Source organism: Enterobacter cloacae complex sp. IR53030 (genome assembly GCF_049238365.1).
GTDB classification, from domain to species: domain Bacteria; phylum Pseudomonadota; class Gammaproteobacteria; order Enterobacterales; family Enterobacteriaceae; genus Enterobacter; species Enterobacter kobei.
The window spans coordinates 1-52,752 of the sequence record NZ_JBMKHA010000027.1 but is presented as its reverse complement, the minus strand read 5'-3'; the positions used below and the strand labels follow the sequence as shown (position 1 = coordinate 52,752).

Genomic DNA, 52,752 nt, shown 5'->3' with positions numbered 1-52,752 from the left:
CAAACCAGACGCAAAATATTACCCGTTTCGTGGTGCTGGCGCGCAAGTCCATCAATGTGTCAGACCAGGTTCCAGCGAAAACCACGCTGCTGATGGCGACCGGACAACAGGCGGGTGCACTGGTTGAAGCCCTGCTGGTGCTGCGCAACCACAACCTGATCATGACCAAACTGGAATCGCGTCCAATTCACGGTAACCCGTGGGAGGAGATGTTTTATCTCGATATCCAGGCCAACCTGGAGTCTGCCTCCATGCAGAAGGCCCTGCGTGAACTGGGTGAGATAACCCGTTCCATGAAAGTGCTGGGCTGCTATCCGAGCGAAAACGTCGTGCCTGTCGATCCAAGCTAACGTTCGATAAAGCGACTTTTCTTCATCCCTGCCACATTTACGGGCAGGGTGAAGATGGCGCCGGAGAGCGGATACTCAGCCACCTCTTCTGCATCCATATTTTCCCGCGTGGTCGTAATGAACAGCGTTTTCATATCATCGCCGCCAAAGCAGACCATCGTCGGGCAACGTACAGGCAAGCGATACTCTTCCAGCTGCTCCCCTTGCGGTGAAAAACGCGCGATACGCCAGCCGTCAAACAGTGCGCTCCAGTAGCAGCCTTCCACATCGACTGCCGCGCCGTCCGGTATACCTTCGCCCTCTTTAAATTGACGAAAGATCTCGCGTCTGCCGGGTTCACCCTGCTCATCAACCGGAGTGCGATAGATCACCCCATTCGGCGTATCGGAGGTATACATCCACCGCTTATCCGGACTAAACGCTAAGCCGTTATGCCCGTGAATATCACACTGGATTACTTTCGGTGTCAGATCGTTGTCGATACGCATCAGCAACGCGCCGTTGTAATCCCCCGGCCCCCAGAACGTCCCCGCATAGAAACGCCCCATACTGTCGGTTCCCCCGTCATTAAAACGCGCCAGCTGTGGGTTAGAGGGGTTATCGCACACCTTACGCTGCAGGAGGCCATGCTTATCGGCAAGCCAGATGCCATTGCGCATGGCCACGATAAACCCGCCGCGTTCACGCAACGCAAAACAGCCCACTTCCTCATGGAAAGAGAGCACGGTGTGTTCTGCCGTTGGCAGATGATATCGGTGGATTTCGCCTTCCAGGATATCGGCCCAGTAGAGCGCATGCTCTTCATCGCTCCATGTCGGACACTCAGGCAGGTGCCCGGTGTAATTAAACAGCAGCTGCGGTTCAGCCATGACAGTTCCCCAAAATGAAAAAAGCCAGCAATGCTGGCTTTCAGTATATACATCATCGGATTACTGGCGACTGTCATTTGCCTGGCGCAACAGCGTGCGGCTTTCGCTCTGGAAACGCGTGGCGTAATCACCGAACCAATGCTCCACTTTACGGAAACTGTCGATAAACGCCTGCTTGTCGCCATGCTCCAGCAGCGTAATGGCTTCGCCAAAGCGCTGATAGTAACGTTTGATCAGTGCCAGATTATTTTCGGATGACATAATAATGTCGGCGTAAAGCTGGGGATCCTGCGCAAACAGACGTCCAACCATCGCCAGTTCCAGACGATAGATCGGTGATGAGAGCGCCAGCAGCTGTTCAAGCTGCACGTTCTCTTCCGCCAGATGCAGACCGTAGGCAAAGGTCGCAAAGTGGCGCAGTGCCTGAATAAACGCCATGTTCTGATCGTGCTCGACCGCGCTGATGCGGTGCAGTCGTGCGCCCCATACCTGAATCTGTTCGAGGAACCACTGATAGGCTTCCGGCTGACGCCCGTCGCAGTAAACCACCACTTGCTTCGCCAGGCTGCCGCTGTCCGGGCCAAACATCGGGTGCAGACCCAGTACCGGACCCGTATGCGCGGCCAGCATTGCCTGCAGCGGACCATTTTTGACAGAAGCGAGGTCCACCAGGATGCAATCCTGCGGTAAAGGCGGAAGTTTTCCGATGATCTGCTCCGTCACGTGGATCGGCACGCTGACGATAACCATTCCCGCGTCTTTCATCAGTTCTGGCGCCTGGGCCCAGTCCTCTTTCTCCAGAATGCGCACCTGGTAGCCAGAAAGCGTCAGCATTTTTTCAAACAGACGCCCCATCTGCCCGCCGCCGCCGACAATCACCACCGGACGCAGGGACGGACAGAGGGTTTTGAAGCCTTTGTCATTTTCGCTGGAATAGGATTCGCGCATTACGCGACGCAGCACATCTTCAATCAAATCCGGCGAAACACCCAGCGACTGGGCCTCTTTACGACGGGAAGCCAGCATTGAGGCTTCGCGCTCCGGAACGTAAATCGGCAGGCCGTATTTACTTTTTACTTCACCGACTTCAGCAACCAGTGCCATACGGCGCGCCAGCAGATCCAGCAGCGCCTTGTCCACTTCATCAATTTGATCGCGTAATGCGGTCAATTCAGCAACCATAGCTAACCTCTTAAGCCAGACGCGTCGCCAACTGGCCATTTAAATCTTTATGGATCTCACGCAGCAGCGCATCGGTGGTTTCCCAGCTGATGCAGGCATCCGTCACGGAGACGCCGTGCTTCATCGCACTGCGCGGTTGTTCAGATGACTGATTACCTTCATGAATGTTGCTCTCAATCATCAGACCGATAATCGAACGGTTGCCGTCTTTGATCTGTGCGACCACGGATTCGGCAACCGCGGGCTGGCGACGATAATCTTTATTCGAATTACCATGACTGCAATCTACCATCAGTGCCGGGCGCAGTCCCGCCTGCTCCATCTCTTTTTCACACTGCGCCACATCTGCCGGGCTGTAGTTTGGCGCTTTACCGCCGCGCAGGATCACATGACCGTCCGGGTTACCCTGAGTTTGCAGGAGGCACACCTGGCCCGCCTGGTTGATACCCACAAAACGGTGCGGCATTGCGGCGGCGCGCATAGCGTTGATCGCCGTCGCCAGACTGCCATCGGTACCGTTTTTAAAACCAACCGGCATCGACAGACCAGACGCCATCTCGCGGTGGGTTTGCGATTCCGTCGTCCGCGCACCAATCGCAGACCAGCTGAACAGATCGCCCAGGTATTGCGGGCTGTTCGGATCAAGCGCTTCGGTTGCCAGCGGCAGCCCCATGCTAACCAGCTCCACCAGCAGGCGACGCGCAATCTTCAGCCCTGCTTCCACATCAAACGAGCCATCCATGTGCGGATCGTTAATCAACCCTTTCCAGCCAACGGTCGTGCGTGGCTTCTCAAAATAGACGCGCATCACCAGATAGAGGCTATCGCTGACCTCCTCCGCTAATGCTTTAAATCGATGAGCGTACTCAATGGCGGTTTCAGGATCGTGAATAGAGCAAGGACCACAGACCACCAGCAGGCGCGGATCGCGACCAGCGATAATGTCAGAAATGGTCTGGCGAGAGTGCTCAATTTGAGCCTCCTGCGCGGCACTCAGCGGGAATGCTGCTTTCAGTTGATCCGGGGTAATTAAAACCTGTTCGTCAGTGATATGTACGTTGTTCAGCGCGTCTTTTTGCATGATGGCGATCCTGTAATGCTCGTTTGCGATAGTTGTTATCCTCGATGAGGTGAAGCAACGATACCACAACAAGTAAAGATTTCAATCCAAAATCCGTAAATATTACTTTACATAAGCTAATTATTAGCAAAAAACAGCCGTTAAATACGTAAACTTTAAATTACACTCCGCTTTTTCTTCCGCCAGGCTATGCTGAAGAAAAAAGGAGAATCGCTATGCGCTCAATTGCTCTGGTGCTGTTGTTGCTGTTTTTATCGGGCTGCCAGATTAATCCTTACACTTTTCAGCCCCACTGGACGAGTCCGGACTGGTTCAGTGCCGGAAAAGAAGACGCCATGAATGGCCTGCCGGTTAAAGATAACCAGACCCTGGCCGATAGTTTTAATGACTCTCATGTTGATCGTAGCGAATATCTCCGCGGCTACGCTGATGGTCAGAAGAAAGTGTGCGAAGAAGGTTTTATTCATGCCTGGGGATTAGCGGGCAAATCTTATCCAGCCAGTTGTGATAGCGTTGAAAATGCTGTGAAACTCCGTGCGTCATGGCAAAAAGGAATGGACGAAAGTATGCGTTCCAGCAGACTTAATTAAGTCTGTGTTTATCCCCTGGAAAATAAACCACTGTAGGATTTAGCTTAGGTCAGCCGAAGGCTATTTCTGACATAATGACGGCTCAGACAAACAATGGTATTCTGCCCGCATCTCTTAAGGACATCTATTTCCGGAGCGGTACGGCGGATTCTGGTGAGAAATTCATACTTGATCTCTTTGTTCCGACTCACTCTGGTGTTAATGCTGTTTCTTATGGTGGGCCCGGCGACGGCAGGCGCGCTCACGGAGACGGATAAATCGGTACGTTCGATTGTCTCGGGGATTGTGAGCTATACGCGATGGCCGTCACTTTCCGGACAGCCCAGGCTTTGCATTTATGCCACCTCTCACTACACGCACGCACTCAGCGGCAATGAAGGGCATACCGAGTTACCCTACACTCCCGTTATTGTCCGTAACGATCGGGAAGCCCTGGACGCGACGTGCGATGCTGTTTATTTCGGGTCTGAACCGCCGGCAAAACAACTTGAATTAATAAGTCAATATCAGGGCAGAGCATTGCTATTAATCTCAGAGCAAAATCCGGAATGTGTTATTGGCAGTGCTTTTTGCCTGATAATCGAACGTGGCCAGGTGCGGTTTTCCGTCAATCTGGATGCATTGACGCGCAGTGGTGTCAGGGTCAATCCCGATGTATTAATGCTTGCACGGAATAAGCAGCATGGATAAAGATTTCACCTCGACGCCACGTCCAACGTTTAAAAGAACGCTGAGGCGAAACAGCATGATAAGCGTCATCATCACGATGACGCTTATATGGCTGTTACTCTGTTTTGCTTCCGTCGTGACGTTAAAACAATACGCGCAAAAGAATCTCGAATTAACCGGCGCCACCATGAGCCACAGTCTTGAAGCCTCTCTGGTTTTCAACGATTCGTTGGCCGCCAACGAAACCCTCGCAGCCCTGGGTAAGCAGGGGCAGTTTGCCGTAGCAGAAGTTATTAACGTACACAAAAAGCGTTTTGCATACTGGTCCTGGAATCCGAAGGATAATAACGACACGCTGGGGACGCTGGTCAGCCGCTGGCTTTTCCCTGTACCGATTGCACAGCCAATCATGCATAACGGTTCGATGATCGGCGAAATTCGCCTTACCGCGCGTGACAGCCTGATTAGCCACTTCATCTGGATGTCGTTTGCCGTTCTTACCGGCTGTATTCTTTTTGCCACCGTCGTCGCGATCGCCATTACCCACTCTCTGCATCACGGCATGGTCACGGCCCTGCAAAACATCACCGATGTGGTGCATGACGTCCGCACAAACCGTAATTTCTCCCGACGGGTGAAAGATGGGCGTATCGAAGAGTTCCACCAGTTTGGTGAAGACTTCAACAGTCTCCTGGATGAGATGGAGGAGTGGCAGCTTAAGCTTCAGGCGAAAAATGCCCAACTATTGCGTACCGCCATGCACGATCCGCTCACCGGCCTTGCTAACCGCGCAGCGTTTCGTAACAGCATTGCGGCACTGATGAACGACCCTTCGGCGAGAATAAATTCGGCCCTGCTCTTCCTTGATGGTGATAATTTTAAGTTTATCAATGACACCTGGGGACACGCGGCAGGAGACTGCGTGCTGATTGAAGTCGCCAGCAGGATGGTGGAATTTGGCGATAAGCGCCATCAGTCCTATCGCCTTGGCGGTGACGAATTTGCCATGGTGCTGTACGGCGTTCATTCTGAGCTTGAAGTTCAACACATTTGTGCTGCGTTATCGCAGCAGTTTATCCGTCCGTTTGATCTGCATAACGGACAAAAAGCATCAATGTCACTCAGCATTGGCTTTGCTCTGGCGTGGGAAAATGCGTCCGTTGAAGCATTACTGGAAAAAGCCGACCGCAATATGTACCAGGTCAAAAACCAGCGTACAAAAACAATAAGTTAGAAAGGATATACTATGTTAAAACGATACTTCGCGCCGTTAGTCCTGGCCTCACTGGTTCTGGCAGGCTGTCAGTCGCCGCCTGAAGGTAAATTCACGCCAGAACAAATTGCAGCGATGAAGTCCTACGGTTTTAACGAACTGAACGGCGACTGGTCCCTGGGATTATCGGATACCATTCTGTTTGATAAAAATGACGCCAGACTCCGTTCCGAAAGTGAAACACAGATCCAATCCATGGCCGCTCGTCTGGCGAAAACCGGCCTGAATCACGCTCGAATGGATGGTCATACGGATAATTACGGCGAAGAAAGTTACAACGAAGCGCTGTCGTTAAAACGTGCCAATGCCGTTGCCGACGCATGGGCGAAGGGAGCGAATATCCCGCGAGAGAATCTCACCACCCGGGGATTAGGCAAAAAATACCCGATTGCGAGCAACAGTACCGCGCAAGGGCGCGCTGAAAACCGCCGGGTATCAGTGGTTATCAGCACGCCATAGGGTTATTTAGCGGATGATTCGGCGAGCGACACGCCTGTTGCCGCTCGCCAGCGTAGCCAGTCGATCAGAATAAACAGCGCCAGACTCACCCCCATCACAGGCAAAGCCAGCCCCAATAGCACGCTGATGATGAGCGTAACACCTCTTCCCCATCCTGACAGCGCCAGCCAGCACTGACAAAGCGTTTGTACCGGATTGACTGCCGATTGTGCCGGGCGACGCATCCACCACATCCGGTACCCCCAGATGATAAGCACGCACAGGGCAAGCCCGAAGGCAACGAGCAGCAGCTGATTCACCAGCCCGAATAAAATCCCCATATGGAAATCTACGCCCCAGCGGGTCAGTTTTGCCATTAGCGGGAAATCCTCAAAACGGGTTCTGTCCAGAACCTGCATCGTACCGGGATCAACCGCAACCGCATCCACCTGAGTTGGCCAGCTGCGATCGATTTCCGTCACGGTCCAGGCACGGTCCGCCGTTTTCGCCGGGCGGATCTCAAGCTTGCTGGCATCAATCCCCGCTTTACGCGCCGCGTTTAATACGCCATCAAATTGCGTCAGATCCATCGCCATTTCAGGCATCATCATGCCAGCATGGTGACCGCGATGCTCCGCGTGTTCGTCCATCATGGCAGGCGCACCTGAAAGCGTGGTGTTCACCTGAGGCGTAAGCCAGTTCATTTGTGCCCGGAGTTTATCGACGTTTCCGCCCGCCCACTGCGACCACGTCAGGCCGGTTGCGGAGAACAACAGCATTCCGCCCAGCAGGATCCAGCCTAATACCCCATGCACACGACGACGGTTCTGGAAGCGGTTGTTAATTCGCCGTTTCGGTCGGGTATAAAACCACAGGGCAATACCGCCCAATCCGGCAACCCACATCCACGACGCGGCCAGTTCACTATAGAGACGCCCGATATCACCCAGCATCAAAGAGGTATGCAAATAATCAATGGTCTGGCGCAGCGGTAAAATCCCGCTGGTGCCGTACACCGTCATATCCCCCAGCACAGCCAGATTTACCGGATCGACAAAGATAGCCCGGTTTTCCGATGGCCCCAGCGTCGGGTCAGCAAACATCACGCGGGTGGTTTCGCCTTCAACCAGCCCCGGACGAACGGCGTGCAAACGCAAATCTGAACCCACGATTTTTTCCGCCACGGCAATTTGGTTCGCCAGCGGCTGCGGCTCGCCCGCGGAATCGGTGTGGAGCGCGTGCCGATAGAGGACATTTTCCAGCTGTGGCGTCGCCACATACAGCGTACCGGTTAACGCAGCGAAGAAGATAAACGGGCCAACAAACAGCCCGATGTAGAAATGGAGGCGACGCAGCAGGTTTCCCCATGCCGCGCGCGGTGTGCAGGTAGTCATACTTTTCCTTTTTAAGGCAAAAAGTTATCGATATTTTTTTAAAGGGAGAAAGCAGACTGCCGCGGCGGCGCGCGGGTATCGGGGTAAAGCCAGGGGAAAAAGTGCCAGTGGCTGACCGCCTGACGCGGCGGCTTAAGGCGAAGCCGTTGCAGCACCACGCAGAGCAGGACGATCAGCGCCAGCATCATGCCAGGTACATGCGCTAACAGCACGCAGTAACCGCACGCTTCCGCATGGTCGACAGGCATCGTATGCGGCGTATCGCCATGATGCGCGTCCATCGACATCATGCTCATGTCATGATGCATGCCCGGCATGGCACTCATGGGATCTTTCTGCAAGGAGACGGAGATAAGCGGCGCTATCACGATCAGCAGGATCGCAAACAGCGCGGTCAAGGCCGCTGCGCGTTTCCAGGTGTGCTGATGCAGTACGTTGCCCACTTTCCCTCCATTCAAGAGGCAAGCATTGTAAATGATTTATGACAAAAGGGTTAATGCGAGAGGTGCGATGAGATAAAAAAAGGGCCGGCCTTTCGGCCAGCCCTTTCTAACAGGATGTCGCTTAAGCGAATCTTAGTTCAGACGCTCTTTAATACGAGCAGACTTACCAGTACGCTCACGCAGGTAGTACAGTTTAGCTTTACGTACAGCACCACGACGTTTAACAGCAATGCTGTCAACTACCGGAGAGTGAGTCTGGAAGACACGCTCAACGCCTTCGCCGTTGGAAATTTTACGAACAGTGAATGCAGAGTGCAGACCGCGGTTACGAATAGCGATAACCACGCCCTCGAATGCCTGCAGACGTTTTTTGGAACCTTCAACAACCCATACTTTCACTTCCACGGTGTCACCTGGACGGAAGGAAGGTACGTCCTGCTTCATCTGCTCTTGTTCAAGTTGCTTAATAATGTTGCTCATAATTTAATCTCTTATCCTGGGTAAACTGATATTCGGGAGCGTATTACGCCTTCCCATCATGTTCATGCTGCTGGTTCGCGTGTTCAGTTTTGAACTCGGCCAGCAACTTTGCTTGCTCTTCAGTCAGAGCCAGGTTTTCCAGAAGTTCAGGTCTTCTAAGCCAGGTTCGGCCCAGCGACTGCTTCAAACGCCAGCGACGTATCTCGGCATGGTTTCCAGACAGTAACACCGCCGGGACTTCCATCCCTTCTAACACTTCAGGACGAGTATAGTGTGGGCAGTCCAGCAACCCATCGGCAAAGGAATCTTCCGTTGCCGAAGCTTCATGGCCCAGTACACCCGGAATGAACCGGGCAACGGAGTCAATCAGCGTCATCGCTGGTAACTCACCACCGCTGAGAACGTAATCGCCGATAGACCATTCTTCGTCAATCTCGGTTTGAATTACGCGCTCATCTATCCCTTCGTAGCGACCACAGACCAGAATCAGCTTTTGATTCGTCGCCAGTTCGCTCACGCCCGCTTGATCAAGCTTGCGTCCCTGAGGTGACAGATAAATCACCTTTGCGCCTTCACCTGCCGCGGCTTTTGCTGTGTGAATGGCATCCCGCAAGGGTTGTACCATCATCAACATCCCCGGTCCGCCGCCGTAAGGACGATCGTCCACGGTACGGTGCCGGTCATGCGTGAAGTCACGAGGACTCCAGCTCTGGATGCTCAGCAGGCCATTCTTTACTGCCCGGCCAGTTACCCCGTAATCGGTAATCGCGCGGAACATTTCAGGAAACAGGCTAATTATGCCAATCCACATAGCGCCGTCTTTTACCGTTTATCCGGAGAATTTAAAAACCAGGATCCCAATCTACTTCAATGGTTTGAGTAGTGAGATCGACTTTCTTGATAACCTGTCCATCGAGGAACGGGACCAACCGCTCCTTGATGCCAAATGCATCTTTCAGGTTTGCCTTAATGACGAGAACGTCATTTGACCCGGTTTCCATCATATCGATGACTTTTCCCAGGCTGTAGCCTTCGGTAGTGACTACCTGGCAACCCATAAGGTCTTTCCAGTAGTAGTCGCCCTCTTCCAGCTGCGGCAACTGCGACGAATCCACGACAATTTCACAATTAGTCAGCGCATTCGCGGCATCACGATCGTCAATGCCTTTCAGCTTGATGATGATGTCCTGATTGTGGTGACGCCAGCTTTCCAGCTCGACCTCTTCCCACTTACCGGCTTTCTGGATAAACCAGGGCTGGTAATCAAAAATGCTATCAGCGTCTTCAGTGGAGGAAAACACTCTGAGCCAACCACGGATACCGTAGCAAGAACCCATTTTTCCCAATACGATCGGTTCAACAGGTGCTTTATTGCTCATCATGACCACCGTGACAGATTAAGCTGCTTTGTTTGCTGCTTTGATCAGCGTAGCAACGCGATCGGAAACAGTAGCGCCCTGGCCAACCCAGTGAGCGATACGATCCAGATCCAGACGAGTTTCTTCTTCTGCGCCAGCGGCCAGTGGGTTGAAGAAACCAACGCGCTCGATGAAGCGACCGTTGCGTGCATTACGGCTGTCAGTGACAACAACCTGGTAGAACGGACGCTTTTTAGCGCCGTGACGAGCTAAACGAATAGTTACCATAACATCCTCTTGTGTGAATAAAACAACCGGGCCCCATCGAGGAACGGAGCCCGGGTGTCATATTAAAAGCCCGAAAATTTTACTCATTTTCGGGCAAAAAGCAATCTCAAAAGCGATTATCGCCCAGGAAAGCCGGGTGGCATCATGCCTTTCATCCCGCGCATCATCTTCGCCATGCCGCCTTTCTTCATTTTCTTCATCATGCGCTGCATGTCGTCGAACTGTTTCAGAAGGCGGTTAACGTCCTGCACCTGCATGCCGCAACCGGCTGCGATACGGCGTTTACGGGAACCTTTGATGATGTCCGGGTTAGCGCGTTCTTTCAACGTCATCGAGTTGATGATCGCCTCCATACGCACCAGCACTTTGTCATCCATCTGCGCTTTCACGTTGTCTGGGATCTGCCCCATGCCCGGCAGTTTGCCCATCAGGCTGGCCATGCCGCCCATGTTTTTCATCTGGCGCAACTGCTCAAGGAAGTCGGTCAGATCGAAACCGTCGCCTTTTTTCAGCTTGCTGGCGAGTTTTTCCGCCTGCGCACGGTCAACCTTGCTCTCGATATCTTCAATCAGCGACAGCACGTCGCCCATGCCGAGGATACGGGAGGCAATACGATCCGGGTGGAACGGCTCCAGCGCTTCGGTTTTCTCGCCCACGCCAAGGAATTTAATCGGCTTACCGGTGATGTGGCGAATCGAGAGCGCCGCACCGCCGCGGGCGTCGCCGTCCACTTTGGTCAGCACCACGCCGGTTAACGGCAGCGCTTCGTTAAACGCTTTCGCGGTATTCGCCGCATCCTGACCGGTCATGGCGTCGACAACAAACAGGGTCTCTACCGGGTTGATAGAGGCATGCACCTGCTTGATCTCATCCATCATCGCTTCGTCAACGTGCAGACGACCGGCGGTATCCACCAGCAGCACGTCGTAGAATTTCAGCTTCGCCTCTTTCAGCGCGGCGTTAACGATGTCGACAGGCTTCTGGGCCACGTCTGACGGGAAGAAATCCACACCAACCTGCTCGGCCAGGGTTTCCAGCTGTTTGATCGCCGCCGGGCGATAGACGTCCGCAGAGACCACCAGCACTTTCTTCTTGTGCTTCTCACGCAGGAATTTACCCAGCTTACCGACGCTGGTCGTTTTACCCGCCCCCTGCAGGCCCGCCATCAGCACCACGGCCGGTGGCTGAGCCGCCAGGTTAAGCACCTGGTTCTCTTCGCCCATCGCCAAAACCAGTTCGTTACGAACGATTTTGACGAACTCCTGACCTGGGGTCAGGCTCTTGTTAACTTCATGACCAACCGCCTTCTCTTTAACGCGGTTGATAAAATCACGAACAACCGGCAACGCGACGTCTGCTTCCAGCAGCGCCATGCGCACTTCGCGCAGCGTTTCCTTGATGTTCTCTTCAGTAAGGCGTCCGCGGCCGCTGATGTTGCGCAGCGTGCGCGACAAACGATCGGTTAAATTATCAAACATTGTCTCTCGCCTGAGTAGAAACGTTGGGCCGCATTGAGCGACACATACACAGAATTTTGCCGGAGTATAACATGAAGGCGTCTTTGTTGTTATGCAACGGTTGGAGCAGGCGTCACGTAACGTTATACTGCTTCTCTTTCTTATTAAGACAACTGTCGATGCCTATATGCCTGTTTTCGCACTGATCGCCCTTGTTGCCTACTCTGTCAGCCTCGCGCTGATCGTTCCCGGACTGCTGCAAAAAAACAGCGGCTGGCGGCGCATGGCTATTCTTTCCGCGGTGATCGCACTGATAAGCCACGCGTTTGCGCTGGAATCACGTATCATCCCCGGCGACGGCAGCGTGCAAAACCTGAGCGTCCTCAACGTCGGCTCGCTGGTCAGTTTGATGATCTGTACGGTAATGACCATCGTGGCGTCTAAAAATCGCGGCTGGCTGCTGCTACCGATTGTCTATACCTTCGCGCTGATCAATCTGGCCTTAGCCACCTTTATGCCCAATGAATTCATTACGCATCTGGAAGCGACCCCGGGGATGCTGGTGCATATCGGCCTGTCGCTGTTTGCCTACGCGACGTTGATCATCGCGGCGCTTTACGCCATGCAGCTCGCCTGGATTGACTACCAGTTGAAAAACAAAAAGCTGGCGTTTAACCATGAAATGCCGCCGCTGATGGTCATTGAGCGTAAGATGTTCCACATCACCCAGGTCGGGGTGGTGCTGCTGACGCTCACGCTCTGCACAGGCCTGTTCTACATGAAGAACCTGTTCAGCGTGGAGAATATCGATAAAGCGGTGCTCTCCATCATCGCGTGGTTTGTCTATATTGTCCTGTTATGGGGCCATTATCATGAAGGCTGGCGCGGTCGCCGCGTGGTCTGGTTCAACGTCGCGGGGGCGGGCATTCTCACCCTTGCCTATTTTGGCAGCCGCTTCATACAGCAATTTGCTGGCTAAGAAACAAAGGAGTTCCCCCTGGAACACATCTCTACCACCACGCTGATCGTTATCCTGATCGTCATGGTGGTCATCTCCGCCTATTTCTCCGGCTCGGAAACCGGCATGATGACCCTAAACCGCTACCGGTTACGTCATCGTGCCAAACAGGGTAACCGTGCCGCACGTCGCGTTGAAAAACTGCTCCGCAAGCCGGATCAACTGATAAGCCTGGTGCTCATCGGTAACAACCTCGTCAATATTCTTGCCTCAGCTCTGGGCACCATCGTCGGTATGCGCCTGTACGGCAACGCCGGGGTCGCTATCGCCACCGGCGTGCTGACGTTTGTGGTACTGGTGTTTGCTGAAGTGCTGCCTAAGACCATCGCCGCGCTTTACCCGGAGAAAGTCGCCTACCCGAGCAGCTTCCTGCTGGCGCCGCTGCAAATCCTGATGATGCCGCTGGTCTGGTTGCTGAATATGGTGACGCGCGTACTGATGCGGATGGTGGGCATCAAAGCCGATGTCACCATCAGCAGCGCGCTCAGCAAAGAGGAACTGCGCACCATCGTGCACGAATCCCGCACGCAGATTTCCCGGCGCAATCAGGACATGCTCCTGTCGGTGCTGGATCTGGAAAAAGTGAGCGTGAACGACATCATGGTGCCGCGGAACGAAATCGTCGGTATCGACATCAACGATGACTGGAAAGCCATCATCCGCCAGCTGACGCACTCCCCGCACGGGCGCATCGTGCTCTATCGCGACTCGCTGGATGACGCCATCAGCATGCTGCGCGTGCGTGAAGCGTATCGTCTGATGACCGAGAAAAAAGAGTTCACCAAAGAGGTTATGCTGCGCGCCGCCGACGAAATTTACTATGTGCCGGAAGGAACACCGCTCAGCACGCAGCTGGTTAAATTCCAGCGCAACAAGAAAAAAGTCGGCCTGGTCGTCAATGAATACGGCGACATTCAGGGACTGGTGACGGTCGAAGATATTCTGGAAGAGATAGTCGGCGACTTTACTACGTCAATGTCGCCTTCTCTCGCGGAAGAGGTCACCCCGCAAAACGACGGTTCAGTGCTGATTGACGGGAGCGCGAACATTCGCGAACTCAATAAAGCCTTTAACTGGCATTTGCCGGAAGATGAAGCGCGTACGATTAACGGGATGATTCTGGAAGCGCTGGAGGAGATCCCGGCGGCAGGCACGCGGGTGCGCATTGAGCAGTACGATATTGATATCCTGGACGTGCAGGACAATATGATTAAGCAGGTGAAGGTTCTGCCCGTCACGCCGCTTCGGGAGAGTATTGCCGAATAAAATGTAGGCCGGGTAAGGCGAACGCCGCCACCCGGCACTACAGGTAGCAAATTACGCTTTCGCTTTCGCCACGGTCACCATCGCAGCGCGAATGGTACGGCCGTTCAGGGTATAACCTTTCTGCATCACGCCCAGCACTTTACCGGCTTCAATCTCTTCAGATTCGACCATCGCAATCGCCTGGTGGACGTTTGGATCCAGCGGAACGTTGGTATCGGCAATCACTTCCACGCCAAACTTACGCACCACGTCGAGCATGGATTTCAGCGTCAGTTCGATACCTTCGATCATCGCCGCATTGTCCGGGTTCGCTTTATCAGCCACTTCCAGGGCGCGATCGAGGCTATCAATCACCGGCAGCAGTTCGTTGACGAATTTCTCCAGCGCGAATTTATGCGCCTTCTCAACGTCCTGCTCGGTACGACGACGCAGGTTTTCCATTTCCGCCTTAATGCGCAGAACACTTTCGCGTTCGCGATTCTGTGCTTCTACCAGTTGGGCTTCCAGATTCGCAATTTTTTCATCGCGCGGGTCCACCTGCTCAGCAGATGCGTCTGGCTCTACTGCCTCAACTTCATCGTGCTGTTCCGTGATAATTTCTTCAGGGGCTTGCCCCTCAGGCGTTTTCTGTTCTTTACTACTCATGAATTTCTCCGCGTTTTTCTGCATTCATCTCGCTAACTTCGCTTATTATGGGGATCAGTTTCCTGGATTCAAGGGAACAAGAGAGATTGTCATCATTCATCAGGCACAAGGACCTCCAGAAAATGAATAATCATTTCAGGTGTATTGGGATCGTCGGGCATCCGCGTCACCCTACCGCATTGACGACACATGAAATGTTGTATCGCTGGTTGTGTAGCAAAGGCTATGAAGTGATGGTCGAGCAGCAGATTGCGCAGGAGCTGCAGCTCAAGAGCGTCAAAACCGGCACCCTGGCAGAGATTGGTCAACAGGCCGATCTCGCCGTGGTGGTGGGCGGTGACGGAAACATGCTCGGTGCCGCACGCACGCTGGCGCGCTATGATATCAAGGTTATCGGCATCAACCGAGGCAATCTCGGCTTTTTAACCGATCTCGACCCGGACAACGCGCAACAGCAACTGGCTGACGTGCTGGAAGGTCACTATATCAGCGAAAAGCGCTTCTTACTGGAAGCGCAGGTGTGCCAGCAGGACTGCCAGAAGCGCATCAGCACCGCGATTAACGAGGTCGTACTACACCCCGGTAAAGTGGCGCATATGATTGAGTTCGAAGTCTATATCGACGAAATCTTTGCCTTCTCGCAGCGCTCTGACGGGCTGATTATCTCCACTCCAACCGGCTCAACCGCCTACTCACTTTCTGCGGGTGGCCCCATTCTGACGCCCTCGCTGGATGCCATTACCCTGGTGCCGATGTTCCCGCACACGCTCTCCGCCCGCCCGTTGGTCATCAACGGTGACAGCACGATACGTCTGCGCTTCTCGCACCGCCGTAACGACCTGGAGATCAGTTGCGACAGCCAGATTGCGCTGCCGATCCAGGAAGGTGAAGATGTCCTCATTCGCCGATGCGATTACCACCTGAACCTGATTCACCCGAAAGATTACAGCTATTTCAACACATTAAGCTCGAAGCTCGGCTGGTCAAAAAAATTGTTCTGATTTTACATCCAGGACTTTACTGTATAAAAAACCAGTTTATACTGTATGAAAACACAGTCATGGTTTTTCATACAGGAAAACAATTATGCTGGCACAACTGACCATCAGCAACTTTGCCATAGTTCGTGAGCTTGAGATCGATTTCCACAGCGGCATGACGGCGATCACCGGGGAAACCGGTGCGGGTAAATCCATTGCCATTGATGCCCTCGGCTTGTGCCTTGGCGGCCGCGCCGAGGGAGACATGGTGCGCAGGGGCGCAAACCGCGCCGACCTGTGCGCCCGCTTCTCCCTGAAAGACACGCCTGCCGCCCAGCGCTGGCTCGAACAGAACCAGCTTGAAGATGGGTGTGAGTGTTTACTTCGCCGCGTGATCAGCAGCGACGGCCGTTCCCGTGGTTTTATCAACGGCACGGCGGTCCCCCTCTCTCAGCTTCGCGAACTCGGCCAGCTGCTTATTCAGATCCACGGTCAGCACGCGCATCAGCAGTTAGTCAAACCAGAACAGCAGAAAGCATTGCTTGATGGCTATGCGGGTGAGTACGCACTTACTCAGCTCATGGCTGAACACTACCGTCTGTGGCATCAGAGCTGCCGGGAGCTGGCTCAGCATCAGCAGCAAAGCCAGGAGCGCGCCGCGCGTGCGGAGCTGCTGGCGTACCAGCTTAAGGAGCTGAACGAATTCAATCCGCAGGCGGGTGAGTTTGAGCAAATCGACGAGGAGTACAAGCGCCTCGCCAACAGTGGCCACCTGCTCTCAACCAGCCAGAATGCGCTCAATATGCTCGCTGATGGCGAAGACGCGAACCTGCAGAGCCAGCTCTATAGCGTTCGTCAGCTGATCACCGAGCTGGCAGGCATGGACAGCAAACTCTCTGGCGTACTTGATATGCTGGAAGAGGCCGCGATTCAAATCTCAGAAGCCAGTGACGAACTGCGCCACTACTGTGAGCGTCTGGATCTCGACCCGAACCGTCTGTTTGAACTGGAACAGCGCATCTCCCGTCAGATCGCCCTGGCGCGTAAGCACCATGTTACGCCGGAAGAGCTGCCGGGCTACTATCAGGCTCTGCTGGAAGAGCAGCAGCAGCTTGACGATCAGGCTGACTCGCATGAAACCCTTTCTCTGGCGGTGAACCTGCATCATGAACAGGCGCTGGCCACAGCGCAAAAGCTGCATGAAATCCGTCAGCATTACGCTCAGGAACTCAGCCAGCACATCACCGACAGCATGCATACGCTGGCAATGCCGCACGGCGTATTCACCATTGATGTTCGCTTTGAAGAGCATCACCTGACGGCGGAAGGTGCGGATCGCATTGAGTTCCGTGTCACCACCAACCCGGGCCAACCGCTACAGGCAATCTCCAAAGTCGCCTCCGGCGGCGAGCTGTCGCGTATTGCGCTGGCGATTCAGGTTATTACCGCGCGTAAAATGGAAACCCCGGCGCTGATTTTCGATGAGGTGGATGTCGGGATCAGCGGTCCAACGGCGGCGGTTGTCGGCAAACTGCTGCGTCAGTTAGGCGAATCAACGCAGGTGATGTGCGTCACTCACCTGCCGCAGGTTGCGGGCTGTGGTCATCATCACTTTATTGTCAGCAAAGAAACCGATGGCGAAATGACGGAAACGCACATGATGCCGCTCGATAAACGTGCACGTCTGCAGGAGCTGGCACGCCTGCTCGGCGGCAGTGAAGTCACGCGTAATACGCTCGCGAACGCGAAAGAACTGCTGGCGGCATAAACTTTTTCGGGATCTCAGGGTCATAGAGAACAACAAAAACGCCGCCAGACCGGTTTCAAAGTGGGGCAAGGTCTATTATCATCGGCATATTACATATGAGCCGCGTTCTGCTCGGGCCCGAAAAGGAATCAAATCACTATGCGTTGTAAAATGCTGACCGCTGCCGCAGCGGTTCTTCTGATGTTGACCGCAGGCTGTTCCACTCTGGAGAAAGTGGTTTACCGTCCTGACATCAACCAGGGGAACTACCTTACCCCTAACGATGTGTCCAAAATCCGTGTGGGGATGACACAACAGCAGGTCGCTTATGCACTGGGAACCCCGATGATGTCCGATCCGTTCGGCACTAACACCTGGTTCTATGTATTCCGTCAGCAGCCAGGCCACGAAGATGTGACCCAGCAGACCCTGACGCTGACTTTCAGCAGCGCCGGTGTGTTGACCAACATAGACAACAAACCTGCCCTGACCAAATAATCAGGCGTCAGAAATGCAAAAAGGTGCTCAATGAGCACCTTTTTTGTATCTGAATTCTTACGCAGAGTCGTAGCCCCGGTAAGCGCAGCGCCACCGGGGGAGAAAGCACTACTTACTCGCCTTCTCGGCACGCTGGCGACGCAGCTCTTTCGGGTCGGCAATCAACGGACGATAAATCTCCACCCGATCGCCCTCTTTCAGCACGTCACCCAGCTTCACCGGACGGCTGTAAATACCGACCTTATTTTTCGCCAGGTCGATATCACTGCGAAGCTCGAGGATGCCGGACGCGCGGATAGCCGCTTCTACGGTCGCGCCCTCGTTCAGCGTCACGCGCTGCAAATACTGTTTCTCTGGCAGCGCGTACACCACTTCCACAGCAATCTTATGCGACACTGTAAACCTCTTTGGCGCGGGTCGTGAACGCCTGAACCATATTCGAGGCCAGCTCTTTAAAGATGCGGCCAAACGCCAGCTCAATCAGCTTATTGGTAAACTCAAAGTCCAGATGGAACTCAATACGGCAGGCGTCCGCGCTCAGTGGGGTAAACTTCCAGCCCCCCATCAGCGTTTTAAACGGACCATCGACCAGATGCATCAAAATACTCTGATTGCTGGTCAGCGTATTGCGGGTGGTGAACGTCTTGCTGATCCCCGCTTTGGAGACATCCACCGCCGCGGTCATCTGCGTCGGGCCAGACTCCAGAACGCGGCTTCCGGTACACCCCGGAATAAATTCTGGATAAGACTGAACATCGTTCACTAACTGATACATCTGTTCCGCGCTGTAAGGCACAAGCGCAGTACGGCTAATCTGAGGCATAGCATTTTCCATGGTCACACAACGGACAAATAATAACATTTATCACCTGTTAAAAAAACGCTAAGCCTCATCTCGTGCTAAGATAGCGCGTTAGACCTCACAGGACGCAATGAGGTGACTTTTTGAAATCAGATTACCGACGGCTTTACGACACTTATGACGAAGAAAAAAGCACATAAACCAGGCTCGGCGACCATTGCGCTCAACAAGCGTGCGCGCCACGAGTATTTCATTGAAGAAGAATTCGAAGCTGGCCTTGCGTTGCAGGGCTGGGAAGTAAAATCGCTGCGCGCCGGGAAAGCTAATATCGGCGACAGCTACGTGATCCTGAAAGATGGCGAAGCTTTCCTGTTCGGTGCGAACTTTACGCCGCTGACCGTCGCCTCGTCACATTACGTGTGTGACCCAACGCGCACCCGTAAGCTGCTGCTAAACAAGCGTGAGCTGGAATCTCTCTACGGACGCATCAACCGCGAAGGTTTCACCGTGGTCGCCCTGTCGCTGTACTGGAAAAACGCCTGGTGCAAGGTGAAGGTTGGCGTCGCAAAGGGGAAAAAGCAGCACGACAAACGTACTGACCTGAAAGAGCGCGAGTGGCAGCTTGATAAAGCGCGCATCATGAAAAACGCAGGGCGTTGATTCTGCACACTTATTGTACAATTCAATAAGTTAGCGTTCCGGGCTGGTATCCAGGAACTGAAATCTGGTATACTCAGTTCAACACTATTGGGGCTGATTCTGGATTCGACGGGATTTGCGAAACCCAAGGTGCATGCCGAGGGGCGGTTTGCCTCGTTAAAAGCCGCAAAAAAATAGTCGCAAACGACGAAAACTACGCTTTAGCAGCTTAATAACCTGCTCTGAGCCCTCTCTCCCTAGCTTCCGCTCTTAAGACGGGGATCAAAGAGAGGTCAAACCCAAAAGAGATCGCGTGGAAGCCCTGCCTGGGGTTGAAGCGTTAAAACTAATCAGGCTAGTTCGTTAGTGGCGTGTCTGTCCGCAGCTGGCGTGCGAATGTAAAGACAAACTAAGCATGTAGTACCGAGGATGTAGAAATTTCGGACGCGGGTTCAACTCCCGCCAGCTCCACCAAATAAAACAAGGGGTTACGTGAAAACGTAGCCCCTTTTTCTTTGGTGGTGGCGGCAAAATGGCGGCAGCCACTTTGCCCACCGTTCATCAACGTCTGTAGCCGTTTATGTAATAAAGGTGATTCACATGGAAGAAATGCATTTTGTTTACATCAATGCTAATGCACGCATTGGTGCACACTCGATAAGTAATGTTAGCCATAGCGATAGCCACATTCAGGGGATATGCCAATCAGCTCATTCGATTCGGACGTTTCGTAAGGATAGAATCCTTCAGGAATTCTCTTCAGCAGATGAAGCTCAACTGTCCTGCCAATCTTTCCTCCCTGAGAACTATCTGCATTTAACCAAAGTAATTAAGCCTAAAACCCTCACTTTTGATGTCTGCTTTACAGGTTTCAAAAAGTCAGATAAAGAGCGTTTGATTGAAGTTGCCGAGGCGAACAGCCTGACCGTAAGAAGTTCAGTTACTCAGAATCTGCAGATGCTTTGTTGTGGATACAATGCTGGCCCTTCCAAAGTAAATGCTGCACGTATGAAGGGAACGATCGTCATTGATGAGGAAAGTTTTGTGCATTTTATAGAAACGGGTGAAATTCCCGACGCATAAAAAACCTGCCGCAGCAGGTTCTTGATTTAAAAATTCATGTGCCCTTGACCACCTGGCGTAGGGTGTGGCGGGGCATTATTAATTATTGTCGGCGTAACGATAAACCTCACTACCGTTTCATGGGTGACAAATGTGCTGCCGCAATTAATGTTCTGGCACTGGCAGTAACGTTCCTTCGTGCTATCAGTAACCTGAAAGCTGCTCCTGGTGTGCGCCGCATGTCCACACTTTGGGCAATTCATCATTTTTTATTCTCCGCCACCATTAAAATCTCAATAATGATACACAAAGAATCAATATTGAGAACTTATTTATTCCATTTCCAAATCATCAATTTTTACTTCAAGCTCCAGACTGGTTGTAAAACCATTATCCTTGCTGACCGAATGCGTAAGGGTTGTGATGGTCCATTCTGCATCGTCAATAGGTTGCTTAAAGCCACTCACTTTCACCGGCATTTCCGTATAGAGATCTGCCCTACCCTCTGCGAGCTGCAGGGAGAATGACGCAACACCGCGCTGCAGACGCTCCCATTGCATTTTTGCCGCACGCTCAGCATTGCTGCGGTTGGCATAAGTGCGATTAAGAACCAGCACGTTTTCGTCCGTTCCCACCAGATAATCACCCTGTTTTGCTTCCGGCTCTTTTGGCGCGGTGGTTTTCTTCCGGCGGCGCTTAACCTTAGTTGTTTCTTTTTTCTTGGGTTCGCGGGTATGCAGCCAGCTGGCAATTACACCGGTATAAGCACCACGATCAGCCAGGGTAAAACGATGACCGTCACCGGCTTTACGTTCAATGGTGATAACCGGCAACAGCTTTCCGCTCGCCGTTCTTCCCTGCCCCTGCCTGATAAACAGCAGGTTTCCATCCTTAACGGAAGCAATCGCCCCATACTGGCGCGCCAGCTTCATCAGGAAACTGGCATCGCTTTCATTGGTCTGGTCCATGTGATCCAGTTCCTTTTCCGTCAGGTCTTTACTCAACGCCATTTTGAGGTTATGCCGTGCAGCGATTTCCTTTACCACATCGCCAACAGTTGTCTGGTGCCATGACTTTTCGCGCCGGTTATTGAGGGTTTCACGGAAATCAGCGCTACGGGCACGGATAGTCAGACGATCAGGAGCACCGCTATGCTCAATTTCATCCACCGTAAATGCCCCTTTTGGGAAAAGCGGCTGGCCCTTCCACCCCAGCGCCAGCTCAATAACCGCACCACGTCGCGGCAGGATGATCAGCCCATCAGCATCATCCAGCTCCAGATCAAGCTGGTCAGCCTCAAAACCCCGGTTATCGGTCAGCGTCAGACTCATCAGGCGCGCATCCAGCGCGGCGGTCACGTCCTTACCTTCAATAGTGATACTGAAAGCCGGACTTCTGCTGTTCAGGTCAAAAAGATCAGAGCTAAAATTCACTGCAGCAATCCTCCAACCGTATTTTTAATATTACCTATCGCAGACGTTGCAGAGTCCTGCAGGTTACTGAGCTGATCGCTGAGACTGCCGAACATATCAGACAGTGACTCATCAACCCTTTTCAGGGTCAGGGTAAACTCAATACGGCGCGGCATCCCGCTTTCAAAAAATTCCGTTTTGGTCTGGCTCAGGCTCTCGATCACAAACATGCCGTAAATGGTCCCGCTACCCTCAATCAGGGGCCATGCTTTGCCCAGCTCTGCCATTTGCTCCAGCGCGAGCAATGACAGCCTGCCGCCGGTGACTTCCGGCAGCAGTACGCCGGATAATGTCAGCGAGTCGTTATCCGGGCCAAGAAACTGCGTTGATGGTCGCCGGTTCACCCGGCTGTTGGCTGCGTGTCGCCAGCTTCGCTGATACTGCAGCTCCTGATACGGCACTGTACGCAGCATGAAGACATATAACCCCAGCACCATCATCATGATTCATATCCCCCTTGATCACTGAAATTACTCCGCGCTTTAGCCCTGGCTTTGCGTTCGCGCTCGTCAAGCTGCCGCGCGACTTCGCGGGCAATATCCTGCGCACTCTGCCCAGGCTGGGCAGTAATATGAATGGGCGCGTTAATCTCATAACGGATCACTGGCGGTACACTGGCAGATTTCGCAGGTTGACTTTGTTTGTATGCCATTGCCGGTAGGCTGTACGGATGCAGTGGAGCAGCCTCCACAGGTGCTGCCGCTACGCCCATTACGCCAGCTATGACGGAAGCCAGAACCTTCTGACTTAAAGTCTCCGGATCAGCCCTTTTCGCCGTGATTTCCGTAACGGCCTGTGTCGGCATGACGGCTGCAGCGATACCAGCAAGCTCAACAGAGCGATCTCTACTCGGAACTTTTACCGGGGCGTTAGCGATTTCAGACAGCAACATTAACCGGCTTTCAGCCCGTTGCTCCCGGCTGGATGTTACATCGTGAGAGGGGCTTACCTTTGCCGCCAGTTTCGTCAGTTCAGTAGCACGATTGTTTACAGGAAGGTTTGCTGGGCCATTCACGCTATCAGGCGGCAAAATAATCCTGCTTTCAGGACGCCGTTTAGCGCTGGCTGGTTCCGCTTGTGAAGGATTGAGCGTTGCCGCCATCCTTGCCAGCTCAGCAGTGCGTTTTCGACCGGTGACATTTGCGGGACCGTTCACTATTTCGGGGCCGTTCTCCCCAACGATGCCAAACTGACCTCGCGGGATTGTGCCACCGCTGTCATACATGCCTGCAAACCCCATCGACGGAAATCCGCCAGGTGGCAACACCACCTTACCGTCACTGTTCACCGTAGCAGGCTGCTGTCGTGTAACCTGTTCAGGTAGTTTTGCTTTTGCCGCTTCCTTACTGACGATGCCAAGTTTTTCCAGCAACCACGACACGCCTGACTTGAGAGACTCAAGCGGGTGCATCACCATATTCAGACCTTCCGCCAGTGCCTCACCAAACCTGCGGCCCATTGCAGCTGCGCTGTTCAGTTCTTCGGAAGTGGATTTAACCGGCGTAAGCAAATCAGTGAACCACCCCCACAAAGCCTGCACCTTGTCGCCAATCCACTGAAAAACAGGCCGCAATGGCTCAAAGGCAGCACTGATCGGTGCAGCAGCGGCTTTGAACCCCTCCACCACACCACCCAAAAATGCGCTAATCGGCTGCCAGTATTTCCAGACAACCAGCGCCACGCCAGCCAGCGCCGCCACAACCAGCCCTATCGGACTAAGCAGGGCGCCCAGCAATCCAGAAATCCCGTACAGCGCAACGCGAAGGAGGGCCAGCGGGCCGGACGCCAGAAAACGCAGCACGCCACCGGCTGCGGATAATCCCCCGCGCAACGCGGCCAGCGGATTCATTACCATGCCGATAATGTTGCGAATACCAGACATTCCGCCTCGAAGGACAGCAAGCGGCGCACCGGCCAGCGCTTTCAGCGCATTGCCAGCCAGCCCGGCAGAACGGCGCAGGGAGTTAAGGGGAGACGCCAGCAATCCGGTGCTGCTGCCGGATGCCGCCAGGCCACGGCGCAACAGGGAAAGCGGCGCATTTGCCAGCCAGGACAGCGCGCCGCCGGTGCGGGTCACTGCAGACATAACGGAGGGGAGTGTTTTTACACCCAACACGGACAGGCCAAAACGGATCACCGCCAGCGGCCCCAGAACGCCAGCCACGGCCACCGCCAGCGTGCCGAGCACAACGGTGATCGCAGCTGTGGCTGCAGCTACTTTCATCAGCGTGCCCGCCAGCTGCGGGTTAGCCTCAACCCATCGACGCAGTGCCCCGGTAACGTTTTTGACGTACCCCATGATATCCATCAGCGGCTGGCGCAGGGTTTCACCCAGGCTACTGAAAGCGTTCTGCGCGCCCGTTTTAACAAGCAACCACTGCGCGGAAAGTGAATCCTTATTGATATCGGATTCTTTCTGCATGGAGCCGTTAGCCTCAGTGCCTGAGGTGAGTTTCAGCTGTCGCTGCAGCTCCGGCAGGTTGTTTGCAAGCTTCGCCGCATCGTCGCCAAACTCCTTACCAAATATCATCGTCATGGCGGACAGGCGCTTATCCTGCGGCAGCTTGTTGACCTTCTCCAGCACGCGCTGAATGGTCCCCATTGCGTCCTTTGTCATCTGCTTTTCAATCTCTTCAGGATTGAGTTTCAGCAGATCCATACCTTCCATGAACCGCTTGCTCTGCATGGTTGCAATCGACAGTTCGCGCACCATCGCATTTGATGCGCTGGCGGCAATTTCAGGCGCGGCCCCCAGAGACAGGAAGGTGGAACCCAGCGCGGCCGCCTTTCGGAAATCAAGCCGGTCAGCCACGCCCCCCATGCGCTGCAGCACATTGATGATATCACCGCCCTTAGACATGGCGTTATCGTCCAGGTAGTTCAGGGCATCGCCAAGCTGTTCAATATTTCGGGTCGGCACTTTATACAGCTGCGCGATTTTCCCCAGCCCCTCCGCCAGCTCATCAGCGGGCAGCTCGAATGCCGTTGCGGCTTTTGCTGCAGTGGATGCAAAGGCCAGCAGGTCACGCTTCTGGTCTTCGTAAGAATCGTTCTGGTTTGTCACGCCCATGCGGGCGCCACCTTCAACCAGCGCGGCATAGTCAATGGCGCCATTCTCCATCGGCAGCTGTTCACTGGCGGCCTTGATGGCATCCTGCATGTCGTAAAACTGTTTTGTGCGGTTGCCGTTGTCGTCCCGCAGCCCGTTAACCTGCTTTGCCACGCCTTTCATCGCATCTTCCATGCTGGCATAGCTTTTAACGGCTGCCATCACCGGCGCGCCCATCGCCAGCCCGGCGGCAGTAGTCGTTGCTCCCGCGCCCGCGATACGATCCCGCACCTCAAGACGCCGCGAATACTGATCGCGGACGGCGTTCATACGGGCCTGCTGCTCACCCAGGCGTTTAAGGGATTTCTGCTGTCGGTCCAGCGCCTGCCGGGTTTCGTCGGCATTCTGCCGCAGCTCCCGCTGCGCACTGCTCAGCTTTTTGGTGTCCAGCCCGGCCTCATTGAGCGCAAGACGCTGACGCTGCACCGACTGACGCAGGCCGTTGTATTTGCTCTGCAGCTCGTTAACGCGGTTTTTTGCCTGCTCCAGCAGACGCGCCTGCGCCGCCGTCGGCCGGTTAGTGGCCGAGAACTGCGTGGCAAGCTTCGCCGCTTCTTCGCGTGCGGCTTTAAGACTGTTGCCGGTGACGGCCAGCTGCGCGCTTGCCTTGCGGAAACCGTCAATACGGCCCGCCTGGGCGTCCAGTTCTTTTAATCTTGCGCGGCTTTGCTGAATGGCGGTAGCCAGCTCTTTAGAACTGGCCTGCGCTGATCGGAATGGGCGGGTGAGTTTATCAACCGCATTTAGAATTACCTGCAAACGCAGGTTAGTGTCACTCATCGCTGGCCCCGCTTCTCTGAATCGCTTTATGCCGCCACTCCAGCACTTCGGTCAGCGGCATAACGTCAGTGACGGACGGCGGCCAGTGAAAAATGGTGGCGATATCAGCCACCAGGTCTTCTACCGTCAGGCTGTCGGCAAACCGGCAAGCACCGATTTCTTCAACAAAAAAGTGACCACCTCAACCGACAGCGCGGTGAGATCTGCGGGGTCCATTTCAGCCATTTCCTGAGCGGTCAGCGCGGGCGTGGAGATGCGGGGAATAATCGTCATCATCGCGCCGACGTCCATATCCATGATCGCCTGCAGACGGGTGCCACGCAGCGCGCCGGACTGCGGCTTGCGCAGCACAATTTCGGCAATTTCGGTTTTACCGCGTTTGATTGGGGTGTCCAGCTGTACGGTTTTTTCAGTCAGTTGTTCGCTCATTGTCATTTCCTGTTTATAAGGTACTGGCGCGGCTGCCCGCGCCTTTAAAGTAGATCAGAGGCCCAGGGCGTTGCGGTGTTCTTCCATCAGGTCCACGCCGTCAACGATTTCAATCATGTTGATCACATCAACCTCATAGAGCACCTCGCCGTTAATGGTCAGCTTCGCGTAGCTGTTGGTGCTGCTGACTTTTGTGGTGTTGCTCTCGCCGGTTTTCCATTCGCCGGAATCGACTTCTTTATGTCGCCCGCGCACAACCAGCTCAACGGCCTGCACTTCGCCGGTATCATCACGCTGAATGGAGCCGGTGAAACGCAGCTGGATGCCGTCAACGGTGGCTTTACCCATCTGCTTGAATAACAGCAGTTCGGTGCCACCGATTGAAAATTCCGTGTCCAGCGCGCCATCATCCAGCCCCAGATCTACATCAGCCGAACCGGGCATACCGCCGCCGCGATACTTTTCAAACTTGCGGCCGAATTTAGGCAGGGTCAGGGACTCAACAATCCCCTGATAGTTATTCCCGTCGTTAAACAGGTTCAGGTGTTTTAACTTGCGTGGTAAAGCCATTTTGTCCCCTTACGCGCTGACCTGGCTGGAGAAATCCAGCAGATACTGATCGGTGATGCGCTGGCGCAGCATCAGGTTTTCCAGAGGCGGTACCGGCGTATAGTCGTAATCGATAGTGAGCTTCCCGGCTTTCAGGGAATCTTTATCGTTTACAGACTCATCCAGCCAGCAGTCGGCGCCGATGATGTAGCCCTGCGTTTTCAGGTTACGCAGTTTGGCGCGAATACCTTCGATAATGTCGCGGGCCAGCGACGGGTTAAGCACGCCATCCACCGCCCACATATGCGCTTCTGCGATGGTGTCAGCCAGTACCTGCGCGGTGCGGGTGTAGTTTTCAAAGGCAAACAGAGGATCGTCACTGAGGCAACGGGAACCCCAGAAGCGGAAACCGTCTTTGCGGATCAGCGTGGTGACATCGTTCTGGTTCAGCAGCCCCGCATCGGTTGCCGGGTCCTGCAAATCCCAGAACACATCAGCAGAAATGCCGGTGACGCCGTTCACGCCAACGTTGGACAGGGATTTGTGCCAGCCGGTCTGTTCGTCAATTTTGGCACGCAGGCCAAGCGCACGGGCTGAGGCGTAAGCCGTTGCGTCAGCGTTCAGCACGGTGTCAAAACTGATGAAATCAGGCCAGATCAGCATCCCCTCGCGCTGGCTGAAATTGTCACGGTAGGCAATTGCTTCTTCCACCGTTTTGCAGCCATAGGCGGACAGGTAGGCAAACCCGCGCAGGCTCTGCGCCACGCTCAGCAGCTCAGTGGCAACCGCCTGCGTGTCATGCCCCGGCACGCCGAGAATGCGCGGCTTGACGCCCAGCTGCGACTGCGCCGAAAGCAGCGCTTTCATACCCGTTTTTTTACCGTCAGCAGTTACGCCGCCGATAATGTTGGAGGTTGTTTCCGCTTCGGTTTCACCCTGTGCTACGCGCACAACGACGGTCACGGGTTTAGCCTGGTCTGCAATCGCATCCAGCGAACGGGCCAGCGTGCCGGACTCGCCCGCTTTACCGCTGGCAGTCAGCACATCGGTCAGCAGGACCGGCTTATTGAGGGGAAACATGGAAGCATCAGCATCATCGCCGGTGCAGACCATGCCCACGATGGCGGTGCTCACTGTGGTAATGGATCGGGTGCCCTCGTTGACTTCAACAACGCGCACCCCGTGGTGGTAATCCTGAGCCATAAGGCAGTCTCTCCGGTTTACAGGGGGTATGCCTATGTTCTGGTTGATATGCACGCGGCGCACGTAGTGGGCTATGTGTGGTGAATAGCACAATTGATATTGACAAAAAATGATGGTTAGCAGCGCATTTAAATTCTTTGAAAGGTTGGTTTGGGAGATTTGAAACTGGCAGGTGTCACTTCCGGCTCGCTGGGAGCGAGTGGGTTCGTCATTTTTCCACTGATCATAAGTGGTGTTCGCCGTGAGTTTTTAATCCAGTGGAGCGGAGTTATTACCTTTGACGCCGCGACATCAACTGTGATGGCAAAAAAAACGTGGACCTTTCCAACTGCATTTCCGAATGCCTGCCTTGGGGTATTCCCGACGATGGCGCGCGGGAATACTTACAGCCCGTCAGCATCGCCTACATGCTCCGCAAAAGACCCGACGTTAACGTCTGTTGAGCTGGGCTGCGGTTACTACGCCTCCACGGCAGCGATTAATGCACTGGCTATCGGCTGGTAGTTTCTGAGGATAACACTATGACTTTTTTTTCGCCCACAACCTGCGGCTTCTATGCAGCAGAGTTAAAAGAAAATTTTGTTGCATCGGGGACATGGCCTGCTGATGCAGTTGAAATCAGCGCCGCTGAATATGATGAGTTTAAAAGCCCGCCGCCGTCAGGGAAAATGCTCGGTGCTGCTGATGGTAAACCCGCCTGGGTTGATATTCCTGCACCCACGCAGGAAGAACGAATCTCAGTTGCTGAGCAGCAAAAGCAACAGCTAAGGATTATGGCTGACTCCGAAATATCCTGGCGGCAGGATGCGGTTGATACAGAGATTGCAACGGATAAAGAAACCTCAGAATTATCAGAATGGAAAAAATACCGGGTGCTGTTGATGCGTGTTGATACAACAGCACCGGTATGGCCTACTCAACCGGATGTGTAGTAGCTTCAGGTACAGGCGGGAAATCAGCAACTGTTGGTATCCCGTCTGCACCTGCAATGATTTGCTTACCTGCAAACTGTTCAGCCAGCAGTTCCTGCCACAATTCATCAGTAACCTCTACACTCTCAATTTCTGGCCGGGTCCCATAAAACCCCGGCGGCGTTGTTCCTGCTGTAAAATATTTAGGCATTCATAATCCCCGTCACAATAAATTGAAAATCACCATCTGATACGGCTCGCGCCCCCCAGACGGACAGAATAACCATGCCGGTAGTGCTCAATGACTGTATGCCGCAGCCTAAATCCTGTGTTACGGCAGTAGTTGTCAACTCACCAATAGCGCTGGATAAAACAGCTTTCACATCACTTGAGAACGCAACAGGGAACGTCACAGAGAAAGTCTGATTATTGGTCAGTGCAGGAGGTGTGACGTTCATAGACAAAGTAGCGAACCAGCGTACCTTTGCTCCATCATAATAAGGCGACTTAAACAGCGTATAGCCAGTACCGGTGGTAAACGTAGGAGATGGAAGTTTTGCCGCTGTTCCCAAACCAAGGTATTCGAGAAGAGCCGCGACAGATTTTCCTGATAATGCAGTAAGCGTGTTATCCAGCGGTTGCTTACCTGCCAGCGCGTTTGTCATGGTCGTAGCAAAGTTAGGATCATTTCCCAGCGCAGCCGCCAGCTCATTCAGCGTGTCCAGTGCTGCAGGAGATGATGCAACCAGCGCCGCGATGGCTGATTTAACAAATGCCGTGGTGGCAACCTGCGTATTGTTGACTGACTGTGCAGCAGTGGGTGCCGTTGGTGTTCCGGTCAGAGCCGGGCTTGCCAGTGGAGCTTTCAGCGCCAACGCATTGTTTAACTCCGTTACCACGGCCTGCACAAACGCTGTGTTGGCAATTTGTGTGGTATTGGTTCCTGCCGGTGCGGTTGGTGCTTTCGGCGTCCCCGTCAGTACTGGACTTTCTTTTTTTGCATATTGCGTATGAGGATCGGCTGCAGCAATATGCGCCGCCATCAGATCATCCACATACACCTTCAACTCCAGCACCTTATCATCCACATACTTGCGGGTTGCCAGCACCACTGACGGATCAATTTTCAGGGTGATATTATCGGTACTACTGGTAATCAGCACCATGCGCACGGTCTGCGTGCGCCCGCTCCCTTCTGCCAACTGCGGCTTGTAGCTCTCCGGGCAGTTACCAACGGCAATCAGTGCGCCGGTTTCGTCGAATAAACCAACCTCACGAATCCACCAACCGCCCTCAGTTTCGGGGATAACCTGTTCAGCAATAATCTGGCTGCTGTTCTGCGGATCGATATACAGCATATTTAATGCCGCACGGCGCTTTTCAGCAACCAGCGCTGTCTGCTGCGCGCTTGGCGTCGGCAGCACGCCGCCACCGTCACCTACAGCCATCTGGGTAATTTTCAACGGGACACCGAGCGCGGCAGCGCTTGCCAGTTTCGCCGCGCCGATATCCGTCAGCAGTGTATAAAATTTTGCGCTCATGGATTCACTCTCATTGTGTCAATAACATGGACCGCTCCGCCCTCGTAAGCGGTGCCGCCGGAAATAATGGTTTCGTTGATATACGGGTAGATCGTGATTTCTTCGCCGGTGTAGGTGGCTGCCCCCACAAAATAGGGGCCGCTGGTCTGCAGGTTGATGGACATGCCGATCAGATGGCGGCTGCACGGTTTGGCGTCACCGATCAGGCGCTCCAGCTCCAGATAGGTTTCTTCCGTGATGCCCTGGTCCTGCACGCCAATGTCCAGACGAAACGTCCCCGGCGTCTCGCCGGTCTGCCACCACTCAATGATGCGGATCAGAAAACCAAACGGCTCCACCACGCGCCGCACGGCGCTGGTTGTCCCCTTGTGCTGATGGATATAGAAAGCATCCTGCACCACACGGCGCTTGACGCTCTCCGTCCAACTCTCGTCCCAGCGGTCAACGGAAAACGCCCACGCCAGATACGGCAGAAAGCTGACCGGACATGTTGCCGGATTCCACAAATCGCGCAGCGGCACCTGCAAATCGGAAATACCGCTGCAGGTCTGCGCCAGTCGGCGCTCAAGTGGCGATGAGCCGGGCGGAAGCAGGCTATTCATCTGTGCCCCCGTTGATTACGCTCCATTCCGTGCAGGACGCTGCCTGCGTCTTATCCAGCACCACATCATCCAACGGGGAGGCCAGCTCCACACGCTGGACGCCCTCAACGTGCAGCGCGGCATAAATCGCGCTGCGACGGATATCACGTCCCAGCCGCGTCTGACTGGCGATGTACTTCTGCAGGCTGGCTTTTGCCGCCGCCATCACCGGCTCAGCTTCCGGCCCCGGATAAAGAAAAATCTTTGCATCCACGCTGTACGGGATTATTTCGGCGCTACGCACCGTCAGGCGGTCTGCCACCGGACGCACGTTCTCGCTGTTAAGCGCCTGCTCCACCACCGCCAGCAGATCAGCCTCTGCCGCACCGTCACCCTCACGGCTCAGAACGGTAAGCACCACCTCCGCCGGTGCCGGGCTGGTTGCGCTGGCATCTGCCACGCGCCCGTCCGCGCTTTTGGCGTGAAACTCATAGGCCGCCGTCGGTCCCGCAACGGACAATCCCTCAAACGCAGCTGGAACACGCAGGCGCAGCGCATCATCGCTTTCCATTACTGCCGCGACCGGCGGCACCGCGTCGTTGTCGGCAGGCGTTACCGTCAGGCGTTTCACGTTGTAGTTGGCAGCCAGCTGATCGAGATCGCCGCCGATGGCATACGCCACCATAACCGCCTGCGCGGCCTCGTTAATACGCTGGCGCAGCAGGATTTCGCGGTAGGTGCTTTCCTGCAGCAGCTTGGTGACGGGTTCAGATTCCAGTGCCAGCGTGCGCCGCACCGCGTCCTGCTCATCAGTCGGATAAAGGGCCACAAAAGCGGCCTTGCGTTCAGCCAGCAGCGTCTCAAAATCCGGCACGTCCACTATCTGCGGCGCGGGCAGCTGGGAAAGGTCAATCACTGCCATTGTCTGCTCCTGTAGATACCGAAAGGGAAACCGGCGCGCCATTGCTGCGCTGCCCGGTAAGCTCAACCACCATGGAGCCGTCAAAATTGCTGCTGATGGTGATGGAATCCAGCGTAATCCGTGGCTCCCAGCGACTCAGGGCCACATAGACCGCAGACATGACCTGCAGGCGTAGCGCCGGATTCTGCGGCTGGTCAATCAGGGCGGACAGCAGGGAACCATATTCCCGACGGGCAATCCGGCTGCCCTGTGGGGTCAGCAGAATATCCCGCACTGACTGGCGCAGATGGTCAGTATCAGTAATGGCCTTGCCGTTGCCCTGGCTCATGCCGATATACAGCGTCATACCGGGCCTCCTGACGTATCGCCGCCGGACTTCACGCCGGTGTGACCGTGTTTATCCACCACGATCCCGTTGGAACTCATCGCGGCGCCGCCCTGGGTGACGCCGCCATTGATCACCATCTCGCTGTTAATGCGCGTGGTGTCAGCCTCCACCACAAACTCACCGGTTTTGAGAGTGATATTGTCCGCCGCCTCTATCACCATGGATTTGATGCCCCGGACATGCCACCGCCCGGTGGCGGGTTCATACTCAAACCAGCCCCCGTCCGGGTACTCCGTCACGCAACCGTCCACGGAATCTGAGGGCGGCGCAAACTGATTGGAGTAGATGGCGGGCAGCACAAAAGCGGTTTCCAGATTGCCGCCCATACTCAGCAGCACCACCTGCTCATCCGGCGACGGACACCACCATGTACGGGCACCACCTGCACGCAGCGTCAGCCAGTTAATCCAGTTGGTTTCAAGCTCGCCCACTCTCACCCGGCACAGCCAGTTTTTCCGGTCCACTTCGGTCACGGTGCCGGTGCGGATCAGGTTGGTGATAAGGCGCATGATTTCGGTCAGTTGTGCATTCATAACGAAAGGTTGCCATCAGAGGGAAAAGGGAGGCAGCGCGGGCGCTTGTGCCAGCGGTGGCACAAAGTTCACCCCGCCAGCCAGCGCAGCAGAGTGTCACGGGTGATGGTTTCCACCTCATCATTCACGCCCAACAGGCGGCGCTCTGCGTAGCGGACCTCCGGGCCTTTTCGACTGACGCGATCCCGCAGGCCGTAATGGTGAACACGGGCAATGCGCTGCACCTTGCCATCAAACTGCACGCTGGCGGAGTCCGCACTGGCGGTGGTTTTCAGGTATTTTGTGGTGCGAAGCTTTGCAAACATCTGGCGTTTGATGCGCCCCTTCTTGCTGCGGGCTGTCACCCGGCGCGGCTCATAACCGCTGCCGTCAGGATTACGCTGCAGCCTGATGTTCTGCTGCTGCGTCCGGCGCAGCTGTTGCGCCAGTTGCCGCATCATACGGCTGCGTGCAGCAGGCTCCAGATTTGCCAGCAGCGCCGCCAGCCAGTCATCCACCCTCTGCAGCTCATCCACGTTTCACCGTCCACATTTCTTCGGGTTCGTCAGGCTCTGGCACCGCTTCAACGCTCGACACGCAGCCGTCTGTGCTGACCAGCACGCGCTCCGTCAGTTGCAGGTTCAGGCTTATATCGCACACATCGTTGCGCAGAATATCCACTTCAAAGGTGAACAGTTTTTCACGCAGATCCGGGTTGTTGATGGCATCCGGCTGGTTGTCACTTAGCCACAGCAGCACAGGAGCCATCAGCAGATTCTGGTCGCCGCTGAAATCCTCGATCACCACGTTCAGGGTGTAGCGGTATTCCCATGACATGGAGCTGGCTCCTGTTGCCACCAGTGAGCCGTTATCAACGAAAAGGTGCAGTTTGTCCGGGTTGTCCCGGACATAGGCAACCGCTTTATTCAGGGCGCTGCGTAAGGACTGCGGTTTGTTCACTGTCTCGCTCCTGACACGCAATAATCGTGTCCACTTTGTCAGCACAGACCGCCCAGGCGGCCTCAGTTTCATCCAGCACCGCATTCAGATCGCCGTTACTGCGCGGCGCTGACCTTTCCAGGCGGCACTGCGTCACTCTGGGACAGCCACTCACGGTAAGCTGCACCTCCGGCGAGGGCCGGACGCGCCCGCAACCGGATAATGTCAGCAGGCAAAGGAGTGTCAGCCCAGCGGCGCAAATCCTCGTTTTCACGTTTCAGTTCCTCGATCCGGCGCTGACGGCTTCGCAGCAGTGCGGAGGTCTGTTCCGCTGCCGCATAAAGCCGCGTCTGCTCCCGGCTGTTGGTTTCGGTCAGAATGGACAGGCCGATCAGCTGGCTGTTTTTCTTCGTCAGCTCCTGCGTTTTGCTTTTCAGCGCCGCACCCTGTGTCTCGATGGTGTGGCTGGCATTGTTAAGCCGCCATGACTGCCAGCCCAGCGCCGCAAGCGCCAGCGCCAGCACTACCGCCAGCGCACGCATCAGGCTGCCATCGGCTCATGAAGCTGCGCGCGGGCAATCTGATACAAAACCAGCGTCAGCAGGTAAAACACCAGGGTGATCACCCATCCCGAAAACGCCAGGCACAGAACAATAAGCAACCTGATTACCCATGTACGCACGGGTTTCACAGGGTGCGCCCTGAATTTCAGCAATGCCGCCCTGACCTCATCGCGCGCCCGATCTCCGGCGAACCACCCGGCGGTGAACAGCGCAGCAAGCAGCCAGGCGAGGAAGCATGACACCCAGACAGACGCACCAACCAGAACCGGTGCACCGCTGCGCGGATACAGCAGGCTGATAACCAACAGCGCAGCCCATGCCAGCTGGAAAAAAACGCTCATGACTTTCTTTTTCATTCCGTTATGCTCCTTTTAAGCACCAGGCCATTTCCCGCGCGCGGCGGTTATCCAGCCCCTGATTAAACACACCTTTGACATACACCCAGCGCGGCAGCTGATGGCAGGCATCCGCCCAGCGCCGCAGGTTCAGCAACTTAACCAGCGTGGAGCTGCAGGCGTTGCCGGTGCCCACGTTGAAAGCAAACGACACCACCGCGTCATAGACCTTTTGCGGCATCGGCTGCACCACACATTTATCCAGCGCCCCCTCTACGCGCAGCACATTGGTGATAAGTCCCTGCGCCGCCTGCCGTTCCGTGATGGTTTTTCCCGGCACCACACCGGACGTATTGCCGATCCCGTCAGTCCACACGCCCGCGCTGCACTGATAAGGCTGCAGGCGGCACCCCTCGTAGTCGGCTATCAGTTTCAGCCCCTCAACGGAGGTATGAAGCGACTGGAAACCGGGCAGCGTGGCGGCGATAGCCAGCACCGCCCCAACAAGGCAGCGCTTAACGATTGAAGGATTCATATTCCCCCCGCGAAATTTTGCCGCCACGTAACAATTTGAAAGACTGGTGTTTGTAGTACCAGTTGATAGCCAGCATCAACACACCAATCAGTACGCCGCCAACCGTTGATGCATCCTTGAGCGACAGATCGCCCAGCCATGCCAGCAGCACGGCGATGCAGTAAGTGATAAAGGCGCTGATTCGTTCAAGCGTCATAATTCAGTCCCATAGCTGGACGGTCTGCGCCGTGGTTGACGCCGTAATGTCCGGCAGCTCCACCTGCAGCCCGTGCGGTAAAAATGGGCCGTACTCAGCCAGCCCCGGATTTGCCTGCAGAACCTGCTCAGTGACACCCTGCGTACGCCCGTAATGACGCCAGCAAAGCGCGTCCACCGTGTCATACTGATGCGCACGCACTTTCATCAGATAAGCTCCACCGTACAGTGCGGTGCATCCTGCACCCGGCTGATAGCCCATCTGGCATCACGCCACAGATCGCCGCTGGCCTCCGCCAGCTCCTCCCCTCGCTTCACGCCTGACGCCGTGGCGTCATAGTCCTGATAACGCTCATTGAGCACGGCGCGCGCCCAGCAAAAAACGGCGTTGTGATAGTGCCGGATACGCTCGCTTTTGCCGTCCAGCATCTCTGCGGGAACCTCAGCAAGTGTCCGCCAGCCCAGCATCTGCTGACGGTTGCGGAAGTCGAACAGCTCAGCGTTAACCTCAGAAATTGCCGTCAGCACAACCTGCTTTAAACGCGGCTGCGTCACCGTGCCGTCAGTGCGCATCACACTACGAAATTCCGACAGGTCCACATCAGGCCAGAACGGCGTATTTTTAATGACCTCCGCCTGTTCCGGTGCCTGTTCGGGCGCAACAAACTTCATGCGGCTTTCTCCTGAATAAGTGGGCGGTGGACGGGGTTTTGATGTGGCAGTGCCTTTCGCCACCCCGTGCCGCCCGTGCGCGGGGCACGTTCTTTAGCGGCTGTCATTGCGCAGTCTGCGCTCCAGCTGCTGCTTTTCTTTTTTCACGCCACAGCGGGGATCAAGCTGCAGCGCATGGGTAAGGTGATTAAGGGCAGATGCCGGGTTGCTTTCACTCAGTACAGCGCCGATGGCTTTATGCAGGCGCGCCCGCGACTGGTCCGGCATATCCAGATCGGTTGTCAGGTCCAGCGTCTGCAGGAGCAGATCGGCATCAAAACCAGCAGCGGAAAGCAGGGCGCTTTGCGCCGCGTCTGCCATTTCTTCTGCCAGCACGGTCTGCACGTTACGGTTGCCCAGCGGCATCACCCAGCCATGGCGCAGCGCATGACGCCCGATTTCCAGCGCACCGGCATAATCACCGGCGTCGATACGCCACAGCATCACGTACATCAGCACGTCATCCTGCTGCGCACCTCCGGCAGCCAGCACGCCCTCCGCCCAGGCGGAATATTTCGGCAGCAGCTCCACCTTGATTTCCGCCTTTTTCACCGTGGACTGGACGCCCTTGAGGCGGCGGCGGTCTTCTGCCAGCTGCAGCAGCATCAGGTCATAGCCCGACGCATGGCGAACACTGCCGCCCTCACGGGCGGCCTGTTCGGCCTGAATGCGCAGGCGGTGCTGCCGTGCGGGACTCAGGCTCATGTGTTATTCCCCACGTTCCGGTACGGCAGGCGCGCTGAAATCACTGATTTCAATGTTTTCAACCAGCGCCGCACAGCGGTAGTCCTCGACCACATACGCCTCGTTGACGGATTCAAAGTTTTCAATCCGGTCACGTTTCGGGTTGTCGATAACAGAACGGCGGCGGGTGTCTTCCTGCCAGTAGATGGACAGGTTATCCAGACGGGTGATCAGCAGGGCATTTGCCGGGAAATAAGGCGCGCGCACAGCCTGCAGGCCGCCCATACGTTTCTGGCTGATGATCAGATCGGCGGCGATTTTCTCGCTGTTGTCCTGCTCTTTGTTGACCAGCGGGAAATACTTGTCAGACAGCAGTTCACGTCCGCAGACGACAACCAGATCGTCATCATCCTGATAAACCGCGTCGATCAGCTCGTTGACGGCATCCATCACCACGGCGTCCAGGTTGGCATAGTCGCCGCCCTTGCCCACCTTGACCGCGCCTGCAGTCGTTGCACCGTCTTTCGTGGTGCTGCCCATGACGTGATCCGGCGCGTCTTCGCGGATTTTCTGCAGCCAGCCTTTATTGACGTCCTGCAGCAGCGGGTTTTCAGCACGATTGGACGTTTTGGCGCGCTTCACGCCGTTAAAGCCGATCATGATGCGGTCCAGCGCCTGACGCTTGACGATGGCGTTGCGGATACGCACCTGGAAGTCCTGGAATTTCGCCCACAGGTCCAGTTTTGCGTAGGTCAGCACCGTATCAAAGTTGGTCTGCTCGCATTTGTATTCCACGTCTTCCATCAGCGTCGGATCGGTAGGCTCGCGCTCTTTGGTGGTGGTATCGGTGGTTCCGGCAATGGTGCTGCCAACGCCCAGCCCCAGCAACTGTCCGGACTGCTCAGTGACCGGCGTGATGTTAATCAGCGTCAGGAAAGCGGCGGACTGCTGGATCTGGTCTTCCAGCGTCTGCTGCACGGACGGCTCCACGGTGAACTTGCTGGAGAGTTCTTCAATCTCCACACCGTTCAGGCGCGCCAGCTGCTGCAGGTAAGCGTTAAAGGCAAAGCGGGTTTTCTTTTTCATCGGGTTTTATGCTCCATCAGCAATTGGTCAGGGTGCCTGCCGGTGCGTCACCGCCCGGCGCGCGCTGGCGGTAGTCTTTTCGGCTGTCTTCGCTGCTCAGCTTTTTCTCAAGCTCGGCAAAGGCGGTCTGCTGCTCCTGCAGGGAGGACTCCAGCTCAGAAAGGCGCTTGTCCTGTTCAGACAGGGACTTATCAGTGCGCTCGCTCAGGTTCTGCTGCTCGGTGGCGACCAGCTCCACGGCTTTATGCACATCGGAGAAACGCGCCTCATCGGTCTGCTCTTTTTTGGTGAACAGCGCGGTGACGCGGGCAAAGAGGGACAGCTTTTCGTCCTGGGCTTCTTCCAGTTCGATCAGCGTTTCAACAGCTTCCGAAAACAGGTTTTCAGGGTTCTGCTTACGGTTCGCCAGCGGGTTATGCGCGGCGCTGGCGCTGAATGCCAGCATTTCGGTGCCAAGGCTCGCCGGATCGTCCGTCGCACCCAGCCCCACAAGGTAGGCTTTGCCGGTGTCGGCAAACTTCGTGCTGACCTCCATGGAGGTGAAAAGCTTCTGGCCTTTCTTCACCAGTCCCACCAGGGCATCCGTGGGTTCGATATCGGCATAAAGCGCCATCTTGCCCGCCAGCGGCCCGTCCTTGATTTCTTCTGCAACCAGCCCCGTCACCCTGCCATAGCGGTTAAAGGTGCTGTCCGGCAGATAAGACTTGATGTGCTCAAGGTTAATCAGCGCGGTATAGACCGTCGGGTTGTAGCTGGCAGCCATCTGTACCAGCCATTCACGCTGGATTTCGCGCCCGTCAGTGGTGGCACCTTCCACCCCGATACGGAAACGCTTTGCTTTCACTGTCATGAGCCGTGCTCCATTAGAAAAAACTTACTGGAGCCTTATGTTTGCGGTGATGGGGGGAGTGAAACAACGCGCGGCACTTGTACGGTAAACCACACAAACCGCAGCCGGGGAAAGCCGCCTGTCAAGGCCGTATGTTTGTGCCATGAACACCACACTGACCCCCGCAGACCTCGATCCCCGTCGGCAGGCCATGCTGCTGTACTTTCAGGGATACCGCGTAGCCCGCATTGCTGAAATGCTGGGCGAGAAAGTTGCAACCGTTCACAGCTGGAAGAAGCGCGACAAATGGGGCGACTATGGGCCGCTGGATCAGATGCAGCTCACCACCGCCGCACGTTACTGCCAGCTCATCATGAAGGAGCAGAAAGAAGGGAAAGACTTCAAGGAAATTGACCTGCTGGCGCGCCAGTCAGAGCGCCACGCCCGGATCGGTAAATTTAACGATGGCGGCAACGAAGCAGACTTAAACCCGAAAGTTGCCAACCGTAACAAAGGGCCACGCCGCCAGCCCGAAAAGAATGTTTTCACTGATGAACAGACCGAAAAACTGGAAGAAATCTTCCGCAACGGCATGTTTGAATATCAGCGCCACTGGTGGCAGGCGGGCGTAAAACACCGCATTCGCAACCTGCTTAAATCACGCCAGATCGGGGCAACATACTTTTTTGCCCGCGAAGCGCTGATTGACGCCATCACCACCGGGCGCAACCAGATTTTCCTCTCAGCCAGCAAGGCGCAGGCGCACGTCTTTAAGCAGTACATCATCGACTTTGCAAAAGAGGTGGATGTTGAGCTGAAAGGCGACCCGATGACCCTCAGCAACGGCGCGTGCCTGTACTTCCTCGGCACCAACGCCCGCACGGCGCAGAGCTACCACGGCAACCTGTACCTTGATGAATATTTCTGGATACCGAAATTCCAGGAGCTGCGCAAGGTTGCCTCCGGCATGGCCATTCACAAGAAATGGCGACAAACCTACTTCTCCACGCCGTCCAGCCTGACCCACAGCGCCTATCCGTTCTGGTCCGGCGCGCTGTTCAACCGGGGCCGCGCCAAAGCGGACAAGGTGGATATTGACCTGACCCACAGCAACCTTGCGCGCGGCGTGCTCTGTCCGGACGGACAGTATCGCCAGATCGTCACCGTGGAGGATGCGGTGCGCGGTGGCTGCAATCTGTTCGACCTTGACCAGCTGCGCATGGAGTACAGCCCGGACGAATACCAGAACCTGCTGATGTGCGAATTTATTGACGATCTGGCGTCAGTGTTCCCGCTCAGCGAGCTGCAGGCGTGCATGGTGGACAGCTGGGAAGTCTGGTCCGATTTTCAGGCGCTGGCGCTGCGTCCGTTTGGCTGGCGCGAAGTCTGGATCGGATACGACCCGGCGAAAGGCACGCAGAACGGTGACAGCGCCGGGTGTGTGGTGGTGGCACCGCCAACCGTGCCGGGCGGCAAGTTCCGCATACTTGAGCGGCACCAGTGGCGCGGGATGGACTTCCGCGCCCAGGCTGACGCCATCAAAAAGCTGACGCAGCAGTACAACGTGACCTATATCGGCATCGACTCGACCGGTGTCGGTCACGGTGTCTACGAGAACGTGAAAGCGTTCTTTCCTGCGGTGCGGGAGTTTGTCTACAACCCCAACGTCAAAAACGCCCTGGTGCTCAAGGCATACGACATTATCAGCCACCGGCGTCTGGAGTTCGACGCCGGGCATACCGATATTGCGCAGTCCTTTATGGCTATCCGCCGGGCCACAACCGCCAGCGGCAACCGCCCAACCTATGAAGCCAGCCGCAGCGAAGAAGCCAGCCACGCAGATTTGGCCTGGGCAACGATGCACGCACTGTTTAACGAACCGCTGCAGGGCGAAGCCGCCAATACCAGCAACATTGTGGAGATTTTCTGATGCACTCAACCCCAACGAACCTCATGACCACCGCCAGCCTGCCTGTAGATCGCCCTTTCTTTGCTTACCAGCACGAATGGAACAGTGGCGCACGCAGCAGAAACCGCGTGCTTACAAAAATGCGTCAGGCTGGCGCGGATTTCTTTTTCGCCTACGAAGCCCTGAACGATGCACTGCATACCGGACGCAACCAGATTTTTCTGGGCTGCACCCCGGCATCTGCCCTTACCGTCAAAACTTATATGTCAGCTTTTTTAAGTGAGGCCGCAGCCTGGACACACCTTGGAAAAATAAAATCAGGTAAAGCGCATCTGGAACTACCAAACGGTGCGGTCATTTATTTTATCGGGCCGAAAAGCCTCGCCGCCGCGCTCCATGGAAACGTCTACGTGTCAGAGTATGCCTGGGCGGACTCTCCGAAAAATATGATTGCGCTCGCCAAAAGCCTGTCCATGCACGCACGCTATCACGCTACCTACTACACCACCCCAAGCCCAAACCCGGAAGCATGGCAGGAATATAAGAAGCTGATTGCCCGCAACAGCACTACCTGCATGACCTTTACCGCTGATGACGCTGCAGCATCCGGGGCAACGCTCGCAACCGGAGCCGCGCTCTTTGATGATGAATGGCTGAATGACATGAAAAAAGAGTTATCAGCAGAGGACTGGAAAATGCTGTTTATGTGCGAATGGCCCCAGGGTGACAAGGAGCAGGCGGCATGAGCAAACGTAAAAACAAGAATAACCGCGCAGCGGTAGATCGCAACGCACAATCAGGCGGCGCTGCGGCGGAGGCGTTCAGCTTTGGCGACCCGGTGCCGGTGTTAGACCGACGCGAATTGCTGGACTACGTGGAATGCGTGCAGATGGACCGCTGGTATGAGCCGCCGGTGAGCTTTGACGGACTGGCGCGGACCTATCGCGCCGCCGTGCATCACAGTTCACCGATTGCCGTAAAGCGTGACATTCTCAGCAGTACCTACATCCCGCATCGCCTGCTCAGCCAGCAGGCTTTTGCCCGTTTCGTCCAGGATTATCTGGTGTTCGGTAACGCCTATCTGGAAAAGCGCACCAACCGGCTCGGCGGTGTTCTCTCACTGGAGCCAGCACTGGCGAAGTACACACGCCGTGGCGTGGACCTCGACACCTACTGGTTTGTGCAGTATGGCCTGACCACGCAGCCCTATGAATTTACGCAGGGCAACATCTTTCATCTGCTGGAGCCGGATATTAACCAGGAGATTTACGGGCTGCCCGGCTATCTATCCGCCATCCCGTCAACCCTGCTCAACGAGTCCGCAACGCTGTTCCGCCGGAAGTATTACATCAACGGCAGCCACGCAGGTTTCATTATGTACATGACCGACGCAGCACAGAACCAGGAGGATGTGAACAATATCCGCCAGGCAATGAAAAGCGCCAAAGGACCGGGTAACTTCCGCAACCTGTTTATGTATTCGCCCAACGGCAAAAAGGACGGCATCCAGATCATCCCGTTATCAGAGGTTGCGGCGAAAGACGAGTTTCTGAACATCAAGAACGTGAGCCGCGATGACATGATGGCAGCTCACCGCGTACCGCCGCAGATGATGGGCATTATTCCCAACAATACCGGCGGCTTTGGTGATGTGGAAAAGGCCAGCCGCGTCTTTGTCCGCAACGAGCTGATGCCGCTGCAGAAGCGACTGCAGGAGCTTAACGACTGGCTGGGCGAAGAGGTGATCCGCTTTGAGCCGTACACGCTGGGACTGACAGAAGACAAGCGCAACGACTGACCCACCGCACCACGACAACAAGATCGCCCCTCACAGCGCCCCAGCAGCATTCTGCGGGGCGCTTCTTTTTTGCTGCCGCTCCCTCACCCTCACCGATTGAAGCCGCCAGCGTGCCGGAGATTGCGCCGGATTTTCACCATTTCACCCCGTTGCGCGCGCTCGTAGCCCCGCCACGCCTGCCCGCTTTGTGTAGTGGTTTTCATGCACCTGCATGACATAATCAAAAGCCCGCCATTCCTGGCAGGCCTCAGCAAAAACGATCCTCACACGATCATGCGGATTCATGCAGCATAGTCATGCACTACCCTGCTCTGCATCGCCAGCAGTCCTTCTCCTGCGTGTAGATGGCTTTTTACCACCCAACTTGCGACAGTCTTTCCGGTCGCGCGCTTCGTCTTCTTTAAATTTGTTATACGTTTCAGTGTCAAAAAACGAGATGGTTTCAACTTCATCTTTAGGGATCAGCACACGGAAATCCTGGATATTCAGGCGCGACATCCCACCGATAACACCGCTTTCAAGATAGTGCTGATGATAGTTCGTCGTGATGCTTATCGTGAGATCGTCTTTATCACGATAGCCACTTAACATAGGGAGTATTTCCAGGTGTTCCGACAGCCCATTCTCTAGCGCCGGACACGTCACCAGGCCAACATAGATTTTTCGCGATGAGAGTGTCGCGATGATCGGAAATTGTCGTGCTGATGCTTCCATCAGCAATGACTCAAAAGAGTTATTCCCCACAGCCTTAGCCAACGCATCCCAGCGGCGATCACCGCTCTTTGTACGCAACTTATTACCCAGGCCAGAAATTGCAGAAAGCACAATTGAAATAACAACCCATGCAATCTGCTTGATTTCATTGATACGCTGGGCTTTGTCGGATGAAGTAGACAACATGCCGTTGAAGCTATCCGGCGTAAGATTAAGCTCATTGGATAGCCAGCGGAACCCGCCTGTAATATTCAGGACGAAGGTTAAAAAGCCACCGAGCAGAAAGAACACAATTCCCCAGGCGGCGACAAAAAAATAAGCGTCCCAGCCATTGGAACGCTTATATCTGTAACGTGTTGAAAGTGATAGGTTTACATATATAAAACCACTAACCAAAATCACTGCTAAAAGTAATGTTGCCATTATCGGGTTCTGTAATAATGTTTTGCTTTTACAGTGCTCGTTTTGATGCCTTCAAGCTTATCCATCTGATCTCTGATGGCTTTCATAGCTTCTTCGTTGGACAAATCTACGGACACAAAACCATCTTTACTCAGATTGAGCTTGTCCTGGTTCTCTTTCAGAACCCGTGCCAAACGTTCAACTGGATTACCCAGCCTCAATGCGGCGATACTTGACATAACCCCTCCTTCTTATATGGCGCGGAAGTGTACACTTCGTCACCAGCAACCACAACAGCAAATTCCTTATAACTAAGACAACCGTTTTAACTGTTGGTTGCGTTACTTAACTTAAGTTCATTGCCCCTAATCGCGCAAGATGTTTCTGCCTTAACCCGCTGCATTTAGCATATATAGTGCCTCTTATGAGAAGCAGGCACTAACCAAGACAATTTCTAACGCCTCGCGTGGCTCGTTGTTCAACCTTGCGGACGGTAAAAACCAGTTTTATCGTCCGCAACGTTCGCTAGTGTAACCAGCTGTCGTCCTCCCAGACCTGCTGCATTATTTCCATCACTCGCTTTTTGTCTTCATCCAGTTTTAACCCGCTCAGCTCAACGCCGTTGGCGCTGCCCTTACGGATACGAATTGCTGTTTTGGGATACAGAGGGCGCAAATTACGGTAAAGCTCGGATTCGAGGGCGTCCAGTGTAGCCTGGCTAATCTTCTGCTCTTTATCGATCATTATTTCAATGCGCATACAGATTCCCCTTAACTGGTTACATCCATTGACCGGCAGTATTCATGGCTGCGGATTTTCGCCATCAGCTCGTCGGTCAATTCTGACACCCACTGGATAGCCAGCCGCTTTTCTTCGTCGCTGCACTCACTAGCCGCTACAAGCTTGATAAAAAAATCAATGCGCTGGAGCTTCAACGACTCCAAAAGATAATCCTGCATTTTCCCTCCTATCACTACCTCGGACACACAATAACTGTATATATATCCACTGTTTATAATTACAGTATAGTAGGAGTTTGCGAATGTAAACCGTTTTTTATCTGTCAATTAGATCGCTCTGATGCGGATCAATAAGAGCAAGAATTGTTAAAGCTCCGGTATCAGTACCACTGACGCCATTTGTCATCTTCATGCAGGCGGTGGTTGCGGTAAAAAATACGCAGCCCGGCACCTGACGGAATACTGCCGCCGCGCAGAAGCAGGTCAATCTCTGACTCGCTACCATCGAACCCTCTGGAGCTTAGCTCTGCCTTAAGTTGCAGGCGCTGCTGATCCGAAATAGTCTGTTTGTATGCTTTTTTCCGCTTCGGTTTCACCAGCCTTAACCTGGCTGTCAGCTCCCGCCGTTCCTTCTGGCCCATGTTGTGGAGATATTCCTGCAGCTCCTTCTCATCCATGGTTTTAATATCGGGTAAATCCCCCCCTGATTTGTTCAGATTTTCAACAGGGGGACAGTTATTGCCACGAGTCCAAGGGGCGCAAGCGCCCTGGTCGGCTGCCGCCTCCTGAACGTCAACGGACTTACGAACCTTTTTCCACTTCACCGCGTGCGTGCAAATCTTGCCCTCTGCAATCGGGGACCAGATGCCATAGATACGGATACCGTGATCGCCGTAGGCGCTCGGTTCGTCGTTAAGCTCATAAGCCGTGCGGACAAGGTGATGTTTGCGGGGAACCAGTACACCGCCCTGCTTCATGATGTAAGTGGCAAAGCAACCCGCATCTGCAGCTGCCAGTACCGCATCCAGACGCGGATTATCCAGTACCGGCGCGCCCGTTTTGCGTTCGCCCTGCACTCTCGCCGCCTGCCCAGCCAGCAAGCGCAGCTCGCGGTATGCCTGACGCCCCGGAATACCAAAGAAACGAAATTGCTGGACACGGTGCAGTGACGCCCAGGCGCTGACATGTTCGGCGCTGTCACGCAGTGATCTGCCGGTTTCTTTGCTGATTTCTTTAGCCAGCCCGCGTCCGTCGATGTTCTTGCTGATGTATTTAGCGATATAGCTGGTCGGTGTGCCCTTGCGCGGGTTGATTAGCTCGGACTTGAAGCGCGGCCCCGTATTATTGCCCAGCTCCTCGCGGTCTTCACGGATGGCAAACTTACGCAGCAGCGCGGTGATGGAACGGCGGTCTTTTTTGCGCATGAAGCACAGAAGATGCCAGTGCACGGTGCCGTCATGGTGCGGCTCTGCAACGCGGACGCCATACCAGCGCAGCCCGGCCTTGTGCATGGCCTTGCGGAAAGCGGCGAACGTATCAACCAGATAGTCACTGCTCTGCCGGACAGTGGCACTGGTCCACTTCGGATTAGGTCTGCCGTTGTTGAGGGTTGCGTGGAAGCGTGACGGGCAGGTGATGGTATAAAACACCGCGCAGTCTCCGCGCATTTCCGCGATCAGCTCCAGCCCTTTAACACAGGCCATCATTTCATTACGGCGGTGTGCCGGATTGCTGTTGCTGGCGTTCACCACGTCTTCCATGTCCAGCGTGTCGCCGTCTTCGTTAACCAGCTCATGTGAGCGGAAGAACTCCAGCGATTTGCGGCGCTGCTCGCGTTTGTGGATCACGGCTTCGTAGCTGACATACGGGGATGCTTTTTTGTTGACCAGGCAGACGGCGCGCAGTTGTTCCTCGCGCCACTCGCAGCGCATCTGCCACAATTTGCGATACCACCAGTCCGCGCACAGCATACGCGCCAGCGATGGTGGGATCAGTTCATAGGGCACCGGCTTGCGGCGGCGCTTTTTGCGGCGTAACTGCTCAAAGGCAGGCGGGATGACCTCAAGGCGCATCGCCTCTGCGGCAACCCTTTCCCATGCCTGGCGGATTTCTTCTGGTTTAACATCATCGCTGACAAACAGATCACCACAGGCCGCATCGAGACACATGCTCATATGTGCCGCAACCAGCGTGGAAAGACGCTTGACCTGATCCTGATTCATTTCAGGCAGTACCAGCAGCCCCTCCAGCCCGTCATGACTCGCCATGAACCGGAAAGAGGCAGACACCTGACTGTCACGCACGCGCTCCAGCCGCTCAAGACACGGCCTGATTGTTTCACGCAGGTAGCGGGAATAGGCTTTTGCTCTGCCCAGACTATGGAAATATTTAATCCGCTCCAGCAGAGGCTTGCTGATATGGGACGGCATGGCGTTAACGTCAGCCAGAATAACCAGATCGGGATTAAAACGCTGCTGCTCGCGCGCCATTTTGGCATGGCTAATCAGCCGGTCCTGCTCCATTTCACGCTGGACAGGATCACGGGATTCATTGAAGAAATAGCGTTCCCAGACTTCATCGCTCAGCGCCTCACGGCGCAGCTGCTCCTGCTCGTTATCCGCAGCGTAAAGAGCGATCAGGTTTGAGAGCGCAGACTCCGGCGCGACTTCCGCCGGGTCCAGATATGGGTTAACCGCTTTTTTGGGGTTATTCCATGAAAAGGCCACGGCGGCCTCATTCGAGCCGCCGGTGGTTGGTGCATTATGTAATGTGAATTTACTCACTGCCACGCCCGCACCTCAGTTTCCACCGAGATATCTGGACCGGACGCCAAATCGACATCAAACCAGCCTGCTGATTTTGTGGCGATGATTTCTGATGCAGATTTACCATCACCTGCAGCCACACCCATGCTGCGCTTTGCGGTGATACGGTGGCGGTTGAAATTACGATAAAGGGAGCGTGTCATGGATGTGTCGCTGTTGGACACGATAACCGGATGACCTTCTGATGACCGGCGTTCAAGAATAGACGCCAGATGATACTGGTCGTCCTCTGTAAAACCGGCAGTGTGATAACCGTTAAATGTGCCATCGTATGGCGGATCACAATAAACAACATCACCAGCCTGCAGCAGCGCCAGTGTTTCCTCAAAGCTGGCACAAATAAACATTGCACGTTTAGCTTTCACGGCAAAAGTGCGTATTTCATTTTCAGGAAAGTACGGTTTTTTATAATGTCCGTATGGATTGTTATATTCACCCTTCTGGTTATAACGGCAAAGGCCACGATAGCCATGGCGATTTAAATACAGAAAATATGCCGCCTTTTCTACCTCATTAGAAATGGAGTAATTGAAATGCTGGCGGACACGGTAATACTGAACATCCGAATTAAAATCTTTAAATAACTCCCTCGCTATTTGAATGACAGCCTCATGGTCTTTCTGAATCATCAGATAAAGATTAATCAAATCAGGATTAATATCTGCGACAAGATAATGAGGATAGTCTGTCGCCATCATTACAGCGCATGAACCCGCGAAAGGTTCAACCAGTCGCGGGCCAGCAGGAAGGTGCTTAATCAGTTCCGGCATGATGGCGGTTTTATTTCCCGCCCATTTCAGGATAGTGCTCATACAGCACCCCCGTTGTAGTGTTTGCCTTTCAGCTCTGCAATTTCCTGACAAGTGACGCAGCACTGCACGCCCGGAATGGCGCTGCGGCGAGCTGGCGGGATCGGCGCATCGCAATCAATGCAGAGAACACGGGAAACGCCCGGTGCCTTATTGCGGGCGGTGTGGATGTGGCGCTGGCGTTCTTCTTCAACGCGCTGCTGTACGAGGTCCATTGAATCAGCCATCAGTGGATCTCCTGCGCTTCGTTCTGAATCTTCACAGCTTCCTGACGCAGCAGCTCAGCCGCTTCCGTGTGGTTAAGCTGACGTGACACGATACGAGCAGCTAAAGAATCCAGACGCGCAGCCATCACATCTGCGCGTCCCCGGCGTTCTTCTTTGCGTGCCTCAGTCAGCAGCAGGTTGAGTCCAGCATCATCTGGTCCGGTTTTAGTGGTACGGGTTTCAATATTTCGCATCGTTGTTTCTCCTGAATTTGGGCAATAAGAAGCCCGGCGGGTTTACGCCATTAATTTCTGTTGTGGATTAATTCGGCATGGTTAGCCGTTTGGGAAATAAGCTCACCACTGCACGAAAATGATTCATTGCTTTCACCAGTTCCCGCTTTTCGTCAGTAGTCAGATCACTAATATTGACGCCGTGACGTTCTGCCGGAATTTTTGCCATATAAAAAATGGCTGCCAGTGCCCGCTCATTCTGTTTATTATTTACGTCGCGTGGGTCGCGCATATCTTTAATAAACCTTTCAAGCTCCGGCTCAATATTCAGACCAAACACTTTAGCCCTCAATTCCGCAATATGGTTCAGTCCGTCCAGGCGTTCACCGGGGCTTAATGGAACAGTCGCCGTAGCGCCTTCAATAGCCATGATTTCCCCTGTTTGGTTGTGGACAGGTCAGCCAGCAGTTCATCCTGAGAGCGGCACGGGTGCCAGCGTTTGCCATCCTTCCCCATGATCCAGCCGTGACCATAGTGCATTGCCGGGCTTTGCTTTATGAGAAGTGACGCGAAAGATGGTTCATTAGTCAGCATAACCACCTCAGATCAGACCGAACGAAGCGCCGAGGCCTGTCACGGTATCCACCGCGCTTGCCATCGCCGGGTTAGCCTGCAAACGCGCCTGCATCGAAACGGCAGCCAGTGCCATCAGACGAGTTACAGAGTTAATGCTGCTGATAACATCGCGGCGGCCTGCGGTGGTTTTCACATCACCCGATACGGCACCGGCGGCAACACGTCCGATTTCAGCAGTAGCGCTCATGACGTAATGCGGCAGCTTCTCTTTTGCCACTTCATTCAATGGCACACTAGGCAAGCAGTGCATCTGAGCCAGAAAACCGTCAACCAGTGCTGGGTCCTCAGTCAGGTCGGTAAGCAGATGAATTTCTGGTGCTGTGAGTTGGTGTGGTTGGTCCGGGTTCAGCTTGTTACGCAGAGTCTGGACGTTCATTCCGGCGCGTTCTGCAAGCTTTGCCATGTTGTGACGCAACGCAAAAGCACGGCAGGCATCGTCGAAATGTGGATGTTTGGAAATCTTATAATCAAACATGTTTCATACCTCAAAAGTTCACATAATTGAACTTAACAACCAACTACAACGTTGTAATTGAATGCAGACTTATCCATGTTTTTGCTCGCCTGGTCCTTTTTGTATTTGAGGTAAAGAATGAATACGCGCCCTTTATTTTTTTCTTTCTTTTCAATGTAGTTAGCCAGTTTACCGTTATGAATCATCTGGTAAACCGAGCCACGGGAGTACCCCTCCCATTCAGCGAACTCAGCAGGAGTCGCTATCACTTTTGGTACACGAATTGAAATATCAGTGCTCATAGTGCAGTATCTCTCGGTTAAGGTTTGGTTTACGTCGTTTTATCTTGTTTTATATGATTCAAAAGTTGATACACAGAGATACTACGATCCAATATTTGATACGTCAACAGGATTAAATAATGATACAGGTAAAGGCGGGCGAGAATACTGGGGGAAGAGAAGCTATCCATAGGCTAATGGCTGCCTACGATTTCAAGTCAAGACAGCAACTATGCGATCATCTTGGTGCGTCTAAAAGCACCATGGCAAACAGATACTTAAGAGACAGCTTTCCTGCGGAATGGGTAATTCAGTGCGCTCTTGAAACAGGGGTATCTTTGCTCTGGCTAACCACCGGGCAAGGCGAGCCAGGCTCAAATATTGACACAAAAAAAGATATCAATTTCGTGAACTCCGGCAAAGTTAAACATCTTTCGGACCTTGTTTCTCCTGAAATTGACAAAGCGGCTCTTACTAATGGCTCGTTAGTTGAGGAAGGCAAAGCAATCATTGACAGCAGCCTGCTACCTCCCACCTCCAGTAACCTACTTTTGGTTAATACCAGTGGTGACTCATATTTGGTCGATCGCAGCCAAACACCACCAGTTAACGGAGTATGGCTGGTTGATATTGACGGAATAAAAAGCATTGTGAAGTTAACTCGCCTGCCAGGAAACAGGTTAATTGTGCATCAGGATGAATCATCTTTTGAGTGCAGCCTGGATGATATCGAGATAGTAGGCCATGCCTTAAAAATAATTAAGAGCCTTTGATATGACCATCAGAAAACAGCCAAACGGGAAATGGTTGTGCGAGTGCTACCCAAGCGGGCGTGACGGTAAGCGCGTCCGTAAGCAGTTTGCGACGAAAGGCGAGGCTATAGCGTTTGAAAACTTCACAATGGATGAAGTGAACAAAAAGCCATGGTTAGGTGAAAAGGATGACCGGCGGCAATTGTCAGAAGTAATCGAGCAGTGGCATTCGCTATATGGACAGACCCTTGCCGACCCCAAGCGACTGATGGCAAAACTTAGCATTATTTGTAATGGCCTGGGCGATCCCATTGCCTCGGAGCTAACTGCCGGAGACTTTACAAAATACCGTGAAGCGCGCCTAAAGGGTGAGGTCAAAAACGAAGATGGCGTGCTTATGTCGCCAGTTAAGCCCCGCACGGTAAACCTGGAACAACGCAACCTATCATCAGTTTTTGGCACGCTGAAAAAGCTGGGCCACTGGTCAGCCCCCAACCCACTCGCCGGGCTTCCAACATTTAAAATCGCAGAGGGTGAACTGGCGTTCCTGGCGCCGGAAGAAATTAAACGCCTGTTGGATGCCTGCGCTGATTCAGAAAACCCCAGCCTGCTCATGATTGCAAAAATCTGCTTAGCTACCGGCGCCCGCTGGAGTGAAGCCGAAAACCTGCAGGGCCATCAATTATCTAAATACCGAATCACCTACACCAAAACCAAAGGCAAGAAAAATAGAACCGTCCCGATTTCACAGGATCTGTATGACGAACTCCCCAAGAACCGGGGGAAGTTATTCACACCATGTAGAAAAGCCTTTGAGCGTGCTGTTAAGCGGGCTGGTATCGATTTGCCAGATGGCCAATGTACTCATGTGCTGCGCCACACCTTCGCCAGCCATTTTATGATGAACGGCGGAAACATACTGGTCCTCCGCGATATTCTGGGCCATGCAGACATTAAAATGACGATGATTTACGCTCACTTTGCACCCGATCACCTGGAAGATGCAGTGACAAAAAACCCGCTTCACAATCTCAACTGGAACCGTTAATTTATGGCGGCAGTTTGGCGGCACAGACTTAAAATCACATAAAACCCGACAGATACCAAAAACAATAACGTGATGATTTAAAAAATAAATGTATGTTTTCATTGATGTAAAAATGGTATGTAGAAATTTCGGACGCGGGTTCAACTCCCGCCAGCTCCACCACTTTTTGATGTATTGAAGTTCAGTGAAGTCTACTAAGCCCGCATGGAACCAGCCTTGCGGGCTTTTTTACGTCTATAGTAGTCTACCGAGAATTGCTAGAAGCTACTCGTTATGGCACCCTTTTTGGGACCCAGCACAAAGGGTCCAAAACTTGAGGGTCCCAAACATGGCAAAAGTCGCTAAGAAGCTCACTGACACTGAAATCAAAAGCACCAAACCTGCCGAGAAAGAGGTTAACCTTTTTGACGGTGATGGTTTGATCCTACGAATCGCCCCCCTCTCGAAAGGAGGGAAGAAAAATTGGTATTTCAGATATGCAGTGCCTGTGACCAAAAAGCGAACTAAGATGAGCTTAGGAACCTATCCTCACCTTACACTTGCGAAAGCACGAGCCTTACGAGATGAAAATCTCTCCTTGCTGGCAAATGGTGTTGATCCACAAGTCCATAACAACAATAAGGCGAAGGCATTAAAGAGTGCTACTGAACACACTCTTCAAGCCGTAGCAAGGAAATGGTTGGACGAGAAGGTAAAGACCTCAGGTATCTCACAAGACCATGCAGAAGACATCTGGCGAAGCCTGGAGAGAAATATCTTTCCCGGATTGGGTAATGTTCCTATCAATGAGATCCGGCCTAAACTCTTAAAGCAACATCTTGACCCAATTGAGCAACGAGGAGTCCTAGAAACTTTACGGCGAATCATTTCCCGATTAAATGAAATTTTCCGCTATGCAGCAACAGAAGAACTCATAGAATTCAATCCGGCTGACAATCTTGCCCAGAGATTTAGTAAGCCGAAGAAACAGAACATGCCAGCCCTGCCCCCAACCGAACTCCCCCGCTTCCTTACAGTTTTAAACAACGCATCAGTCCGTATGGAGACACGATTGCTGATTGAATGGCAATTGCTAAGGAAGGTGCGAATAAGTCACCAAACGCAAAAAAACGCCTATGTAAGTGATTGAATTTAATTGACTA

69 protein-coding genes, 1 other RNA gene and 2 pseudogenes (1 of these 72 only partly in view) are annotated in these 52,752 nt (G+C 54.2%); 21 read left to right on the top strand and 51 right to left on the bottom strand.

What is annotated here, in order from left to right:
* Window positions 1–350, top strand: partial view of a bifunctional chorismate mutase/prephenate dehydratase gene (pheA, locus tag ACOTXR_RS21835; RefSeq protein ID WP_047027843.1) — the end only. It extends 811 nt beyond the left edge of the window; the window shows 350 of its 1,161 coding nt (coding positions 812–1,161); the start codon falls outside the window, past its left edge; it ends in the stop codon at window positions 348–350.
* Here pheA and ACOTXR_RS21830 read toward each other — a convergent pair.
* The 3 genes from ACOTXR_RS21830 to aroF are packed head-to-tail and all read right to left on the bottom strand — an operon-like array spanning window position 347 to window position 3,482.
* Window positions 347–1,219 carry an SMP-30/gluconolactonase/LRE family protein gene (locus ACOTXR_RS21830; protein ID WP_058690868.1) on the bottom strand — a complete coding sequence of 291 codons (873 nt, stop codon included), beginning with the start codon at window positions 1,217–1,219 and terminating at the stop codon, window positions 347–349. The genes pheA and ACOTXR_RS21830 overlap by 4 nt on opposite strands.
* Window positions 1,220–1,279: 60 nt before the next feature.
* Complete coding sequence (gene tyrA / locus ACOTXR_RS21825) at window positions 1,280–2,401, bottom strand: bifunctional chorismate mutase/prephenate dehydrogenase (RefSeq protein WP_023337646.1); 1,122 nt, start codon at window positions 2,399–2,401, stop codon at window positions 1,280–1,282.
* A 10-nt stretch (window positions 2,402–2,411) separates the two neighbouring features.
* Window positions 2,412–3,482: a 3-deoxy-7-phosphoheptulonate synthase AroF gene (gene aroF, locus ACOTXR_RS21820; RefSeq protein WP_014884870.1), complete on the bottom strand. Its 1,071-nt coding sequence runs from the start codon at window positions 3,480–3,482 to the stop codon at window positions 2,412–2,414.
* A 215-nt stretch (window positions 3,483–3,697) separates the two neighbouring features.
* On the opposite strand from aroF, the gene ACOTXR_RS21815 reads away from it, so the two are divergent.
* From ACOTXR_RS21815 to ACOTXR_RS21800, 4 genes are all read left to right on the top strand, one after another.
* The gene (locus tag ACOTXR_RS21815) at window positions 3,698–4,072 is read left to right on the top strand and encodes a DUF2799 domain-containing protein (RefSeq protein ID WP_045281752.1); all 375 of its coding nucleotides are present in this window, start codon (window positions 3,698–3,700) and stop codon (window positions 4,070–4,072) included.
* Between the two features lie 201 nt (window positions 4,073–4,273).
* Complete coding sequence (locus tag ACOTXR_RS21810; protein WP_072169712.1) at window positions 4,274–4,762, top strand: YfiR family protein; 489 nt, start codon at window positions 4,274–4,276, stop codon at window positions 4,760–4,762.
* Window positions 4,755–5,975, top strand: a complete 1,221-nt coding sequence (gene dgcN, locus ACOTXR_RS21805; protein WP_058690867.1) for a diguanylate cyclase DgcN — start codon at window positions 4,755–4,757, stop codon at window positions 5,973–5,975. The genes ACOTXR_RS21810 and dgcN overlap by 8 nt, the downstream gene beginning before the upstream one ends.
* A gap of 12 nt (window positions 5,976–5,987) precedes the next feature.
* Window positions 5,988–6,473, top strand: a complete 486-nt coding sequence (locus ACOTXR_RS21800; protein ID WP_014884874.1) for an OmpA family protein — start codon at window positions 5,988–5,990, stop codon at window positions 6,471–6,473.
* A 2-nt stretch (window positions 6,474–6,475) separates the two neighbouring features.
* On the opposite strand, the gene ACOTXR_RS21795 is transcribed toward ACOTXR_RS21800, so the two are convergent.
* From ACOTXR_RS21795 to ffh, 7 genes are all read right to left on the bottom strand, one after another.
* Window positions 6,476–7,846, bottom strand: a complete 1,371-nt coding sequence (locus tag ACOTXR_RS21795; protein ID WP_222834659.1) for a PepSY-associated TM helix domain-containing protein — start codon at window positions 7,844–7,846, stop codon at window positions 6,476–6,478.
* 38 nt (window positions 7,847–7,884) lie between these two features.
* On the bottom strand, window positions 7,885–8,289 hold the full coding sequence (locus tag ACOTXR_RS21790; RefSeq protein WP_014884876.1) for a DUF2946 domain-containing protein: 405 nt from the start codon (window positions 8,287–8,289) through the stop codon (window positions 7,885–7,887).
* Window positions 8,290–8,421: 132 nt separating this feature from the next.
* The gene (rplS, locus tag ACOTXR_RS21785; RefSeq protein ID WP_002914145.1) at window positions 8,422–8,769 is read right to left on the bottom strand and encodes a 50S ribosomal protein L19; all 348 of its coding nucleotides are present in this window, start codon (window positions 8,767–8,769) and stop codon (window positions 8,422–8,424) included.
* Window positions 8,770–8,812: 43 nt separating this feature from the next.
* Window positions 8,813–9,580 carry a tRNA (guanosine(37)-N1)-methyltransferase TrmD gene (trmD, locus tag ACOTXR_RS21780; protein WP_014884877.1) on the bottom strand — a complete coding sequence of 256 codons (768 nt, stop codon included), beginning with the start codon at window positions 9,578–9,580 and terminating at the stop codon, window positions 8,813–8,815.
* 31 nt (window positions 9,581–9,611) lie between these two features.
* A complete protein-coding gene (gene rimM, locus ACOTXR_RS21775) occupies window positions 9,612–10,151 on the bottom strand; it encodes a ribosome maturation factor RimM (protein ID WP_003863136.1) in 540 nt (179 codons plus the stop codon).
* A 15-nt stretch (window positions 10,152–10,166) separates the two neighbouring features.
* The gene (rpsP, locus tag ACOTXR_RS21770; RefSeq protein ID WP_003863133.1) at window positions 10,167–10,415 is read right to left on the bottom strand and encodes a 30S ribosomal protein S16; all 249 of its coding nucleotides are present in this window, start codon (window positions 10,413–10,415) and stop codon (window positions 10,167–10,169) included.
* Window positions 10,416–10,531: 116 nt separating this feature from the next.
* Window positions 10,532–11,893: a signal recognition particle protein gene (gene ffh, locus ACOTXR_RS21765; protein WP_058690865.1), complete on the bottom strand. Its 1,362-nt coding sequence runs from the start codon at window positions 11,891–11,893 to the stop codon at window positions 10,532–10,534.
* A gap of 166 nt (window positions 11,894–12,059) precedes the next feature.
* Here ffh and ACOTXR_RS21760 point away from each other — a divergent pair, with 166 nt between their 5' ends.
* Both ACOTXR_RS21760 and ACOTXR_RS21755 read left to right on the top strand, forming a co-directional pair.
* Window positions 12,060–12,851: a cytochrome C assembly family protein gene (locus ACOTXR_RS21760; RefSeq protein ID WP_014884879.1), complete on the top strand. Its 792-nt coding sequence runs from the start codon at window positions 12,060–12,062 to the stop codon at window positions 12,849–12,851.
* A gap of 18 nt (window positions 12,852–12,869) precedes the next feature.
* A complete protein-coding gene (locus ACOTXR_RS21755; RefSeq protein WP_058690864.1) occupies window positions 12,870–14,156 on the top strand; it encodes an HlyC/CorC family transporter in 1,287 nt (428 codons plus the stop codon).
* A 51-nt stretch (window positions 14,157–14,207) separates the two neighbouring features.
* Here ACOTXR_RS21755 and grpE read toward each other — a convergent pair whose 3' ends face one another.
* Window positions 14,208–14,801: a nucleotide exchange factor GrpE gene (gene grpE, locus ACOTXR_RS21750; protein WP_014884881.1), complete on the bottom strand. Its 594-nt coding sequence runs from the start codon at window positions 14,799–14,801 to the stop codon at window positions 14,208–14,210.
* 122 nt (window positions 14,802–14,923) lie between these two features.
* Between grpE and nadK the strand changes: the two genes are divergently transcribed.
* From nadK to bamE, 3 genes are all read left to right on the top strand, one after another.
* Complete coding sequence (gene nadK / locus ACOTXR_RS21745; protein WP_008502500.1) at window positions 14,924–15,802, top strand: NAD(+) kinase; 879 nt, start codon at window positions 14,924–14,926, stop codon at window positions 15,800–15,802.
* An 85-nt stretch (window positions 15,803–15,887) separates the two neighbouring features.
* Window positions 15,888–17,549 (top strand): DNA repair protein RecN, encoded by a 1,662-nt coding sequence (recN, locus tag ACOTXR_RS21740; protein ID WP_058690863.1) that lies wholly within the window; start codon window positions 15,888–15,890, stop codon window positions 17,547–17,549.
* 138 nt (window positions 17,550–17,687) lie between these two features.
* Window positions 17,688–18,026: an outer membrane protein assembly factor BamE gene (bamE, locus tag ACOTXR_RS21735; protein ID WP_014884883.1), complete on the top strand. Its 339-nt coding sequence runs from the start codon at window positions 17,688–17,690 to the stop codon at window positions 18,024–18,026.
* Window positions 18,027–18,134: 108 nt separating this feature from the next.
* Here bamE and ACOTXR_RS21730 read toward each other — a convergent pair whose 3' ends face one another.
* On the bottom strand, window positions 18,135–18,422 hold the full coding sequence (locus ACOTXR_RS21730; protein ID WP_058690862.1) for an RnfH family protein: 288 nt from the start codon (window positions 18,420–18,422) through the stop codon (window positions 18,135–18,137).
* Complete coding sequence (locus ACOTXR_RS21725) at window positions 18,412–18,849, bottom strand: type II toxin-antitoxin system RatA family toxin (RefSeq protein WP_014832955.1); 438 nt, start codon at window positions 18,847–18,849, stop codon at window positions 18,412–18,414. The genes ACOTXR_RS21730 and ACOTXR_RS21725 overlap by 11 nt, the downstream gene beginning before the upstream one ends.
* Before the next feature lie 156 nt (window positions 18,850–19,005).
* Between ACOTXR_RS21725 and smpB the strand changes: the two genes are divergently transcribed.
* The 3 genes from smpB to ACOTXR_RS21710 all read left to right on the top strand — a co-directional run bounded on the left by smpB (window position 19,006) and on the right by ACOTXR_RS21710 (window position 20,550).
* On the top strand, window positions 19,006–19,488 hold the full coding sequence (smpB, locus tag ACOTXR_RS21720) for an SsrA-binding protein SmpB (RefSeq protein ID WP_008502505.1): 483 nt from the start codon (window positions 19,006–19,008) through the stop codon (window positions 19,486–19,488).
* Between the two features lie 89 nt (window positions 19,489–19,577).
* Window positions 19,578–19,941, top strand: a transfer-messenger RNA (tmRNA) gene (gene ssrA, locus ACOTXR_RS21715).
* Window positions 19,942–20,067: 126 nt separating this feature from the next.
* Window positions 20,068–20,550: a hypothetical protein gene (locus ACOTXR_RS21710; RefSeq protein ID WP_032636594.1), complete on the top strand. Its 483-nt coding sequence runs from the start codon at window positions 20,068–20,070 to the stop codon at window positions 20,548–20,550.
* A 26-nt stretch (window positions 20,551–20,576) separates the two neighbouring features.
* Here ACOTXR_RS21710 and ACOTXR_RS21705 read toward each other — a convergent pair whose 3' ends face one another.
* The 8 genes and pseudogenes from ACOTXR_RS21705 to ACOTXR_RS21670 form a co-directional block, all read right to left on the bottom strand.
* The gene (locus tag ACOTXR_RS21705) at window positions 20,577–20,795 is read right to left on the bottom strand and encodes an ogr/Delta-like zinc finger family protein (RefSeq protein WP_023184674.1); all 219 of its coding nucleotides are present in this window, start codon (window positions 20,793–20,795) and stop codon (window positions 20,577–20,579) included.
* A gap of 66 nt (window positions 20,796–20,861) precedes the next feature.
* Window positions 20,862–21,962 (bottom strand): phage late control D family protein, encoded by a 1,101-nt coding sequence (locus ACOTXR_RS21700; protein WP_222834677.1) that lies wholly within the window; start codon window positions 21,960–21,962, stop codon window positions 20,862–20,864.
* Window positions 21,959–22,444 (bottom strand): phage tail protein, encoded by a 486-nt coding sequence (locus ACOTXR_RS21695; protein ID WP_013098780.1) that lies wholly within the window; start codon window positions 22,442–22,444, stop codon window positions 21,959–21,961. Before ACOTXR_RS21695 ends, ACOTXR_RS21700 begins: the two co-directional genes overlap by 4 nt.
* Window positions 22,445–23,115: 671 nt before the next feature.
* Window positions 23,116–25,890, bottom strand: a pseudogene (locus ACOTXR_RS21690) (phage tail tape measure protein); the annotation flags it as partial.
* Window positions 25,883–26,002: a GpE family phage tail protein gene (locus ACOTXR_RS21685; RefSeq protein WP_007848878.1), complete on the bottom strand. Its 120-nt coding sequence runs from the start codon at window positions 26,000–26,002 to the stop codon at window positions 25,883–25,885. The gene ACOTXR_RS21685 and the pseudogene ACOTXR_RS21690, both read right to left, overlap by 8 nt.
* 14 nt (window positions 26,003–26,016) lie before the next feature.
* On the bottom strand, window positions 26,017–26,319 hold the full coding sequence (locus ACOTXR_RS21680; protein ID WP_007848877.1) for a phage tail assembly protein: 303 nt from the start codon (window positions 26,317–26,319) through the stop codon (window positions 26,017–26,019).
* A 54-nt stretch (window positions 26,320–26,373) separates the two neighbouring features.
* The gene (locus tag ACOTXR_RS21675) at window positions 26,374–26,889 is read right to left on the bottom strand and encodes a phage major tail tube protein (protein WP_007848874.1); all 516 of its coding nucleotides are present in this window, start codon (window positions 26,887–26,889) and stop codon (window positions 26,374–26,376) included.
* Between the two features lie 9 nt (window positions 26,890–26,898).
* The gene (locus tag ACOTXR_RS21670; RefSeq protein ID WP_222834679.1) at window positions 26,899–28,071 is read right to left on the bottom strand and encodes a phage tail sheath protein; all 1,173 of its coding nucleotides are present in this window, start codon (window positions 28,069–28,071) and stop codon (window positions 26,899–26,901) included.
* Between the two features lie 150 nt (window positions 28,072–28,221).
* Here ACOTXR_RS21670 and ACOTXR_RS21665 point away from each other — a divergent pair, with 150 nt between their 5' ends.
* On the top strand, window positions 28,222–28,575 hold the full coding sequence (locus ACOTXR_RS21665; RefSeq protein ID WP_421767112.1) for a gp53-like domain-containing protein: 354 nt from the start codon (window positions 28,222–28,224) through the stop codon (window positions 28,573–28,575).
* Between the two features lie 17 nt (window positions 28,576–28,592).
* Window positions 28,593–29,003: a tail fiber assembly protein gene (locus tag ACOTXR_RS21660; protein WP_222834681.1), complete on the top strand. Its 411-nt coding sequence runs from the start codon at window positions 28,593–28,595 to the stop codon at window positions 29,001–29,003.
* Here the strand turns inward: ACOTXR_RS21660 and ACOTXR_RS21655 are convergent.
* The 18 genes from ACOTXR_RS21655 to ACOTXR_RS21570 all read right to left on the bottom strand — a co-directional run bounded on the left by ACOTXR_RS21655 (window position 28,984) and on the right by ACOTXR_RS21570 (window position 38,824).
* On the bottom strand, window positions 28,984–29,193 hold the full coding sequence (locus ACOTXR_RS21655; RefSeq protein WP_421767111.1) for a hypothetical protein: 210 nt from the start codon (window positions 29,191–29,193) through the stop codon (window positions 28,984–28,986). The two genes, ACOTXR_RS21660 and ACOTXR_RS21655, sit on opposite strands and share 20 nt — an antisense overlap.
* A complete protein-coding gene (locus tag ACOTXR_RS21650; RefSeq protein ID WP_421767110.1) occupies window positions 29,186–30,523 on the bottom strand; it encodes a phage tail protein in 1,338 nt (445 codons plus the stop codon). Before ACOTXR_RS21650 ends, ACOTXR_RS21655 begins: the two co-directional genes overlap by 8 nt.
* A complete protein-coding gene (locus ACOTXR_RS21645) occupies window positions 30,520–31,125 on the bottom strand; it encodes a phage tail protein I (RefSeq protein WP_058657795.1) in 606 nt (201 codons plus the stop codon). Before ACOTXR_RS21645 ends, ACOTXR_RS21650 begins: the two co-directional genes overlap by 4 nt.
* Window positions 31,118–32,026 carry a baseplate assembly protein gene (locus ACOTXR_RS21640; RefSeq protein WP_421767109.1) on the bottom strand — a complete coding sequence of 303 codons (909 nt, stop codon included), beginning with the start codon at window positions 32,024–32,026 and terminating at the stop codon, window positions 31,118–31,120. Before ACOTXR_RS21640 ends, ACOTXR_RS21645 begins: the two co-directional genes overlap by 8 nt.
* Complete coding sequence (locus ACOTXR_RS21635; protein ID WP_421767108.1) at window positions 32,013–32,372, bottom strand: GPW/gp25 family protein; 360 nt, start codon at window positions 32,370–32,372, stop codon at window positions 32,013–32,015. The genes ACOTXR_RS21640 and ACOTXR_RS21635 overlap by 14 nt, the downstream gene beginning before the upstream one ends.
* Entirely contained in the window at window positions 32,369–32,947 is a 579-nt protein-coding gene (locus tag ACOTXR_RS21630; protein ID WP_421767107.1) for a phage baseplate assembly protein V, read from the bottom strand. Before ACOTXR_RS21630 ends, ACOTXR_RS21635 begins: the two co-directional genes overlap by 4 nt.
* Before the next feature lie 68 nt (window positions 32,948–33,015).
* A complete protein-coding gene (locus tag ACOTXR_RS21625; RefSeq protein ID WP_063154294.1) occupies window positions 33,016–33,462 on the bottom strand; it encodes a phage virion morphogenesis protein in 447 nt (148 codons plus the stop codon).
* Window positions 33,455–33,886: a phage tail protein gene (locus ACOTXR_RS21620; protein ID WP_421767106.1), complete on the bottom strand. Its 432-nt coding sequence runs from the start codon at window positions 33,884–33,886 to the stop codon at window positions 33,455–33,457. Before ACOTXR_RS21620 ends, ACOTXR_RS21625 begins: the two co-directional genes overlap by 8 nt.
* A complete protein-coding gene (gene lysC / locus ACOTXR_RS21615) occupies window positions 33,849–34,097 on the bottom strand; it encodes an Rz1-like lysis system protein LysC (protein ID WP_421767114.1) in 249 nt (82 codons plus the stop codon). The genes ACOTXR_RS21620 and lysC overlap by 38 nt, the downstream gene beginning before the upstream one ends.
* Window positions 33,982–34,410: an Rz-like lysis system protein LysB gene (lysB, locus tag ACOTXR_RS21610; RefSeq protein WP_421767113.1), complete on the bottom strand. Its 429-nt coding sequence runs from the start codon at window positions 34,408–34,410 to the stop codon at window positions 33,982–33,984. The genes lysC and lysB overlap by 116 nt, the downstream gene beginning before the upstream one ends.
* Entirely contained in the window at window positions 34,407–34,784 is a 378-nt protein-coding gene (locus tag ACOTXR_RS21605; RefSeq protein ID WP_421767105.1) for a DNZ54_00345 family protein, read from the bottom strand. Before ACOTXR_RS21605 ends, lysB begins: the two co-directional genes overlap by 4 nt.
* Window positions 34,785–34,788: 4 nt before the next feature.
* Window positions 34,789–35,298 (bottom strand): lysozyme, encoded by a 510-nt coding sequence (locus tag ACOTXR_RS21600; RefSeq protein ID WP_421767104.1) that lies wholly within the window; start codon window positions 35,296–35,298, stop codon window positions 34,789–34,791.
* Complete coding sequence (locus ACOTXR_RS21595; RefSeq protein ID WP_000171565.1) at window positions 35,279–35,494, bottom strand: HP1 family phage holin; 216 nt, start codon at window positions 35,492–35,494, stop codon at window positions 35,279–35,281. Before ACOTXR_RS21595 ends, ACOTXR_RS21600 begins: the two co-directional genes overlap by 20 nt.
* A 3-nt stretch (window positions 35,495–35,497) precedes the next feature.
* Window positions 35,498–35,701: a tail protein X gene (locus tag ACOTXR_RS21590; protein WP_000868184.1), complete on the bottom strand. Its 204-nt coding sequence runs from the start codon at window positions 35,699–35,701 to the stop codon at window positions 35,498–35,500.
* Complete coding sequence (locus ACOTXR_RS21585) at window positions 35,701–36,165, bottom strand: head completion/stabilization protein (protein ID WP_001528530.1); 465 nt, start codon at window positions 36,163–36,165, stop codon at window positions 35,701–35,703. Before ACOTXR_RS21585 ends, ACOTXR_RS21590 begins: the two co-directional genes overlap by 1 nt.
* A 93-nt stretch (window positions 36,166–36,258) precedes the next feature.
* Complete coding sequence (gpM, locus tag ACOTXR_RS21580; protein ID WP_421767103.1) at window positions 36,259–36,909, bottom strand: phage terminase small subunit; 651 nt, start codon at window positions 36,907–36,909, stop codon at window positions 36,259–36,261.
* A gap of 3 nt (window positions 36,910–36,912) precedes the next feature.
* Window positions 36,913–37,974, bottom strand: a complete 1,062-nt coding sequence (locus ACOTXR_RS21575; RefSeq protein WP_421767102.1) for a phage major capsid protein, P2 family — start codon at window positions 37,972–37,974, stop codon at window positions 36,913–36,915.
* A gap of 16 nt (window positions 37,975–37,990) precedes the next feature.
* Window positions 37,991–38,824, bottom strand: coding sequence for a GPO family capsid scaffolding protein (locus ACOTXR_RS21570; RefSeq protein ID WP_222834691.1), 834 nt, complete (start codon window positions 38,822–38,824; stop codon window positions 37,991–37,993).
* A 142-nt stretch (window positions 38,825–38,966) separates the two neighbouring features.
* Between ACOTXR_RS21570 and ACOTXR_RS21565 the strand changes: the two genes are divergently transcribed.
* Genes ACOTXR_RS21565 through ACOTXR_RS21555 form a run of 3 tightly spaced genes read left to right on the top strand, consistent with a single transcriptional unit; the run spans window position 38,967 to window position 42,510 of the window.
* Entirely contained in the window at window positions 38,967–40,733 is a 1,767-nt protein-coding gene (locus tag ACOTXR_RS21565; RefSeq protein ID WP_194694082.1) for a terminase ATPase subunit family protein, read from the top strand.
* Entirely contained in the window at window positions 40,733–41,458 is a 726-nt protein-coding gene (locus tag ACOTXR_RS21560; RefSeq protein WP_222834693.1) for a terminase large subunit domain-containing protein, read from the top strand. Before ACOTXR_RS21565 ends, ACOTXR_RS21560 begins: the two co-directional genes overlap by 1 nt.
* Complete coding sequence (locus tag ACOTXR_RS21555; RefSeq protein ID WP_222834694.1) at window positions 41,455–42,510, top strand: phage portal protein; 1,056 nt, start codon at window positions 41,455–41,457, stop codon at window positions 42,508–42,510. The genes ACOTXR_RS21560 and ACOTXR_RS21555 overlap by 4 nt, the downstream gene beginning before the upstream one ends.
* Before the next feature lie 294 nt (window positions 42,511–42,804).
* Here ACOTXR_RS21555 and ACOTXR_RS21550 read toward each other — a convergent pair whose 3' ends face one another.
* The 12 genes from ACOTXR_RS21550 to ACOTXR_RS21495 all read right to left on the bottom strand — a co-directional run bounded on the left by ACOTXR_RS21550 (window position 42,805) and on the right by ACOTXR_RS21495 (window position 49,831).
* On the bottom strand, window positions 42,805–43,647 hold the full coding sequence (locus ACOTXR_RS21550; protein ID WP_032706394.1) for a hypothetical protein: 843 nt from the start codon (window positions 43,645–43,647) through the stop codon (window positions 42,805–42,807).
* Window positions 43,647–43,865, bottom strand: coding sequence for a hypothetical protein (locus ACOTXR_RS21545; protein WP_032706396.1), 219 nt, complete (start codon window positions 43,863–43,865; stop codon window positions 43,647–43,649). The genes ACOTXR_RS21550 and ACOTXR_RS21545 overlap by 1 nt, the downstream gene beginning before the upstream one ends.
* A 286-nt stretch (window positions 43,866–44,151) precedes the next feature.
* Complete coding sequence (locus ACOTXR_RS21540; RefSeq protein ID WP_001217561.1) at window positions 44,152–44,385, bottom strand: DinI family protein; 234 nt, start codon at window positions 44,383–44,385, stop codon at window positions 44,152–44,154.
* An 11-nt stretch (window positions 44,386–44,396) separates the two neighbouring features.
* Window positions 44,397–44,585, bottom strand: coding sequence for a hypothetical protein (locus tag ACOTXR_RS21535; protein WP_001154443.1), 189 nt, complete (start codon window positions 44,583–44,585; stop codon window positions 44,397–44,399).
* Between the two features lie 161 nt (window positions 44,586–44,746).
* Window positions 44,747–47,155 carry a replication endonuclease gene (locus ACOTXR_RS21530; protein WP_222834695.1) on the bottom strand — a complete coding sequence of 803 codons (2,409 nt, stop codon included), beginning with the start codon at window positions 47,153–47,155 and terminating at the stop codon, window positions 44,747–44,749.
* On the bottom strand, window positions 47,146–48,003 hold the full coding sequence (locus ACOTXR_RS21525) for a DNA adenine methylase (RefSeq protein WP_222834697.1): 858 nt from the start codon (window positions 48,001–48,003) through the stop codon (window positions 47,146–47,148). Before ACOTXR_RS21525 ends, ACOTXR_RS21530 begins: the two co-directional genes overlap by 10 nt.
* On the bottom strand, window positions 48,000–48,227 hold the full coding sequence (locus ACOTXR_RS21520; protein WP_048971668.1) for a TraR/DksA family transcriptional regulator: 228 nt from the start codon (window positions 48,225–48,227) through the stop codon (window positions 48,000–48,002). The genes ACOTXR_RS21525 and ACOTXR_RS21520 overlap by 4 nt, the downstream gene beginning before the upstream one ends.
* Window positions 48,227–48,460: a DUF2732 family protein gene (locus tag ACOTXR_RS21515; RefSeq protein WP_001744223.1), complete on the bottom strand. Its 234-nt coding sequence runs from the start codon at window positions 48,458–48,460 to the stop codon at window positions 48,227–48,229. Before ACOTXR_RS21515 ends, ACOTXR_RS21520 begins: the two co-directional genes overlap by 1 nt.
* A 67-nt stretch (window positions 48,461–48,527) precedes the next feature.
* A complete protein-coding gene (locus ACOTXR_RS21510; protein ID WP_000963477.1) occupies window positions 48,528–48,869 on the bottom strand; it encodes a DUF5347 domain-containing protein in 342 nt (113 codons plus the stop codon).
* Window positions 48,833–49,033 (bottom strand): phage filamentation protein Fil family protein, encoded by a 201-nt coding sequence (locus ACOTXR_RS21505; RefSeq protein WP_160743675.1) that lies wholly within the window; start codon window positions 49,031–49,033, stop codon window positions 48,833–48,835. The genes ACOTXR_RS21510 and ACOTXR_RS21505 overlap by 37 nt, the downstream gene beginning before the upstream one ends.
* Window positions 49,034–49,040: 7 nt before the next feature.
* Window positions 49,041–49,550 carry a phage regulatory CII family protein gene (locus ACOTXR_RS21500; RefSeq protein WP_214585811.1) on the bottom strand — a complete coding sequence of 170 codons (510 nt, stop codon included), beginning with the start codon at window positions 49,548–49,550 and terminating at the stop codon, window positions 49,041–49,043.
* Between the two features lie 32 nt (window positions 49,551–49,582).
* On the bottom strand, window positions 49,583–49,831 hold the full coding sequence (locus tag ACOTXR_RS21495) for a hypothetical protein (protein ID WP_016150823.1): 249 nt from the start codon (window positions 49,829–49,831) through the stop codon (window positions 49,583–49,585).
* 119 nt (window positions 49,832–49,950) lie between these two features.
* Here ACOTXR_RS21495 and ACOTXR_RS21490 point away from each other — a divergent pair, with 119 nt between their 5' ends.
* The 3 genes and pseudogenes from ACOTXR_RS21490 to ACOTXR_RS21480 all read left to right on the top strand — a co-directional run.
* Window positions 49,951–50,583: a phage repressor protein CI gene (locus ACOTXR_RS21490; protein WP_222834699.1), complete on the top strand. Its 633-nt coding sequence runs from the start codon at window positions 49,951–49,953 to the stop codon at window positions 50,581–50,583.
* Between the two features lies 1 nt (window position 50,584).
* Window positions 50,585–51,610, top strand: coding sequence for a site-specific integrase (locus tag ACOTXR_RS21485; RefSeq protein WP_421767101.1), 1,026 nt, complete (start codon window positions 50,585–50,587; stop codon window positions 51,608–51,610).
* A gap of 328 nt (window positions 51,611–51,938) precedes the next feature.
* Window positions 51,939–52,697: pseudogene (locus ACOTXR_RS21480) on the top strand (phage integrase central domain-containing protein); the annotation flags it as partial.
* Window positions 52,698–52,752 lie beyond the last annotated feature (55 nt).

Excerpts from the sequence above, each read along its gene's own strand:
- ACOTXR_RS21800 (WP_014884874.1), top strand. The coding sequence starts at position 5,988 with ATGTTAAAACGATACTTCGCGCCGTTAGTCCTGGCCTCACTGGTTCTG.
- ACOTXR_RS21590 (WP_000868184.1), bottom strand. The coding sequence starts at position 35,701 with ATGAAAGTGCGTGCGCATCAGTATGACACGGTGGACGCGCTTTGCTGG.
- rpsP (WP_003863133.1), bottom strand. The coding sequence starts at position 10,415 with ATGGTAACTATTCGTTTAGCTCGTCACGGCGCTAAAAAGCGTCCGTTC.
- recN (WP_058690863.1), top strand. The coding sequence starts at position 15,888 with ATGCTGGCACAACTGACCATCAGCAACTTTGCCATAGTTCGTGAGCTT.
- ACOTXR_RS21515 (WP_001744223.1), bottom strand. The coding sequence starts at position 48,460 with ATGCGAAATATTGAAACCCGTACCACTAAAACCGGACCAGATGATGCT.
- ACOTXR_RS21795 (WP_222834659.1), bottom strand. The coding sequence starts at position 7,846 with ATGACTACCTGCACACCGCGCGCGGCATGGGGAAACCTGCTGCGTCGC.
- ACOTXR_RS21630 (WP_421767107.1), bottom strand. The coding sequence starts at position 32,947 with ATGAATGCACAACTGACCGAAATCATGCGCCTTATCACCAACCTGATC.
- rimM (WP_003863136.1), bottom strand. The coding sequence starts at position 10,151 with ATGATGAGCAATAAAGCACCTGTTGAACCGATCGTATTGGGAAAAATG.
- ACOTXR_RS21525 (WP_222834697.1), bottom strand. The coding sequence starts at position 48,003 with ATGAGCACTATCCTGAAATGGGCGGGAAATAAAACCGCCATCATGCCG.
- ACOTXR_RS21560 (WP_222834693.1), top strand. The coding sequence starts at position 40,733 with ATGCACTCAACCCCAACGAACCTCATGACCACCGCCAGCCTGCCTGTA.
- ACOTXR_RS21585 (WP_001528530.1), bottom strand. The coding sequence starts at position 36,165 with ATGAAGTTTGTTGCGCCCGAACAGGCACCGGAACAGGCGGAGGTCATT.
- ACOTXR_RS21710 (WP_032636594.1), top strand. The coding sequence starts at position 20,068 with ATGGAAGAAATGCATTTTGTTTACATCAATGCTAATGCACGCATTGGT.
- ACOTXR_RS21565 (WP_194694082.1), top strand. The coding sequence starts at position 38,967 with ATGAACACCACACTGACCCCCGCAGACCTCGATCCCCGTCGGCAGGCC.
- ACOTXR_RS21550 (WP_032706394.1), bottom strand. The coding sequence starts at position 43,647 with ATGGCAACATTACTTTTAGCAGTGATTTTGGTTAGTGGTTTTATATAT.
- ACOTXR_RS21490 (WP_222834699.1), top strand. The coding sequence starts at position 49,951 with ATGATACAGGTAAAGGCGGGCGAGAATACTGGGGGAAGAGAAGCTATC.
- ACOTXR_RS21815 (WP_045281752.1), top strand. The coding sequence starts at position 3,698 with ATGCGCTCAATTGCTCTGGTGCTGTTGTTGCTGTTTTTATCGGGCTGC.
- ACOTXR_RS21510 (WP_000963477.1), bottom strand. The coding sequence starts at position 48,869 with ATGGCTATTGAAGGCGCTACGGCGACTGTTCCATTAAGCCCCGGTGAA.
- ACOTXR_RS21605 (WP_421767105.1), bottom strand. The coding sequence starts at position 34,784 with ATGAAAAAGAAAGTCATGAGCGTTTTTTTCCAGCTGGCATGGGCTGCG.
- tyrA (WP_023337646.1), bottom strand. The coding sequence starts at position 2,401 with ATGGTTGCTGAATTGACCGCATTACGCGATCAAATTGATGAAGTGGAC.
- gpM (WP_421767103.1), bottom strand. The coding sequence starts at position 36,909 with ATGAGCCTGAGTCCCGCACGGCAGCACCGCCTGCGCATTCAGGCCGAA.
- ACOTXR_RS21680 (WP_007848877.1), bottom strand. The coding sequence starts at position 26,319 with ATGAGCGAACAACTGACTGAAAAAACCGTACAGCTGGACACCCCAATC.
- ACOTXR_RS21505 (WP_160743675.1), bottom strand. The coding sequence starts at position 49,033 with ATGCTGACTAATGAACCATCTTTCGCGTCACTTCTCATAAAGCAAAGC.
- ACOTXR_RS21485 (WP_421767101.1), top strand. The coding sequence starts at position 50,585 with ATGACCATCAGAAAACAGCCAAACGGGAAATGGTTGTGCGAGTGCTAC.
- ACOTXR_RS21520 (WP_048971668.1), bottom strand. The coding sequence starts at position 48,227 with ATGGCTGATTCAATGGACCTCGTACAGCAGCGCGTTGAAGAAGAACGC.
- ACOTXR_RS21575 (WP_421767102.1), bottom strand. The coding sequence starts at position 37,974 with ATGAAAAAGAAAACCCGCTTTGCCTTTAACGCTTACCTGCAGCAGCTG.
- ACOTXR_RS21555 (WP_222834694.1), top strand. The coding sequence starts at position 41,455 with ATGAGCAAACGTAAAAACAAGAATAACCGCGCAGCGGTAGATCGCAAC.
- ACOTXR_RS21660 (WP_222834681.1), top strand. The coding sequence starts at position 28,593 with ATGACTTTTTTTTCGCCCACAACCTGCGGCTTCTATGCAGCAGAGTTA.
- ACOTXR_RS21600 (WP_421767104.1), bottom strand. The coding sequence starts at position 35,298 with ATGAATCCTTCAATCGTTAAGCGCTGCCTTGTTGGGGCGGTGCTGGCT.
- dgcN (WP_058690867.1), top strand. The coding sequence starts at position 4,755 with ATGGATAAAGATTTCACCTCGACGCCACGTCCAACGTTTAAAAGAACG.
- rplS (WP_002914145.1), bottom strand. The coding sequence starts at position 8,769 with ATGAGCAACATTATTAAGCAACTTGAACAAGAGCAGATGAAGCAGGAC.
- ACOTXR_RS21640 (WP_421767109.1), bottom strand. The coding sequence starts at position 32,026 with ATGGCAGTGATTGACCTTTCCCAGCTGCCCGCGCCGCAGATAGTGGAC.
- ACOTXR_RS21545 (WP_032706396.1), bottom strand. The coding sequence starts at position 43,865 with ATGTCAAGTATCGCCGCATTGAGGCTGGGTAATCCAGTTGAACGTTTG.
- ACOTXR_RS21655 (WP_421767111.1), bottom strand. The coding sequence starts at position 29,193 with ATGCCTAAATATTTTACAGCAGGAACAACGCCGCCGGGGTTTTATGGG.
- ACOTXR_RS21705 (WP_023184674.1), bottom strand. The coding sequence starts at position 20,795 with ATGATGAATTGCCCAAAGTGTGGACATGCGGCGCACACCAGGAGCAGC.
- ACOTXR_RS21635 (WP_421767108.1), bottom strand. The coding sequence starts at position 32,372 with ATGACGCTGTATATCGGCATGAGCCAGGGCAACGGCAAGGCCATTACT.
- ACOTXR_RS21500 (WP_214585811.1), bottom strand. The coding sequence starts at position 49,550 with ATGTTTGATTATAAGATTTCCAAACATCCACATTTCGACGATGCCTGC.
- ffh (WP_058690865.1), bottom strand. The coding sequence starts at position 11,893 with ATGTTTGATAATTTAACCGATCGTTTGTCGCGCACGCTGCGCAACATC.
- aroF (WP_014884870.1), bottom strand. The coding sequence starts at position 3,482 with ATGCAAAAAGACGCGCTGAACAACGTACATATCACTGACGAACAGGTT.
- ACOTXR_RS21540 (WP_001217561.1), bottom strand. The coding sequence starts at position 44,385 with ATGCGCATTGAAATAATGATCGATAAAGAGCAGAAGATTAGCCAGGCT.
- ACOTXR_RS21760 (WP_014884879.1), top strand. The coding sequence starts at position 12,060 with ATGCCTGTTTTCGCACTGATCGCCCTTGTTGCCTACTCTGTCAGCCTC.
- ACOTXR_RS21675 (WP_007848874.1), bottom strand. The coding sequence starts at position 26,889 with ATGGCTTTACCACGCAAGTTAAAACACCTGAACCTGTTTAACGACGGG.
- bamE (WP_014884883.1), top strand. The coding sequence starts at position 17,688 with ATGCGTTGTAAAATGCTGACCGCTGCCGCAGCGGTTCTTCTGATGTTG.
- trmD (WP_014884877.1), bottom strand. The coding sequence starts at position 9,580 with ATGTGGATTGGCATAATTAGCCTGTTTCCTGAAATGTTCCGCGCGATT.
- ACOTXR_RS21645 (WP_058657795.1), bottom strand. The coding sequence starts at position 31,125 with ATGAATAGCCTGCTTCCGCCCGGCTCATCGCCACTTGAGCGCCGACTG.
- ACOTXR_RS21595 (WP_000171565.1), bottom strand. The coding sequence starts at position 35,494 with ATGACGCTTGAACGAATCAGCGCCTTTATCACTTACTGCATCGCCGTG.
- ACOTXR_RS21830 (WP_058690868.1), bottom strand. The coding sequence starts at position 1,219 with ATGGCTGAACCGCAGCTGCTGTTTAATTACACCGGGCACCTGCCTGAG.
- ACOTXR_RS21495 (WP_016150823.1), bottom strand. The coding sequence starts at position 49,831 with ATGAGCACTGATATTTCAATTCGTGTACCAAAAGTGATAGCGACTCCT.
- ACOTXR_RS21810 (WP_072169712.1), top strand. The coding sequence starts at position 4,274 with ATGCTGTTTCTTATGGTGGGCCCGGCGACGGCAGGCGCGCTCACGGAG.
- ACOTXR_RS21695 (WP_013098780.1), bottom strand. The coding sequence starts at position 22,444 with ATGATGATGGTGCTGGGGTTATATGTCTTCATGCTGCGTACAGTGCCG.
- smpB (WP_008502505.1), top strand. The coding sequence starts at position 19,006 with ATGACGAAGAAAAAAGCACATAAACCAGGCTCGGCGACCATTGCGCTC.
- nadK (WP_008502500.1), top strand. The coding sequence starts at position 14,924 with ATGAATAATCATTTCAGGTGTATTGGGATCGTCGGGCATCCGCGTCAC.
- grpE (WP_014884881.1), bottom strand. The coding sequence starts at position 14,801 with ATGAGTAGTAAAGAACAGAAAACGCCTGAGGGGCAAGCCCCTGAAGAA.
- ACOTXR_RS21535 (WP_001154443.1), bottom strand. The coding sequence starts at position 44,585 with ATGCAGGATTATCTTTTGGAGTCGTTGAAGCTCCAGCGCATTGATTTT.
- ACOTXR_RS21725 (WP_014832955.1), bottom strand. The coding sequence starts at position 18,849 with ATGCCTCAGATTAGCCGTACTGCGCTTGTGCCTTACAGCGCGGAACAG.
- ACOTXR_RS21570 (WP_222834691.1), bottom strand. The coding sequence starts at position 38,824 with ATGACAGTGAAAGCAAAGCGTTTCCGTATCGGGGTGGAAGGTGCCACC.
- ACOTXR_RS21670 (WP_222834679.1), bottom strand. The coding sequence starts at position 28,071 with ATGGCTCAGGATTACCACCACGGGGTGCGCGTTGTTGAAGTCAACGAG.
- ACOTXR_RS21650 (WP_421767110.1), bottom strand. The coding sequence starts at position 30,523 with ATGAGCGCAAAATTTTATACACTGCTGACGGATATCGGCGCGGCGAAA.